The sequence below is a fragment of the Bradyrhizobium sp. LA2.1 genome, assembly GCF_040547725.1.
GTDB classification, from domain to species: Bacteria; Pseudomonadota; Alphaproteobacteria; order Rhizobiales; family Xanthobacteraceae; genus Bradyrhizobium; species Bradyrhizobium barranii.
Genome location: NZ_JBEPQI010000006.1, coordinates 398,457 through 445,700 on the forward strand (window position 1 = coordinate 398,457; position 47,244 = coordinate 445,700).

Annotated in this window: 44 protein-coding genes (1 of these 44 cut by a window edge); 31 read left to right on the plus strand and 13 right to left on the minus strand. The window is 65.7% G+C overall.

Annotated features, from left to right (window positions below; translation table 11 throughout):
• The 8 genes from ABIB95_RS14530 to ABIB95_RS14565 all read left to right on the plus strand — a co-directional run.
• Positions 1-535, plus strand: the 3' portion of a protein-coding gene (locus ABIB95_RS14530) for a dihydrodipicolinate synthase family protein (RefSeq protein WP_354240182.1). It extends 350 nt beyond the left edge of the window; the window shows 535 of its 885 coding nt (coding positions 351-885); its start codon lies beyond the left edge, outside the window; it ends in the stop codon at positions 533-535.
• A gap of 202 nt (positions 536-737) precedes the next feature.
• Positions 738-3,071: a TonB-dependent siderophore receptor gene (locus tag ABIB95_RS14535; protein ID WP_354240184.1), complete on the plus strand. Its 2,334-nt coding sequence runs from the start codon at positions 738-740 to the stop codon at positions 3,069-3,071.
• Between the two features lie 2 nt (positions 3,072-3,073).
• A complete protein-coding gene (locus tag ABIB95_RS14540) occupies positions 3,074-4,102 on the plus strand; it encodes an extracellular solute-binding protein (RefSeq protein ID WP_354240186.1) in 1,029 nt (342 codons plus the stop codon).
• The gene (locus ABIB95_RS14545; protein ID WP_354240188.1) at positions 4,095-5,288 is read left to right on the plus strand and encodes a PepSY-associated TM helix domain-containing protein; all 1,194 of its coding nucleotides are present in this window, start codon (positions 4,095-4,097) and stop codon (positions 5,286-5,288) included. The genes ABIB95_RS14540 and ABIB95_RS14545 overlap by 8 nt, the downstream gene beginning before the upstream one ends.
• A gap of 73 nt (positions 5,289-5,361) precedes the next feature.
• The gene (locus ABIB95_RS14550) at positions 5,362-6,594 is read left to right on the plus strand and encodes a rhodanese-like domain-containing protein (protein ID WP_354240190.1); all 1,233 of its coding nucleotides are present in this window, start codon (positions 5,362-5,364) and stop codon (positions 6,592-6,594) included.
• 262 nt (positions 6,595-6,856) lie between these two features.
• Positions 6,857-8,101 carry a phosphoglycerate dehydrogenase gene (gene serA / locus ABIB95_RS14555; protein WP_354240192.1) on the plus strand — a complete coding sequence of 415 codons (1,245 nt, stop codon included), beginning with the start codon at positions 6,857-6,859 and terminating at the stop codon, positions 8,099-8,101.
• Positions 8,102-8,210: 109 nt separating this feature from the next.
• Positions 8,211-9,230, plus strand: a complete 1,020-nt coding sequence (locus tag ABIB95_RS14560) for a patatin-like phospholipase family protein (RefSeq protein ID WP_354240194.1) — start codon at positions 8,211-8,213, stop codon at positions 9,228-9,230.
• A gap of 3 nt (positions 9,231-9,233) precedes the next feature.
• Positions 9,234-10,688, plus strand: coding sequence for a GntP family permease (locus ABIB95_RS14565; RefSeq protein ID WP_354240196.1), 1,455 nt, complete (start codon positions 9,234-9,236; stop codon positions 10,686-10,688).
• A 25-nt stretch (positions 10,689-10,713) separates the two neighbouring features.
• Here ABIB95_RS14565 and ABIB95_RS14570 read toward each other — a convergent pair whose 3' ends face one another.
• The 4 genes from ABIB95_RS14570 to ABIB95_RS14585 all read right to left on the minus strand — a co-directional run bounded on the left by ABIB95_RS14570 (position 10,714) and on the right by ABIB95_RS14585 (position 15,193).
• The gene (locus ABIB95_RS14570) at positions 10,714-11,823 is read right to left on the minus strand and encodes a hypothetical protein (RefSeq protein WP_354240198.1); all 1,110 of its coding nucleotides are present in this window, start codon (positions 11,821-11,823) and stop codon (positions 10,714-10,716) included.
• Positions 11,823-12,479 (minus strand): 5-bromo-4-chloroindolyl phosphate hydrolysis family protein, encoded by a 657-nt coding sequence (locus ABIB95_RS14575; RefSeq protein ID WP_354240200.1) that lies wholly within the window; start codon positions 12,477-12,479, stop codon positions 11,823-11,825. The genes ABIB95_RS14570 and ABIB95_RS14575 overlap by 1 nt, the downstream gene beginning before the upstream one ends.
• Complete coding sequence (locus ABIB95_RS14580; RefSeq protein WP_502917826.1) at positions 12,480-14,069, minus strand: substrate-binding domain-containing protein; 1,590 nt, start codon at positions 14,067-14,069, stop codon at positions 12,480-12,482.
• Positions 14,070-14,134: 65 nt separating this feature from the next.
• The gene (locus tag ABIB95_RS14585; RefSeq protein ID WP_354240202.1) at positions 14,135-15,193 is read right to left on the minus strand and encodes a toxic anion resistance protein; all 1,059 of its coding nucleotides are present in this window, start codon (positions 15,191-15,193) and stop codon (positions 14,135-14,137) included.
• 298 nt (positions 15,194-15,491) lie between these two features.
• Here ABIB95_RS14585 and ABIB95_RS14590 point away from each other — a divergent pair, with 298 nt between their 5' ends.
• A complete protein-coding gene (locus ABIB95_RS14590) occupies positions 15,492-17,162 on the plus strand; it encodes a tannase/feruloyl esterase family alpha/beta hydrolase (protein ID WP_354240204.1) in 1,671 nt (556 codons plus the stop codon).
• 155 nt (positions 17,163-17,317) lie between these two features.
• On the opposite strand, the gene ABIB95_RS14595 is transcribed toward ABIB95_RS14590, so the two are convergent.
• Together ABIB95_RS14595 and ABIB95_RS14600 are read right to left on the minus strand one after the other, a co-directional pair.
• Positions 17,318-18,931, minus strand: a complete 1,614-nt coding sequence (locus ABIB95_RS14595; protein WP_354240206.1) for an MDR family MFS transporter — start codon at positions 18,929-18,931, stop codon at positions 17,318-17,320.
• A complete protein-coding gene (locus ABIB95_RS14600; RefSeq protein WP_354240208.1) occupies positions 18,879-20,138 on the minus strand; it encodes an HlyD family secretion protein in 1,260 nt (419 codons plus the stop codon). Before ABIB95_RS14600 ends, ABIB95_RS14595 begins: the two co-directional genes overlap by 53 nt.
• 91 nt (positions 20,139-20,229) lie before the next feature.
• On the opposite strand from ABIB95_RS14600, the gene ABIB95_RS14605 reads away from it, so the two are divergent.
• From ABIB95_RS14605 to ABIB95_RS14635, 7 genes are all read left to right on the plus strand, one after another.
• A complete protein-coding gene (locus ABIB95_RS14605; protein ID WP_354240210.1) occupies positions 20,230-20,898 on the plus strand; it encodes a TetR/AcrR family transcriptional regulator in 669 nt (222 codons plus the stop codon).
• Positions 20,899-20,929: 31 nt separating this feature from the next.
• The gene (locus tag ABIB95_RS14610) at positions 20,930-21,379 is read left to right on the plus strand and encodes a MarR family winged helix-turn-helix transcriptional regulator (protein WP_063979774.1); all 450 of its coding nucleotides are present in this window, start codon (positions 20,930-20,932) and stop codon (positions 21,377-21,379) included.
• 11 nt (positions 21,380-21,390) lie between these two features.
• A complete protein-coding gene (locus tag ABIB95_RS14615) occupies positions 21,391-22,161 on the plus strand; it encodes an enoyl-CoA hydratase (RefSeq protein ID WP_063979773.1) in 771 nt (256 codons plus the stop codon).
• 121 nt (positions 22,162-22,282) lie between these two features.
• Positions 22,283-24,364 carry a methyl-accepting chemotaxis protein gene (locus tag ABIB95_RS14620; RefSeq protein WP_354240212.1) on the plus strand — a complete coding sequence of 694 codons (2,082 nt, stop codon included), beginning with the start codon at positions 22,283-22,285 and terminating at the stop codon, positions 24,362-24,364.
• 117 nt (positions 24,365-24,481) lie between these two features.
• Positions 24,482-25,420, plus strand: coding sequence for a dihydrodipicolinate synthase family protein (locus tag ABIB95_RS14625; protein WP_354240214.1), 939 nt, complete (start codon positions 24,482-24,484; stop codon positions 25,418-25,420).
• A gap of 292 nt (positions 25,421-25,712) precedes the next feature.
• Positions 25,713-27,113: a selenium-binding protein SBP56-related protein gene (locus tag ABIB95_RS14630; RefSeq protein ID WP_354240216.1), complete on the plus strand. Its 1,401-nt coding sequence runs from the start codon at positions 25,713-25,715 to the stop codon at positions 27,111-27,113.
• Positions 27,114-27,196: 83 nt separating this feature from the next.
• Complete coding sequence (locus tag ABIB95_RS14635; RefSeq protein ID WP_354240273.1) at positions 27,197-27,790, plus strand: hypothetical protein; 594 nt, start codon at positions 27,197-27,199, stop codon at positions 27,788-27,790.
• 3 nt (positions 27,791-27,793) lie between these two features.
• Here ABIB95_RS14635 and ABIB95_RS14640 read toward each other — a convergent pair whose 3' ends face one another.
• The 3 genes from ABIB95_RS14640 to ABIB95_RS14650 are packed head-to-tail and all read right to left on the minus strand — an operon-like array spanning position 27,794 to position 30,372.
• Complete coding sequence (locus ABIB95_RS14640) at positions 27,794-28,492, minus strand: DUF1045 domain-containing protein (protein WP_354240218.1); 699 nt, start codon at positions 28,490-28,492, stop codon at positions 27,794-27,796.
• An 18-nt stretch (positions 28,493-28,510) separates the two neighbouring features.
• The gene (locus ABIB95_RS14645; protein ID WP_354240220.1) at positions 28,511-29,704 is read right to left on the minus strand and encodes an alpha-D-ribose 1-methylphosphonate 5-triphosphate diphosphatase; all 1,194 of its coding nucleotides are present in this window, start codon (positions 29,702-29,704) and stop codon (positions 28,511-28,513) included.
• Positions 29,701-30,372: an LbetaH domain-containing protein gene (locus ABIB95_RS14650; RefSeq protein ID WP_354240222.1), complete on the minus strand. Its 672-nt coding sequence runs from the start codon at positions 30,370-30,372 to the stop codon at positions 29,701-29,703. Before ABIB95_RS14650 ends, ABIB95_RS14645 begins: the two co-directional genes overlap by 4 nt.
• 174 nt (positions 30,373-30,546) lie before the next feature.
• Between ABIB95_RS14650 and phnC the strand changes: the two genes are divergently transcribed.
• The 4 genes from phnC to phnE (ABIB95_RS14670) all read left to right on the plus strand — a co-directional run bounded on the left by phnC (position 30,547) and on the right by phnE (ABIB95_RS14670) (position 34,157).
• Entirely contained in the window at positions 30,547-31,356 is an 810-nt protein-coding gene (gene phnC, locus ABIB95_RS14655) for a phosphonate ABC transporter ATP-binding protein (RefSeq protein WP_354240224.1), read from the plus strand.
• A 59-nt stretch (positions 31,357-31,415) separates the two neighbouring features.
• On the plus strand, positions 31,416-32,351 hold the full coding sequence (gene phnD, locus ABIB95_RS14660) for a phosphonate ABC transporter substrate-binding protein (protein ID WP_063979768.1): 936 nt from the start codon (positions 31,416-31,418) through the stop codon (positions 32,349-32,351).
• A 76-nt stretch (positions 32,352-32,427) separates the two neighbouring features.
• The gene (phnE, locus tag ABIB95_RS14665; RefSeq protein ID WP_354240226.1) at positions 32,428-33,312 is read left to right on the plus strand and encodes a phosphonate ABC transporter, permease protein PhnE; all 885 of its coding nucleotides are present in this window, start codon (positions 32,428-32,430) and stop codon (positions 33,310-33,312) included.
• Entirely contained in the window at positions 33,309-34,157 is an 849-nt protein-coding gene (phnE, locus tag ABIB95_RS14670; RefSeq protein ID WP_166104540.1) for a phosphonate ABC transporter, permease protein PhnE, read from the plus strand. Before phnE (ABIB95_RS14665) ends, phnE (ABIB95_RS14670) begins: the two co-directional genes overlap by 4 nt.
• Before the next feature lie 126 nt (positions 34,158-34,283).
• Here the strand turns inward: phnE (ABIB95_RS14670) and phnF are convergent, their stop codons facing one another.
• Entirely contained in the window at positions 34,284-35,015 is a 732-nt protein-coding gene (gene phnF, locus ABIB95_RS14675; RefSeq protein WP_071909231.1) for a phosphonate metabolism transcriptional regulator PhnF, read from the minus strand.
• A 119-nt stretch (positions 35,016-35,134) separates the two neighbouring features.
• Between phnF and phnG the strand changes: the two genes are divergently transcribed.
• The 9 genes from phnG to ABIB95_RS14720 are packed head-to-tail and all read left to right on the plus strand — an operon-like array spanning position 35,135 to position 42,129.
• Positions 35,135-35,599, plus strand: coding sequence for a phosphonate C-P lyase system protein PhnG (gene phnG, locus ABIB95_RS14680; protein WP_354240228.1), 465 nt, complete (start codon positions 35,135-35,137; stop codon positions 35,597-35,599).
• 4 nt (positions 35,600-35,603) lie between these two features.
• Entirely contained in the window at positions 35,604-36,212 is a 609-nt protein-coding gene (gene phnH, locus ABIB95_RS14685) for a phosphonate C-P lyase system protein PhnH (RefSeq protein WP_354240230.1), read from the plus strand.
• 4 nt (positions 36,213-36,216) lie between these two features.
• Complete coding sequence (locus tag ABIB95_RS14690; protein ID WP_354240232.1) at positions 36,217-37,320, plus strand: carbon-phosphorus lyase complex subunit; 1,104 nt, start codon at positions 36,217-36,219, stop codon at positions 37,318-37,320.
• Complete coding sequence (locus ABIB95_RS14695; RefSeq protein WP_071909234.1) at positions 37,317-38,207, plus strand: alpha-D-ribose 1-methylphosphonate 5-phosphate C-P-lyase PhnJ; 891 nt, start codon at positions 37,317-37,319, stop codon at positions 38,205-38,207. The genes ABIB95_RS14690 and ABIB95_RS14695 overlap by 4 nt, the downstream gene beginning before the upstream one ends.
• Positions 38,208-38,214: 7 nt before the next feature.
• Positions 38,215-39,012, plus strand: a complete 798-nt coding sequence (gene phnK / locus ABIB95_RS14700; RefSeq protein ID WP_354240275.1) for a phosphonate C-P lyase system protein PhnK — start codon at positions 38,215-38,217, stop codon at positions 39,010-39,012.
• A 22-nt stretch (positions 39,013-39,034) separates the two neighbouring features.
• The gene (phnL, locus tag ABIB95_RS14705; RefSeq protein ID WP_354240235.1) at positions 39,035-39,733 is read left to right on the plus strand and encodes a phosphonate C-P lyase system protein PhnL; all 699 of its coding nucleotides are present in this window, start codon (positions 39,035-39,037) and stop codon (positions 39,731-39,733) included.
• Between the two features lie 11 nt (positions 39,734-39,744).
• Positions 39,745-40,902, plus strand: coding sequence for an alpha-D-ribose 1-methylphosphonate 5-triphosphate diphosphatase (locus ABIB95_RS14710; RefSeq protein WP_354240237.1), 1,158 nt, complete (start codon positions 39,745-39,747; stop codon positions 40,900-40,902).
• A complete protein-coding gene (gene phnN / locus ABIB95_RS14715) occupies positions 40,899-41,495 on the plus strand; it encodes a phosphonate metabolism protein/1,5-bisphosphokinase (PRPP-forming) PhnN (protein WP_354240239.1) in 597 nt (198 codons plus the stop codon). Before ABIB95_RS14710 ends, phnN begins: the two co-directional genes overlap by 4 nt.
• A gap of 22 nt (positions 41,496-41,517) precedes the next feature.
• On the plus strand, positions 41,518-42,129 hold the full coding sequence (locus ABIB95_RS14720) for a pyridoxamine 5'-phosphate oxidase family protein (protein WP_071909237.1): 612 nt from the start codon (positions 41,518-41,520) through the stop codon (positions 42,127-42,129).
• 265 nt (positions 42,130-42,394) lie between these two features.
• Here ABIB95_RS14720 and ABIB95_RS14725 read toward each other — a convergent pair whose 3' ends face one another.
• Entirely contained in the window at positions 42,395-43,126 is a 732-nt protein-coding gene (locus ABIB95_RS14725; protein ID WP_354240241.1) for an SDR family NAD(P)-dependent oxidoreductase, read from the minus strand.
• Between the two features lie 392 nt (positions 43,127-43,518).
• Here ABIB95_RS14725 and ABIB95_RS14730 point away from each other — a divergent pair, with 392 nt between their 5' ends.
• Complete coding sequence (locus ABIB95_RS14730; RefSeq protein ID WP_354240243.1) at positions 43,519-43,740, plus strand: hypothetical protein; 222 nt, start codon at positions 43,519-43,521, stop codon at positions 43,738-43,740.
• A gap of 22 nt (positions 43,741-43,762) precedes the next feature.
• A complete protein-coding gene (locus tag ABIB95_RS14735) occupies positions 43,763-44,716 on the plus strand; it encodes a sulfonate ABC transporter substrate-binding protein (protein ID WP_354240245.1) in 954 nt (317 codons plus the stop codon).
• Between the two features lie 135 nt (positions 44,717-44,851).
• Here ABIB95_RS14735 and ABIB95_RS14740 read toward each other — a convergent pair whose 3' ends face one another.
• Positions 44,852-45,634, minus strand: coding sequence for an alpha/beta fold hydrolase (locus tag ABIB95_RS14740; protein ID WP_354240247.1), 783 nt, complete (start codon positions 45,632-45,634; stop codon positions 44,852-44,854).
• A 4-nt stretch (positions 45,635-45,638) separates the two neighbouring features.
• On the minus strand, positions 45,639-46,934 hold the full coding sequence (locus tag ABIB95_RS14745) for an O-acetylhomoserine aminocarboxypropyltransferase (RefSeq protein ID WP_354240249.1): 1,296 nt from the start codon (positions 46,932-46,934) through the stop codon (positions 45,639-45,641).
• Between the last annotated feature and the right edge of the window lie 310 nt (positions 46,935-47,244).

The window sequence follows — 47,244 nt, forward strand, 5'->3', positions numbered from 1 at the left end:
AGGGATCGAAGACGCGTTTGCCGCGATCATCGACGGCGTCGCCGACGATCGCCTGCGCGCCTCGCTCTATCACATCCCGCAGGTCTCCGGCGTTGCGATCCCGACCGGTGTCGCGGCGAACCTGCGCAAGCGTTACGGCAAGGTGGTTGCGGGCCTGAAGGACTCCAGCGGCGACTTCAAGCAGTTCCAGGCGTTCCGTGCAGCTAGCCCCGATCTCGCCATCACCGTCGGCAACGAAACCGACATCACCCGCGCGATCGCCGCCGGCGGCGCCGGCACCATCTGCGGCATGGCCAACGTCGTGCCCGAGCTGGTCAAGGGCATGGTTGACGGCAAGGACGTCGAGGCGCGCATGCAAGCCGCGACCGATGTCGTGCTGAACACGCCGTCGTTCCTCGCGACGCTGAAGGCAATCCTCGCCGCACAGACGGGCGACGCAGGCTGGCTCCGCGTGCGCCCGCCGTTCCGTGCCTCGTCCGATGGCGCGGCGCTCAAGCGAAAGATTGACGAGCTGATTGCTCCTGCCATCGCGTGAGATGTGAAACCTTCGTGACACGTTGCCGCGGATTCGCGTGCAGCGTGTTGCGATCTCTGCGACGTCTATCGGTGATTGCTGTCCGGTGCGCTGATGCGCTTAGAACGATTCAACACTAGAGCGATTCAAGCTCGCCTACGGTTCTCTTCGATCCCGCCGACTGTTACAGGCGCACACTTCAATGTTCTTGACTTGAAGTGGAATGAAAGTGCGTGCCCCCGTGGATGGCCAACGCGTCAGCGGCCATCGTCATCGTGCCGGCAAGAGCCGTGCAGGTCTTCTCCTCGGCGCAGCGGTGCTGCTCGTCGAATCCCCATCGAACACGACGACCGCGCAGGCGCAGTCAGCGCTGCCGCCGGTGACAGTGGAAGCGCCGGTGCAGCGACCGAGGCCGGCCCGCGCGTCACAACAGTCCCAACGCCGCGCGCAAACCGTTGCGCGCCAGCGCAATGCCAATCCCGCACCCGCAGCACCGACAATATCGGAACGTGCAGCAGCCGCGGCCGCCGCGCAGCAGGCTGCCAAGCTCGGTTACCGCGCGATGCCGAGTTCGACCACGCTGCGCAGCGGCGCCTCGCCCCTCGATACCTCGCAGGCGGTCAACATCGTGCCTGAGCAGGTGTTGAAGGACCAGCTCCCGCGGAACATCGACGATGCGCTCATCAACGTCTCCGGCATCACTCAGACCAACACGCTCGCCGGCAGCCAGGACGCGGTGATCCGCCGCGGCTTCGGCGATAATCGTGACGGTTCGATCATGCGCAACGGCATGCCGCTGGTGCAGGGCCGCAGCTTCAATCCCGCGGTCGAAAGCGTCGAGGTGCTGAAGGGGCCGGCCTCGCTGCTCTACGGCATCATGGACCCCGGCGGCATCGTCAACACGATCAGCAAGCGCCCGGAGCTCTATCAGCACGGTTCGGTCACGCTGCTCGGCTCGGCATTCAGTGCCTCGAAAACCGGCGCCGACGGCCTGCTCGATGTTACCGGTCCGATCGGCGATCAGGGCCTTGCCTATCGTTTCATCGGCTACGGCGTCAGCGAGGATTACTGGCGCAATTTCGGCCGTCACCGCGAGATGCTGGTCGCACCGTCGCTGGCCTGGTACGGCCAGGACACCACGGTCCAGCTCAACTACGAGCATCGCGAGTTCATCTATCCGTTCGATCGCGGCACGGCGTTCAATCCGGTGACGAAAGCGCCGCTGGCGGTTCCCGCCGACCGCCGGCTCGACGAACCGTTCAACAACACATGGGGCACGTCGGACCTGTTGCAGGCCTCGGTCGAGCACCGCTTCAACCAGGACTGGAAGCTCTACGCTGGCTACAGCTACAACACCGAGACCTTCAGCGCCAACCAGCTCCGCATCACCGGCATCAACTTCACGACCGGTGCGGAGACGCGCAGCAATGACGGCACGCGCGGCTCGCTCAGCAATGTCAGCTACGGAACATCCTACGTCTCGGGCAGCTTCTGGCTCGGCAACATGCGCAACGAGGTGGTGTTCGGCGGCGACGGCCAGTATCGCACCATCTACCGCGATAGCCTGATCCGGCAAGCGACGCCCGCCATCAACATCTACAATCCGGTCTATGGGTTGGTCGGGCCGGGCACGACCCTGGTGCCCGGTGACAGCGCCCAGACCGACAAGCTCGGACAGTGGTCGCTGTTCGTCCAGGATACGCTGCATTTGACCGAGCGGTTCGCGCTGGTCGGCGGCGCGCGCTACATGGACTACGATCAGATCGCCGGGCGCGGGAAGGCACTGTTCTACACCAATACCAACGTGTCCCAGGACAAGGTGCTTCCCCTCGGCGGCGCCATCTTCAAGCTGACCGACGAGATCTCGCTATATGCGAGCTACACCGAATCGCTGAAGCCCAACTCGACCATCGCGCCGATCGGCATCGTGATCGATTCCAATGTCGCGCCCGAAGAAGGCGTGTCATACGAGACCGGCGTGAAGTTCGATCTGAACAAGCGTATCTCCGGTACACTGGCGCTCTACGATCTCGACAAGAAGAACGTGCAGACGACGAAGACGAACAGCGCTGGCGTGGTGGAACTCCATACCGTCGGCCGCGCCCGCTCGCGCGGCGTCGAGCTGGACGTGACCGGCAGGCTCACCGACAGCTGGGCCCTGATCGGCAGCTATGGCTATACCGACGCGCGGGTGACGGCATCCGAAGATCGGTCGCTCTACGGCATGAAGCTGCAGAACGTCGCGCTGAACACGGCCTCGCTCTATCTGGTCTACGACTTCGGCACGGCTCTGCCGGGACAGCTCCGCCTCGGCGGCGGCGCGCGCTATGTCGGCGACCGTCCCGGTGATGCGATCAACAGCTTCTTCTTGCCGTCCTATGTGGTCGCCGATATTTTCGCGACCTATGAGACGAAATACCAGAACACGCCGGTGATCTATCAGCTCAACGTCAAGAACCTGTTCGACACCGTCTATTATCCCTCCGCCGTCAACAATCTGAACGTCGCGATCGGCGATGCGCGCCGCGTGTCGCTGTCGGCAACGGTGAAGTTCTAGCGATGGCGGTGCGGCACAAAGCCATCGCGGTCCTGATCGCGGCGGCGTCTGCCTGCCTTGCTGCCACAGGTGCGAGCCGCGCCGAGGAGATCACGCTCTATTCGACCAGGGAGGTTGCCCTGGTCGAGCCTGTCGTTGCGGCCTTCACAGAAGCCAGCGGCGTCAGGGTGAATATCGTCTTCGTCGAGGACAGTCTCGTCAAGCGACTCGCGTCGGAAGGTGACGCGTCGCCTGCCGACCTATTGATGACGATCGGGCTGGACAAGACGACCCAGCTCTCCACCCGCGGTCTGACGCAAGCCTTCACGTCGTCGCGTCTCGACCAGGTCGTCCCTCCAAATCTTCGTGGTAACGGCGCGCAATGGCTTGCGCTTTCCGTCCGCCCGCGCGTTGCCTTTGTGCGCGAGGACAGCGATCTTGCTTCGATCGACTATGAAGACCTCTCCGATCCCAGATGGCGCGGCAAGCTCTGCATGCGCTCGCCGCTGCATCAGAATAATGTCGCGCTGGTTGCGGCCTATCTCGTCCATCACGGCGAGGCCGCGACGGAGGCCTGGCTCGCCGGCCTGAAGTCCAATCTCGCGCACAAGCCTGATGGCAAGGACAACGACGTGATCCGCGAGATCGCGCAAGGCACGTGCAAGATCGGCATCGGCAACACCGTGGCATTGGCGCAATTGCGCGACGGACGGGAAGGGGCCGACTGGCGTGCCTGGGCGATGGAGGTCAAGGCGGTGCCATCGACATTCAAGGGCGGCGGCACGCATGTGAACCTCACCGGCGCGGCCATCGCGAAACAGGCGCCGCATCCGGCGTCGGCGCGACAATTCCTCGAATTCCTCGTCACGCCGGCAGCGCAGCGGATCTTTGCCGCTGCCGAGTTGGAATACCCCGTGCTTGCAGCAGCGGAGCGTGCACCGATCGTTGCCGAAATGGGCACGTTCATCGCCGATGCAATTTCGATCGACCAGATCGCCGCACGTCAGCAGGCCGCGATCTCGCTTATCAAGAAGGTTGGCTTCGATGAGTAGGGTGGGGCATCACATCAAGGCCGCTCTGCACCAGATTCACTCGATCGCGGGCCTCGTGCTCGCGCTGCTGCTGGCCCTGATCGCGCTGACCGGCGCGATCATGAGCTTTGAGGACGAGATCGGCGACTATCTGAATAGCGGTATCATGCAGGTCGCGCCGCGCCAGGCGCCGGCGTTGATGCCGGACGAACTGGTGGCCCGGCTCAAGGCGGGGCAGGACCTCGGCAAGGTCTCGGCCGTCACGCTGTCGAGCGATCCGGCGGCGGCGGTGCGTGTCCGCTTCGCGCGCGACGAGCAGGGCGCGCGGCCGACATCGCTCTATGTCGATCCCTACGACGCGCACGTGCTGGGTACGCCGCGTGGTGAGGAGTTCTTCGCGACTGTGCGCAGGCTGCATCGATGGCTGTTGATCCCCGGCGATGCCAAGGGGTGGGGACGCCAGATCACCGGCGTCGCCGCGCTCGGCATGATCGTCATGCTCATCTCGGGCCTCGTGCTGCGCTGGCCGCGCCGCGCCGGCAGCGTGAGGATGTGGCTGAAACCCAATCTCAGACTCAGCGGGCGCGGACTGCACCGTTCGCTGCACGCGGTGATCGGCACGTGGGTGCTGCCGGTCTATCTGGTGATGACGCTGACCGGGCTGTGGTACTCGTTCGACTGGTACAAGGACGGCGTCGTCTGGCTGCTGTCGCGTCCAGAGGTCACTGCTGCGAAGATGCAGCCCAAGATGTCCGCAAAGGCGCCGCGCGCGGCCGACCGGGCCGAGCCGGCTCAGCCGGTCGGATTCGATCGTGCATGGACGACACTCCAGCATGAGGAGGGGAAACATTTCTCCAGAGCGTTGCTGACGCTGCCCGCCGGACCCGGCACGGTCATCCGGATCCGGTCGTGGCCGAAGGATTCGACGCTCGGTACCACGCGCGACGAATTCCGCGTGGATGCGGTCACGGGGCAGGTGATCTCAGCGGAGCGCTATGCCGACAAGACGTTTGGCGAGAAGATCATCGCGAACGTGCTCGACATCCATCGCGGCGCGTTCCTGGGCTGGCCGGGCAAGCTCGCCTTCATGATTGCAGCAGCGTTGATGCCGCTGTTCTCGGTCACCGGCATTTTGCTCTATCTGTCGCGCCGCAGGCTGCGGCGTCCCGCGCAGCCACCGCTCGGGCGGCTGGTTCCGGGCGAGTGAACGGTCGCGAAGGCTAGCCAAGCGCGCGGCAATCGTTCAAAAGCCCTTGGCCGTACTTGCCAGGGTTCACGCCATGAAACTCACGACCGTCACCCCCGCCGATATCCGCCGCGCGCTGCTGCTGCGCGAGGAGATCGCGCTGCTCGATCTCAGATATGAGGCCGGCTTCGCCACCGGCCATCCGCTGTTTGCCGCCAACATGGCCGTGGACCGGATCGCGATCGAGGCGGAGCTGCGGTTGCCGCGCAAGGACGTCGCGATCGTGCTCTATGATGATGGCGAGGGATTTGTTGCAACCGGCGCCGAGCGGCTTGCCGCGCTCGGCTACACCAATGTCAGCGCGCTCGACGGCGGGCTGAAGGCCTGGCGCGCGGCGGGCTATCAGGTGTTCGAGGACGTCAATTCCTATTCGAAAGCGTTCGGCGAGCTGGTCGAGGCGCGCCGCCACACGCCGTCGTTCAGCGCCGACGAGGTCGCCAAGCTCATCGCCGACAAGGCCAACATCGCGATCCTCGATGTTCGCCGCTTCGACGAATATGCGACCATGAACATTCCGGGCTCGGTCAGCGTGCCCGGTGCTGAGCTGGTGCTGCGGGCAGGGCAGGCCGCGCCCGATCCTGAGACCACCATCATCGTCAATTGCGCCGGCCGCACGCGCTCGATCATCGGCACGCAGTCGCTGATCAATGCCGGCGTGCCCAACAAGGTGCGGGCGCTGCGCAACGGTACCATCGGCTGGACGCTGGCGCGGCACACGCTCGATCATGGTGCCGACCGGCGTGGCGCGATCGGGCCGTTCGAGGGTGGCCCGGCCAATGCGCGCGATGTCGCCTATCGCGCCGGCGTTCGCCACATCGGCGCGAACGAGGCGAAAGCGCTCGCAGCGCAGACCGACCGCACGCTCTATCGTTTCGACGTGCGCGACGCAGAGGAATTTGCGGCCGGCCATCTCCCCGGCTTCCGCCATTATCCCGGTGGCCAGCTCGTCCAGGAAACCGACATGGCCGCGCCCGTGCGCGGCGCGCGTATCCTCCTGACCGACGACCAGGGCGTGCGTGCCGACATGACGGCATCCTGGCTCGCGCAGATGGGCTGGGAGGTCTACGTCCTGGAAGGCGGCTACGAGGGTGAGCTCGAGGTCAGCCCGCCGCGCGTGCTGCCCAAGCCCGACCCGGCACATCGTTACCGCCGGCCCTACGAAGGCACTGGCGTCGCCGAGCGCGCGATGCAGGCCTATCTCGACTGGGAATACGGTCTCGTCGAGCAACTCCGGCTCGACGGCACGCACGGGTTTTATGTGATTTAGATCCGTCACCCTGAGGCGGCCGCGCAGCGGCCCTCGAAGGGCGACGGCCCGGCTGTATATGGGGGCCGTTCATCCTTCGAGGCTCCCCACGCGACGCGCTGCGCCGCGTGGCTCGCACCTCAGGATGACGGAGCTAGTGGTGGTGGGATGCCAAGCACGCCTCCCCCGCCCCGCCATCTTCTCCCCATATCCAAACCCTATTGTGCTGCATCTCCCCCCGCGGTCTATGAGCTGCGGCAAAGCTGTGACCTACGGAGATTCCATGCCAGCCCCAGGCCAAAGCCCCGAGCGGAACGCGAAGGCGCTGTTGCTCGAAGGCGTCAATGACAGCGCTGTCGACCTGTTCCGGAGCGCGGGCTTCACCAATGTCGAGCGGTTGACCAAGGCGCTGGACGGCGAAGACCTGCGGCGCGCGCTGAAGGGCGTATCGCTGCTCGGCATCCGCTCGCGCACCCAGATCACCGACGAGGTGCTTGCGGCCGCGGACGGGCTTCTCGCGGTCGGCTGCTTCAGCGTCGGCACCAACCAGGTCGATCTCCTGGCGGCGCGGAAGCGCGGCATTCCCGTGTTCAACGCGCCGTTCTCCAACACGCGCAGCGTCGCCGAGCTCGTGATCGGCGAGATCGTGATGCTGCTGCGGCGCATCTTCCCGCGCTCGGTGTCGGCCCATGAGGGCGGCTGGGACAAGTCGGCGACCGGCAGCCGCGAGGTGCGCGGCCGCACGCTCGGCATCATCGGCTACGGCAATATCGGCTCGCAGCTCTCGACGCTGGCCGAAGCGATCGGCATGCGCGTGATCTATTTCGACCGCACCGACAAGCTCCGCCACGGCAACACCGAGCCGGTCGAGAAGCTGGAAGAGCTGCTGGCGCAGAGCGATGTCGTCAGCCTTCACGTGCCCGAGACGCCGGAGACCGCAGGCATGATCGGCGAGACGGAGCTGCGGGCGATGAAATCAGGCTCGTTCCTGATCAACAACAGCCGCGGCACCGTGGTCGATCTCGATGCGCTCGCGGGCGCCCTGCGCGACGGCCATCTCGCCGGCGCAGCCATTGACGTGTTTCCGGTCGAGCCGTCCTCGAACGCGGATCGCTTCAAGAGCCCAGTACAGGGCCTCGAGAACGTCATCCTCACCCCGCATATCGGCGGCTCGACCGAGGAAGCGCAGGAGCGCATCGGCGGCGAAGTCGCGCGAAAACTGGTCGACTATTTCATCACGGGATCGACCATGGGCGCGGTGAATTTCCCGGAGGTGCAACTGCACTTACGTCCCGCCGGTGCGCGCTTCAGCCATGTCCACCGCAACGTGCCGGGCATGCTGCGGCGGCTGAACGAGGTCTTCCTCCAGCGCGACATCAACATCGTCGCGCAATATCTGGAGACCGCCGGCGACCTCGGCTACGTCGTGCTCGACGCCGACCTCGGGGGCGAGGATTCAGGCGCGCTGCTTGCGCAGATCCGCGCGCTCGAGGGCACGGTCGGCGCACGGCTGGTATTCGAGCACTGAACCGCCCTACGTTCCGGTTGCATCTTGCGGTCACAGCTCCCACACTGCTGTCATCCTCGGCGTGCTACAATCACGTCGAATTTGAGCTTCAGTTGCGTGAGTGTCCGCCATGGAACGAGACGCCGTACTGATTGATCTCGCGCTTCAGGGCGGCGGTTCGCACGGCGCCTTCACTTGGGGTGTGCTCGACCGCCTCCTGGAAGAGAGATGGCTAGAGATCGCAGCGATCTCCGGAACCTCCGCAGGCGCGATGAACGCGGCCGTGCTGGCGGACGGCTGGACGGCCGGCGGCGCCGAGGGCGCGCGCGACGCGCTCGAAAAATACTGGCGCCGCGTCTCGAAGGCTGCCGCCTTTAGTCCGCTCCAGCGCTCGCCGCTCGATCGATTGATGGGGCGCTGGACGCTCGATACGTCGCCGGCCTACATCCTCACCGATTTGATGTCGCGGGTGCTTTCGCCCTATGATCTCAATCCGACCGGCTACAATCCTTTGCGGTCGGTGCTGTCCGAGAGCATCGATTTCGAGCGGCTGGCGAGTTCGCCGATCAAGCTGTTCATCACCGCGACGCGGGTGCGCACCGGCCGTGGACGGATCTTCCGCAATGCCGAGATCACGGCGGACGTGCTGTTGGCATCGGCCTGCCTGCCGACCATGTTCCGCGCGATCGAGATCGACGGCGAGCCCTATTGGGACGGCGGCTTCGCCGGCAACCCCACGATCACGCCGCTCATTCGCGAAAGCGATGCGCACGACACGATCCTGGTGCAGATCAATCCGACCGAAACGCTCGAAGAGCCGCGGACGGCTGCGGAGATTCTCAATCGATTGAACGAGATTTCGTTCAATTCGCCCCTGATGAAGGAATTGCGCATGATCGCGCTGCTGCGCCAGGCGGCCGACCCCGGCAGCGGCGAGGGCGCGCGCTGGGCAAAGATGCGGACCCACCGCGTCAAGAGCGACATGCTGGCGAAGTTCGGCGCGTCATCCAAGCTCAACGCCGAATGGGAGTTCGTCTCGATGCTGCGCGCCGAGGGGCGCCTGGCCGCGGACGCGTTTCTCGCTGCGCACGGTGCCGACATCGGCCGGCAATCGACCGCCGATCTCGACGTCCTGCTGTCGGAGTGCTGAGGCATGGGTCTTCTCGGCCTCCTCGTCGGGCTCGCCCTGCTCGTCCTGTTCGCTTTTCGCGGCTGGAGCGTGCTTCTGCTGGCGCCGTTCGCAGCGCTCGTTGCCGCGTTGTTCGGCGGCGAGCCGCTGCTTGCGAACCTGACCCAGGTGTTCATGGTGCATGCGGCGGGATTTCTGGCGCAGTTCTTCCCGATCTTCCTGCTTGGCGCGGTCTTCGGCAAGCTGATGGACGATAGCGGCGCGGTCACGTCGGTCGCCGCCTTCATGGCGGAGCGCCTCGGCGAGCGTCGCGTGATCCTGGCGGTGGTGCTCGCCGGTGCCGCGGTGACCTATGGCGGCGTCAGCCTGTTCGTTGCGTTTTTCGTCATCGTTCCCATGGCCCGCTCGCTGTTTCGCGCGGCTTCGATCCCGCGTCGCCTGATCCCGGCTGCGATCGTGCTGGGGACGTCGACCTTCACCATGTCGGCCTTGCCGGGCACGCCGTCGATCCAGAATGCGATCCCGATGCCGTTCTTCGGCACGACGCCGTTCGCGGCACCGGGTCTCGGCATCATCGCCTCCCTCATCATGCTCGTGACAGGGTTGTGGTGGCTGCACCGCGCTGAAGCCGCAGCGCGCCGTGCTGGAGAAGGCTATGGCGACGATATCGAGGGCGCGACCGAGCGCGCCGCCGCCGACGAGCTCGTGCGCGAGCGCGCCACGACCGCGCGCGAGTTCGATCCGGCGGAACTCCAGCACGGTCAGCGCAGCGAGCGGCCTTCGCCCGTGTGGAGTGCGATCGCGCCGTTGATCGTGGTCGTCATCGTGAATCTGGTGATGTCGCTCGTGGTGCTGCCGCGGCTCGATGTCAGCTATCTCGCCGAGCAGCGTTTTGGTGAAACGACGCTCGCTGCCGTCGCGGGCGTGTGGTCGGTCGCGGTCGCGCTGACTGCGGCCATCGTCACGACCATCGCGCTGAACCGGGCCCGCCTGCCGGCGCTTCGCCGCACCATGGACGCCGGAGCCAATGCATCCGTCCTGCCCGCATTCAGCGTCGCCAGCCTCGTCGGATTCGGCGCTGTCGTCGCCTCGCTGCCGGCGTTCACGATCGTGCGCGACTGGGTGCTTGCGATCGAAGGCGGACCGCTGGTCTCGCTAGCGGTCGCGACCAACATCCTGGCCGCTCTGACCGGCTCGGCGTCAGGCGGCCTGACCATTGCGCTGGACGCACTCGGCCAGACCTATGTCGAGCTCGCCGCTCGGACGGGCATCGCCCCTGCGTTGATGCATCGCGTCGCGGTGATCGGCTCGGGGACGCTGGACATCCTGCCGCACAATGGCGCGGTGGTCAGCCTGCTCGCGATCTGCGGCCTGACGCATCGCGACAGCTATTTCGACATCGTGATGGTCGGCATCGCGACGTCGCTGCTGGCGCTGGTCGCCGTGATCGCATTGGGTAGTGCGCTGGGATCGTTCTGACCAACGCGCAACCGCGGGCGGTTGCCTAGGCCGCCAGCCGGTCGAGTAGGGCCAGCATGACCGGCGCGTCCGGCATCGGCAGCACCGCGTCGATCCGCTCCAGCAGGCGCGACTGCAGCAACGCGTTGCGCGCCTTGCCGATGGTGCCGAGCGGCCCGCGAAAGCCGTGGTCCTCCCAGGCCATCTCGAGCAGGCTCTCGCTCATCAGCGCCTCGACGAGATCGTCGGCTTGGCGCTCGACGCTGATTAGCGGGTGAGCCGAGAACACCGTGGGCTGCGGATAGAGGATGACGGGTTTTGCGGGCGCGTTGGCCTCAAGCCGCTTCCAGCGTTCGGCGTCCTGGAGCACCCATTCGACGAGCTGGTTCTCGTAGCCGACGATCAGGGGCTGCGCGCCCGCGCCGCCGGCGACATAGTCGTCGAACAGCTTGCCCGAGGATGGCGGCTTGAAACCCATGCGGCGGAACACGGTGGCGACATCGCCGTCGATCTTGCTCAGCGTCTCTGGCATCACCACGTCGCCCGACAACAGGCTCGCCGCAAGGCCGGCGAACATGAAGCCGGAGTTGGATTTGTTCGGATCGGTGGAGACCACCCGGGCGCGACCGAACAGGTCTGCGATGCCGATCGACGACCACGTCTCGCCGGCAATGATCGCTTTGAGCAGTTTTGACAGGTCGACCGTGTAGCGCGGCCCGCCGGCCGATTGGGCGATGCCGCCCTTCACCAGACCGTCGGCGATGCGATCCCAGGAATAGAGCACGATCGGCGAGTTGAAGATCACCTGGTCGCGCGAGATCTTGACGCCCGAGGACCGCGCCACTTCGACCAGCACGGACGACGACGGCCAGAGGAATTGCGGCTTCTGGTCGAGCAGCGCGCGCTCGCGGACCATTTCGACCGAGCCCGCGCGGCGCCCGTCGAGGATCAGCCCGAAACGGCGCTCCAGCACGTTCTTCACGCGGGCGTTGGCGAGAAATCCCTCCTTCTCGCCGCCGGCAAAGCCGAACAGCCGCTTGGCTTCGCCGAAGCGGCCGGCGATTTCGGGATGCTCGCGCAGATAAACATAGCCGCCGGTCGCCGCCGCGCTCGCAGCGACGAGGCCGATGCCGAAGGCTCGGCGCGAGATAGCCATCAGGAGGTTCCTCTCTTGGTCTTGACCGGGGCCGCCGGCGGCGTCGGGCCGATGTCCTCGTCGAGCGAGCTTTTCAGCAGCTTCAGCTCGATATCAAGCTTGTCGAGGTCGGCATCCTGAAGATTGGCGGCGTAGCGCGTGAAGGCGCCGTCGAGCCGGTCGATCATGTCGCCCGTGGCCGCAAGGCGCGCGGTGTCGGGCACGGCGCTCTTCTCCAGCGCGCGGTATGCTTCGGCGATCTCGGCCGCGCGGGGCAGATAGTAGGTCAGGAACCGGCGCACCCGGTCGAGCCGCAGCGGATCACGCTCGATGGCTGCGAAGATGTCGCGCGCAATTTGCACCAGGTGGCGGATGCGATCGGCGACCGCGCGGGTGCGGATCGCCGATGCCGTATATTCCATCCGCTCGGCCAGCGGCTCTGCTTCGGCCAGCAGTTCGTTTGCGAACTCGATCTTGCCGCGTGCGACGCCGCTGGCCTCCAGTGCGGCAAACCGGTTTCGCGGCGCCAGCGCCACGACGATACCGCCCCCGGCGGCCGCGCTGATCGCGAGCGCGATCCAGAACGGCATGGCGAGCCCGATCGCGAGCGACGGCAGCAGCGCCGCGGCTGCCACTCCCCCGGCGATCCAGCCAAGCCCGGGCGGCATTGCGGCCATTCAGTTGTATCCTCGTACGGCGCGGAACGCATCGGTGAGGCTCTTGCTGCCGTCGAACACGCGGCCTCCGGTCAGCTTTGCCAGATTGTCGAGCTGGGCCCGATCGACCTCGGAACCGAATGTCACGCCGAACACCGGCACACGATGACCATCGGCGCGCCATGCGCTCTCGAACGTCGACATCGCCCCCTGGCTCTTGCCATCCGTCATGATGACGATGGCCGGGAGATGCTGGCCGTCCTGGAGCAGCGGCTTCATCAAGGCGAGCGCCTGCGCGCCGCAGGTATAGAAGTCGGTGCCGCCGTTGGCGCGCAATTCGAGCGCGCGTGCGAGCAGGCCGGCCTGCTCGTTGTCTTCACCGCTGGCGCGCGCCGTCCACAAGACGTGATCGCTGAACGGCATGATCAGGATCTGATCCGATTTGGTCCATTGCACCAGCATCTCGCGCGTGCGCGCCGGCGTGAGCAGGAAGCGCATGGCGTCGAGCAGCTGAGTCTCGCCCGGGCCCTGCATGCTGCCGGAGACGTCGAGGCAGAGCGCGGTCAGTGACGGCCGCCGCAACGCTTCCTGATAGATCAGCAGCGCCTTCTGGATCACCGCCGGCTCCGGCGGACGGATCACCGTCACCGGTCGCGATGGATCGAGATTCGTCTTCGGGTCGGCCGCAAGAGGCGTGGCACGGCCGATCTCGACGCGCCGGCCGGTCTTGGCGATCTTGCCCTGCGCGTCGCCGTTGAGCAGGAAGGCCTGCAGATCGGTGAAGAAGCCTTCGACGTCCTTGCCGCGGCCGCGATCGACGAAACCGAGCGGTGAGTCGGCGATCGCCACGCCATCGGCGGGATAGATCGCGTAGAGCGGCTCGTGGTTGTCGGCGATCAGCTTGTCGTTGGTTTCCTTGATGACGGCTTCGTAGTTCCAGATCGCCTGGTAATGCGCGCCGCTGCGCTCGCCGTCGCGATAGAGGTCGGCGAGCCAGCCGCTCGAGCCCGCGCTGCGCTCGACGCCTTTCAGCAATCCGCGCGCCGTCGCCAGCACCTCGGGCTTGTCGAGATCGCCGGCCTCGATCAGATCGGGCTTGCCGATGCCGGCCGCCAGCATCGCAAGATAGGCGGCTGCGCCAGAATTCGACTGCGTCGCCGACGTCATCAGGAATTTCAGCTTGCCGCCTTCGACGGCCGCGAGGATGTCCTTCGCCGTCACCTTGGCGCCGATCCAGCCCAGCGCCTGCGCCTTGGAGCGGCGCACGCCGAGAATGACCGGCATCTGCACGATCGACTTGACCATCTTCACGCGCCGCGTCGTGTCGAACATGTCGATCCAGATCGAGGCGGCCGGCCAGACGGCGTCGGCGCCGGGATCGCCGGCCTTCAGCGCGAGCGCGATGTCGAGCGAACCCTGATAGCGCATGGTGCAGGTCGCGTTACGCGACTTGCAGAACTCCTGCACCAGCGGCTCGAGGATGTCGTTCTCCGACCCCGAGAGAATGGTGAATTGCGGCCCCGGGCCGCCGCAGCCCGACAGCAGCGCGGCCATCAGCGGCACGGCCGCAAGCAGCACCAGCGGGCGCCGCAGGAAACGGAAAGTTCTCATGCGTGAGCCTTCATGCCGCAGTTCTTATGCAGACGCTTCATCGAGAAACCGTTGCGTGAGGCGCATCAAGGCGCGGCCTTGGAGATCGCGGACTTCAGTTCGTCCGTCAGCTGCGCCATCCGGTGCTCGATCTCGGCGCGCTTGTTGCGGCCCTCTTGCTGCACCGAGAGCACGCCCGCAATAGTGTCGATCAAATCCCGGTTGGTCGTCTCCAGGGTCTGGATGTCGACGATGCCGCGCTGCGACTGCTTCTCGATCTCGATCGCCTGCGTCTTCATCATCTCGGACGCCTGGCGCATCATCTCGTTGGTCGCGTCCGTGATGGTCTTTTGCAGCTCCAGCGCCGATTTTTGCCGGTTCAGGCCGAGCAGCAGAATCATTTTCTGCTTCCACACCGGGATCGTCAGCTCGGTCGTGGCCTGCAAATTCTCGATCAGCGTCTCGTCGCCGGACTGAACGATGCGGATCTGCGGCAGCTGCTGGATGCCGATCTGCCGCGCCTGCTGGAGATAGAAGACGCGCTTCTCCAGCCGGTCGAGCGCCTGGACCGCGTCCTGATAGGTTTGCGCGGCGAGCATGGCGTCGCTGCCGGCAGCTTGCGCTTTCGCGCTCCGCTCCATCTCGATGAGCTTGCCGCCGCGGAACTCTTCGGTGAAGGCCTTGCCGGCAGCGATATGTGCATCGAGCTGGCCGAGCGCGCCCCTTGTCTGTTCGTAGAGGTCGTCGAGCAGGGCGATGTCGCGGCGCAGGACTTCCTTGTTGCGGTCGAGATCGACGCAGACCCGGTCAATCTGCGAGGCGACGTCGTTGAACTGTTCGGTGAAGCGGCGCAGCCGTGTCTCGGCCGACGAGAACAGGCGCGTGAGAAAGCCCTTGTCCTTGAGATGGGCCGGATCGAGCCCGCGTGCCTTGCCAAGGATGTCGGTCAGGAGCTTTCCGGTGGCGCCGAGCTCACGGTTCTGGGTCTGGGCGAGAATGCGGTCGGCGAATTCGACCACCGAGCGCTGCGCGCGCTCGCCGAATGTCACGAGGCGCGACCGGTCCGACATGTCGATCTCGGACTTGATGCGTGCGACCACAGAGGCATCCGTCGGTAACGCCGGGACATTGATCGTTTCGCTCACCACTTGCTCCTTGTTCTGCACGGTCATGCATAGCATGCCGACGAGACAGGCAGCTAACCCCAGGTCGTATGACAGATTGATGACAGCCTGTGGATTGGCCGGCCGCGAGGCTTTCCGAGTTCGGGGCAGGGGCAAAATTTCCCATAGAATTCAGATCTCTATGGGCCCGTGGGGCGGCCGGGCTGGTGGGCAGGGGCGATGTTTCCGTTGATGGCGATCGCGGCGCGTGTCGCGGCGATTGACGGCCAGCAATCCGACGCATTGAATCGACCGTCTGAACGATAACAAGGCAGCAGGGATGGAAACGGTGGCGCGCAGGATTGCGAAGCTGAGTGTGTGGCTTGCCGGCGCCGTGGCCGCGATGAGCGCGAGCAGCGCGTTCGCCGCGACGCTGGCGGAGGATGCGGACACGGTCTGCAAAGGGCTCGTCGGCGGCGCCGACGCCGTGAAGATCGATGCCGCGACATTGCTGGCGCCAACACAACTGGCTGTTGCCGAACGCGGGCCGACCCCGTCGGGGCGCGTCACGCCGGCCAATCCCGCCTTCTGCAAGGTGATCGGCCATATCGATCCCATTGATCCCAAGGCGCCGCCGATCAAGTTTCAGGTCAACCTTCCCGTCGAATGGAACGGTCGCTCCGTGCAATATGGCGGTGGCGGCTTTAACGGCGTGCTGATCACCGGCCTTGGGCTGCCGCCGGCCTATCCGTTCGACAAGCCGTCGCCACTGGCACGCGGTTTTGTCACCTACGGCACCGATTCCGGCCATGAGTCCAAGCCGGGCGAGCCGCCGCAGGTCTTCGCGCTCAACGACGAAGCCTTCGAGAATTTCGCTCACCGCGCCTACAAGAAGGTGCGCGACGCTTCTGTCGCGCTGATGGAGCGCGCCTACGGCAAGAAGCCGGAAAAAATATACTTCATGGGCTCGTCCGAGGGGGGGCGCGAAGGCCTCACCATGGCCCAGCGCTACCCCGACGATTTCGACGGCATCTTCGCCCGCGTGCCCGTGATCAACTGGGTCGGCCTGCAGCATGCCGGTACGCGCTCGGGCCTTGTGACCATGGGCGAGGGCTGGATCAATCCGACGCAGGTCAAGCTCTTTGCCGATGCGGTGCGCACTGCCTGCGACAAGGCCGACGGCTCCGATAAGACGCTGGTGCACGATCCCGTGGCCTGCAAGGCCGTGTTCAAGGTCGAGACGTTGCGCTGCGAGGCCGGCAAGGCCGGCGATCAGTGCCTGACCGAGGCGCAGATCAAGGCAGTCAGCACGCTGCATGGGACCTACAAATTCCCGTTCGTGCTCGCCAATGACCTCGATGACTATCCGGGCTGGGGCGTCTCGGGCGAGGACACGCCGGCGATCGGTCCGACCGGCGGCTGGTCCGCGTGGTGGCTCGGCAGCGCGCCGCCGGCGCAGCCGCCCGCGCCCAACAACGGCATCGCCTGGATCTACGGCGCCGGCGGCATCCAATATGTGTTCGCCCGCGATCCCAAGCTCGACGTCACCACCTATAATGTGGAGGACCACAAGGCGCGGCTGCTCGAAGTCTCGGCGCTCATGGATTCCACCGATCCGGATCTCAGCCGTTTTCGCGGACGCGGCGGCCGGCTGATCATGCTCGAGCACATGGCCGACTATGCGCAGAGCCCCTATGCCGGCATCCGCTATTTCGAGAGCGTCGAGCGCAAGCTCGGCAAGGCCGAGACGGCGGAATTCGCGCGGCTCTACACCGCGCCCGGCGTCGACCATGTCGGCTCCGGCGCGCCGGCCAATGTCGACATGCTGAGCGCATTGGTCGACTGGGTCGAGAAGGGCAAAGCGCCCGGCGATCTGGAGGTCTCTGAGCAAAAGGTCGAGGCGCCGTCGTTTGCCGTGTTGCGCGCGATGCCGCTGTGCCGCTGGCCGTCCTGGCCGCGTTACAAGAGCGGCCCGGTCACGGAGACGTCCAGTTTCACCTGCGCGCCGTGAGGCGGCTCTTCACCTCTCCCCGCTTGCGGGGAGAGGTCGGATCGCTCTTGCGATCCGGGTGAGGGGGTACAGGTCCCTCGACGATCTCACGTGTGGAGAGAGGCCCCTCACCCCGACCCTCTCCCCGTAAGAACGGGGAGAGGGGGAAGAAGAGCCTAATGCGCCGGCCCACCGGCCGCCTTCACGCGCTGGGTCAGCACCACCGCGATCGCGGCGATCACCAGCACGATACCGATCACCGCAAACGCGTCGGAATAGCCCATCACCAGCGCCTGGCGCTTGACCGTCTTGCCGAGCGCGATGATGGCCTGCTCGCGCGCGGCGTGGGGGTCGGGCACGCCGTGGTTCATGAAGTAGTCCGTCATCTGCGCGATGCGGGTGCGGACTTCCTCGCGGCCGAGCGTGACCGACTGGCCGATGATGTTGGAGTGGAACTGCTCGCGCTTGGTGATGATGGTGGCGAGCGTCGCCGTGCCGATCGCGCCGCCGAGATTGCGGAACATGTTGCTGATGCCGGAGGCCGCGGCCGCGTCCTGCGGCGCGATGCCGCCCGTCAGCACCGAGGTCAGCGGCGTCAGCACCATGGCCTGTCCCACGGCACGCACGATGTTCGGAATCCAGAGCTGGTCGCCGGCATAGTCCGGCGACATCGCCGTGTTCATGAAGCAGCTATAGGCGAAGATCAGAAGGCCGGTAATGGCGATATAGCGCGTGTCGAAGCGCTGCATCAGCTTCGGGATCAGCGGGATCAGCACGAGCTGCGGCAGGCCGGTCCAGGCCAGCACGTTGCCGATCTGCTCGGCATTGTAGCCTTGCGCCTGGCCGAGATAGGCGGGCAGGATATAGACCGAGCCGAACAGCGCGAAGCCGACCATCGTCATCGCAATGGTACCGAAGCCGAAATTACGCTGTGTCAGCAGGCGCAGCCGGATCAGCGGCTTCTCGATCGTGAGCTCGATCGTGACGAACAGCGTCAGGCTGACGGCCGCGATCACGGCGAGCTTGACGATGAAAGGCGAGGAGAACCAGTCGTCCTTGTTGCCCTCTTCAAGCACCGCTTGCAGTGCCGACAGCCCGATCGCCATGGTGAAGATGCCGGCCCAGTCGCCTTCCCTTAAGAGACCGAGCTGCATCTTCTGCTTCTCCAGCGTCAGATAGAGCGCCGTCACCATCACCGCGGTCGGGATCACGTTGACGAAGAAGATGGTACGCCAGCCGTAGTTCTCCGTGAGATAGCCGCCGATGGTCGGTCCGATCGCGGGGGCGAAGGTGACGGACAGCGCGAAGATCGCAAGGCCCACCGGCTGCTGCGGCTTCGGCAGCTTGGTCAGCACCAGCGTGAACGCCATCGGGATCAGCACGCCGCCGGCAAAACCCTGCAGGCCGCGCATCGCGATCATCGACGGCAAATCATGGGTGAAGGCGCAGGCGACCGAGAACGCCGCGAACAGCGTCGCGCTCGCCAGCATGTAGCGGCGGAACGAGAACACGCGGCTCAAATAGTCGGTCAGCGGGATCACGATGATCTCGCCGATCAGATACGACGTCGAGATCCAGGAGCCGTTGTCGGCGCCGGTACCGATGCCACCCTCGATGTTGGCCAGCGAGGCGTTGGTGATCTGGATGTTCAGGATCGCCATGAACGAACCGATCATGGCGGCGAGCACGGCGATCCAGATCGCGGCACTCGCGCGGTTCGGGTCGGCTATCGCCGGATCAGGCGTCGCGACCGGTGTTGCTGGCGTCGAAAGTGAGAGGCTGTTTGACATGGCACGACCCTCCGGAAACGAGCTTCGCCTTTACGTTTGTCTTGGGCGTCACGGCCGCATTCGCGGTCGGCGCGGTCGAACGTGTTGCAATGGTCGGGATCACCGACATGCCCGGCCGCAGCGCGATCGCGGGACCGTGCGCGGCATCGAGCGCGATCTTGACGGGGATGCGCTGCACCACCTTGGTGAAATTGCCGGTGGCGTTGTCGGGCGGCAGCAGCGCGAACTCCTGGCCGCTCGCCGGCGCGATGGAATCGACGTGGCCGTGCACGACCTGGCCCGGGAAGGTGTCGACCTCGATATCGACGGCCTGGCCGGCCTGCACGTGGGTGAGCTGCGTCTCCTTGAAGTTGGCGACCACATAGGCGCCCTCGGCCGGCACGATGGCCATCAGCTGCGTGCCCGCCTGTACGAACTGGCCGACGCGCAAGGAGCGGTTGCCGACCACGCCGTCGATCGGGGAGACGATCGTGGTGTAGCCCAGATTGAGCTCGGCCTGACGCTGGAGTGCGGCCGCGCGTGCGGCGGCGGCCCTGGCTTGCAATATCTCAGCGTTGAGGAGATCGACCTGCTTCAAGGCGGAGGTGAGATTGGCGATATCGCGCTGGATCGCCGCGTCTGCGCCGGCGTCGCGCGCTTGCGCCTGCTGCGCGTTCTGCACGCTGCCGAAACCCGTTGCCGCGAGATCGGTGTAGCGCTTGTTCTCCTGCTTCGCGAAAACCTTCGCGGCATTGTCGACATCGATGGTCGCTCTTGCCGCCGCGATCACGGCTTGCTGGACCTCGAGCTGCGCTTGCTTGCTTGTCACCGTCGCATTCGCGGCGGCGACATCGGCCTTGGCCTGGTCGAGCGCGACGCGGAAGTCGCGATCGTCGATCCTGGCGAGCACCTGGCCGGCCCTCACATGCTCGTTATCGCCGACCAGGACGCGGTCGAGATAGCCGCTGACCTTCGGCGCGATCGTGGTGTTGTCGGCCTTCACATAGGCGTCATCGGTGGAGACGAGGTACTGCCCGACGGTCCAGTAGTCGTAGCCGTACCAGCTCGCGCCGGCCAGCGCGACGATCGCCGCTCCCATCAGCAACAGCTTGCGGAGATTGAGTTTTTGCCGGCGGACGCCGGTTGCCGTGGTGGGCAGGACGCCCTCCGGCACGGTTGCTGGAATAGCGATTTGGGTCGCAGCAGATGGGGTCGTGTGGACGGACATGGCCGGCTCCCCTGAATTAGGAAACTTGACGATTTCCAAAATGAGACTAGCTTTGGAATTGTCAATGGAATGACAGGCGTCATCTAAAAGCATGGCTCAGGCAAAACCTTCAGGTGAATGCCGCCCCCGCGGGCGGCCGCAACTGCGTAGCGACGAGGAGACGAGGCGGATCGTCTTCGACGCCGCACGCCACGCGTTTGCCGTCGACGGCTATGCCGCGACCAGCACCGAAGAGCTGGCACGCCGCGCCGGCATCTCGACCAAGACGCTCTATCGCCTGTTTCCGGGCAAGGCCGCGCTGTTCGAAGCGATGTGCGCGGACAGGCTCGAGCGGCTGCTCTCCGCCGTCGATCTGCAAGGAAGCGACAAGGTCGATATCGAGACGGGCCTGCGTGCCGCGCTGCTGGCCTGCGCCGATCTCGCGCTCGATCCTGAGGTCGTGGCGTTGCAGCGCATGGTGCTGCAGGAATCCGCCGCGTTCCCCGAGCTCGCCGCCAACTTCTACAACAACGGCATTTCCCGCACCGTCAGGACGCTCGCGGGCTGGCTGCGCGTCCAGGTCAAGCGCAAGCGCATCGCCATCGATGATGCGGAGGAAGTTGCCGGCATGCTGATCGGCATGGTCGCATCGACGCCGCAGCGCGCGGCGATCTATGGCGGCATGCCGCTGCCGTCACGCAAGCAGATCGAGCGCCGCGTGCAGACCTGCGCGGCCCTGTTCCTCGATGGCTGCCGCGCCCCCGTAGCCGTCTCCCTTTGACAATCCGGTTCGGTTCGGCTATCTATTTCGCATGCGAAATAAAGAAGCCGCAGCGAGGCATCATCGGCTGATTTACCTCCTGAACGTCGCGCAACGCCGCTTGCAGCGCTGGATGGCGGCGCAGCCGCAGAACGAGGTCACGCCGGCGCAGGCGGGGCTGTTGTTCATCCTCGGCAAGCAGGACGGCGTGCTGATGGGCGAGGCGGGCGCGGCGCTCGACATGGGGCCGGCCGGAATTTCCGGACTCGTCGATCGCAGTGCTGCGGCAAGGCTGGTCGAGCGGCGGGCCGATCGCGAGGATGGCCGGGCCTGGCGCGTATGGCTGACGCCGAAGGGGCGCACCGTGCTGACGCAGGCGAAGACGGACGCGGCGCAGATCAACGCCGCGCTGACGGACGGCTTTACCAGCGCGGAGATCGACATCGTCGCGCGCTGGCTGACCAGCATTCAGGACAAGTTTCCAAGACCTTCCGACGACTAAAGGAGAGACCCATGACCGAGCACGTCCGGATCGAGAACAACAACGGAATTCTCACCCTCACGCTGGCGCGCCCCGACAAGAAGAACGCGCTGACGGATGCGATGTACGGCAAGCTCGCCGACACCATCGAATCCGCCGAGTTCGATCCGTCCGCCCGCGTGATCCTGATCCGCGGCGAGGGTGACATGTTCACCGCCGGCAACGATGTCGGCGAATTCGCCGCCGTGGCAGCCGGCAAGTCCGAAGGCAGCCGCAACGTCGTGCGCTTCATCCAGTCGCTGGCGCGCTGCACCCGGCCGCTGGTCGCGGCGGTGCAGGGCCGCGCCGTCGGCGTCGGCACCACGATGCTGCTGCATTGCGACCTCGTCGTGCTCGCCGACAATGCGCAATTGTCGACGCCCTTCGTCAGCCTCGCGCTGGTGCCGGAGGCCGCCTCGAGCCTGCTGATGCCGGCGCGCATCGGCTACGCCCGCGCCTACGAGATGTTCGCGCTGGGCGAGACCGTACCGGCGAGGTCGGCGTTGGAATGGGGCCTTGCCAACCGTGTGGTGCCGCTCGACAAGCTCGATGCCGAGGCGCTCGCGCTGGCGCAGCGGCTCGCTCGCCAGCCGGCCGGCGCGCTTACTGCGACCAAGAAGTTGATGCGCAACGGCGAGGCGCTGGTCGCACAGATGCAGGCCGAAGGCGAGCAATTCGCGCAGCGTTTGCGCACGGCGGAAGCACGCGAGGCCTTCACCGCCTTCGCCGAGCGCCGGCCGCCGGATTTCACCAAGGTTGCCTGATTTCGCTAGTCTTAAAGCGCTTACAGACCGGGCACTTCCGGCAATTTGACTAAAACCTTAACCGATCCTTGGCATGTCGCGATGCAGGGTGGCCGGCAGTACAATGCAGGCCCCCTGACTCATGGCAATGTTTAAGAAATCGGTAAGCTCGCTTCTCCTGACCTTGATGGCCCTGCTGGCCGCCGGTGCGCTGGCCTCTACGGCGATCCAGATGTTCGGAGCGTTCGGTCGCTACAGCGACAGTCTCGAGACGGCGCGGCTCGCCGCTGCCGACAAGGCGATCTTCCATGGCGTGCTCGCGTTGCGCAACAATCGTGGCGATGCCCAGAGCGCCATCCTTGGCGAGGACGATCCCAAGGCAAAACTCGCTGAAGCCGAGAAGGCCGAGCAGGGCGGCTATGAAGGGATCAGCGCCGCGCTCGCGACCGTCGATTTCGCACGCCGCGACGAACTCGCCGGCACGCTGAAGCAGCGCTGGAACGAAGCCGCGCCGCAATTCCAGCTGTTCTACGACGAGGCCAGGCTTCCGCGCGCCGAGCGCAAGATGGAGCGAACCAATTCCTGGTACGATGCCGTCACCAAGGTCATCGACACTGCGAACCTCGCCTCCACCGCGGTGTCGAACCGCGCCTGGATGAACGATCCCTACATCGCCCGCATGATCCAGGTCCGCCGCTTCGCCTGGCAGGTGCGCGACCGCTATGGGGTCCATTGTTCGTCGCTTCGCTCGAACATCAACAGCAGCAAGCCGCTCGACGACGTTCAGAAGCGGTCGGTGGCGCAATGGGACGGCACGATCGCCTCCGGCTGGGCGGGCATGGCCGAGTTGCTGGCCGCGCCCGACGTGACGGCGGAGCTGGTGACGGCAGCGTCGGACGCGAAGACCAAGACCGATGGCGTCCTGAAGCAGATCGGCGATCTCACCAAGAATCTCGACGGCAGCGGCAAGCCCGCGATGCCCGCTTCGGAGTGGAATACGCTCTGCCAGTCGCCGTTCCCGCTCATTGTCGGGGTCGCGACCAAAGCGCTGGATCAGTCGATCGCGCGTTCCGAGGCCGTGCAGACCAAGGCGCTCACCAACCTCATCGTGCAGTCGCTCGCGTTTCTGCTCGCGCTCGCCGTGACCCTCGCCGGCGTCTACGTGGTGCGCAATCGCCTGATGCGCCCGGTCCGCGCCATCCTCGACGCCATCGCGCGAATCGGCGCCCTTGATTATGCGACGCCCGTGCCGCGATCCCGATATCCCGACGAGTTCGGCACCATGGCTGCCGCGCTCGAGAGCCTGCGCGAGAGCGCGGCGACCGCCGAGCGGCTGGGCCAGGAACGCGAATCGCAGCAGGCGCTGCAACTCGCCCGCTCCGGTACCGTGGACGATGCGTGCCGCAGCTTCGACGACACCGTGCAGGCGGTGATCCACAGCGTCGCTGCGTCGGCAAGGGAGCTCGATGCCACGGCGACCGATGTGCGCACGCTGGTATCAGAGTCGACCAGCCAGACCGCGGCAGTCTCCTCCGCGGCCGAGCAGGCCACCAACAATCTCGAGACCATCGCGGCCGCGACCGAGGAACTCTCCGCATCCGTCGGCGAGATCTCCGCACAGGTGCAGTTGAGCGCCCGCGAGGCGCGCGAGGCCGTCTCGCAGGCCGAGCGGACCAACGCGACGGTCGAGATCCTCGATCAGACCGCGAGCCGGATCGGCGAGGTTGTGAAGATGATCAACGCCATCGCCGGTCAGACCAATCTCCTGGCGCTGAACGCGACCATCGAAGCGGCGCGTGCGGGCGAGGCCGGCCGCGGCTTTGCCGTGGTCGCCGGTGAGGTCAAGAGCCTCGCCGCGCAGACCGCAACCGCAACCGAAGAAATCTCGCGCCAGGTCGAGGAGATCCAGGGCGCGACAGGCCAGGCCGTGACCGCCATCCGCTCGATCGGGGGCGCCATCAGCGGCATCGACGAGAAGATGACGGCGATCGCAGCCGCCGTCGAGGAGCAGCGCGCGGCCACCACCGAGATCTCGCGCAACTTCCAGCAGGCAGCCCAGGGCACCCGCGAGGTCACCGACACCATCGGCAGCGTCGCCAGGCTCAACCAGGAAACCGGCAACGCCGGCACGGTGCTGTCCGAATCCGTGAAGAAGATGTCGGGCGATGCCGATCGTCTTCGCGTCGCGGTCGAAGGCTTTTTGGGGGCCGTGAAGACCGCATAACTTCGATCGTCATCCGTCTAGGCGTCGCGCGAACGGCATTGCCGCCGCTTCACGTGGCGGGTACATCTGTGGCGCTGCGGGAGTGCAGCAACAGACGTATCAAGGATGGAGAGTTCGATGCCGGTCACCCCACACAACGCCCAGCGCCCCTATCGCGGCGTGTTCCCGGTCGCGCCCACCATCTTCGACGAGCGCGGCGAGCTCGACCTCGAGGGCCAGCGCCGCTGCATCGATTTCATGATCGATGCGGGCTCGAATGGTCTCTGCATCCTCGCCAATTTCTCCGAGCAGTTCGTGCTCACCGATGCCGAGCGCGAAACCGTGATGCATGCGGTGCTGGAGCATGTCGCGGGCCGGGTTCCCGTGATCGTCACCACCACGCATTTCAGCTCGGCCGTCTGCGCCGCGCGCAGCCAGCAGGCGGAGGCGGCGGGGGCCGCGATGGTGATGGTGATGCCGCCCTATCACGGCGCGACCTTCCGCGTGCCCGAGAAGGGCATCGTCGAGTTCTTCAAGGTGCTCTCGGGCGCGATCAACATTCCCGTCATGATTCAGGACGCGCCTGTCGCGGGCACGCCGCTGTCGGTCGAGCTGCTCGCGCGGCTGGCGCGCGACTTCGCCAACATCCGCTATTTCAAGATCGAGGTGCCGGGCGCGGCGGCAAAGCTGCGCAGCCTGATCGAGGCGGGCGGCAAGGATATCGAAGGCCCGTGGGATGGCGAAGAGGCCATCACGCTGCTCGCCGATCTCGACGCAGGCGCGACCGGCGCGATGACGGGCGGCGGCTATCCCGACGGCATCCGCCAGATCATCGATCCCTATTTCGCCGGCAAGCGCGAGGAGGCAAAGGCCGCCTACGAGCGCTGGCTGCCGCTGATCAACTACGAGAACCGCCAATGCGGCCTGATCGCCTGCAAGGCCATGATGCAGGCCGGCGGCGTGATCAAATCGGACGCCGTGCGGCATCCGCTCCAGCCGCTGCACCCGGCGACGCGGGCTGGGCTGCTGGAGCTCGCCAAGGAGCGGGATGCGCTGGCGTTGCGGTGGGGGAAGTAGCGCCGTACCCGCTCGGTTGTCGCCAGGTCTCTCGGCAGTCCCCGCCTTCGCGGGGGCGACGCCGAGTGTGAGGTGCGCGCTGGCCTGATCCCGCCGGCCTCCGTCTGGCTGAGGGCGTCGAATTGGCGCGGTTCGGGCGGTTTTCCGCACGCCGGCGATGACATATTGTACGCTCCTTGCACGCTCGCCAACCAGGTCCGCGGAGCTTCTCAAGACGTCACTGAGCAGCTCTTCATTATGCCGCTATTCCGAGCCAGGTTGGAGCGAGCCGACGAAACAGGGAGGCAGTGCCATGACGATGAGGCCGGATCCCACCTTTCACGCATCGCCCAAGCTGGCGATGGAAGCACCTGCAGAGAACTTTGCCTACACGCTGCTGCTCAGTCCGGATTTCTCAAAGCCGGATGCTCTCGCGGTCATCGACGTCAAGCCGGGATCGCCGACCTACAGCCAAATCGTCCACAGGGTGACGATGCCCAACAAGGGCGATGAGTTTCATCACTTCGGCTGGAACGCCTGCTCCTCCGCCTTGTCGCCGCTCGCCGGACATGCCTTCATCGAGCGGCGCTATCTCATCATCCCCGGGATACGCTCGTCGCGGATCTACATCATCGATACCAAGCCCGATCCGACCAAAGCCAAAATCCATAAGATCATCGAGCCCGAGGAAATCTTCAAGAAGACCGGCTACTCGCGGCCGCATACCATCCATTGCGGGCCGGACGGCGTCTATGTGAGCACGCTGGGCGGCGGCGGCAAGGACGGCACCAACGGGCCTCCAGGCGTCTTCATCATGGATTGCGAGACGTTCGAGGTCCTTGGGCGGTGGGAGATCGACCGCGGTCCGCAGACGCTGCACTATGATTTCTGGTGGAACCTGCCGCGCGACTACATGGTGACGAGCGAATGGGCGTTGCCGCCGCAGTTCGAGAACGGGATCGTCGCGGAAGATCTGCTGGCGAACAAATATGGCCATCGTCTCCACTTCTGGGATCTCCGCGCCCGTCGCAACGTGCAGACCATCGACCTCGGCGCCAATCATCAGATGGCGCTGGAGGTGCGGCCCGCGCACGATCCGGTTCGCGAATACGGCTTCGTTGGCGTTGTGGTCGACACCACCAACCTCGAAGCATCGATCTGGACCTGGTGGCGCGAAGGCGGAAAATTCCACGCGGAGAAGACGGCGACGATTCCGCCCGAACCCGCGCCAAAGGAAAAGCTCCCGCCGCTGCTGCAGGGATTTGGCGCCGTGCCGCCGCTGGTGACCGACATCGACCTGTCGATGGATGACCGGTTTCTCTATGTCTCGTGCTGGGGCACCGGTGAAATGCGCCAGTACGACGTGAGTGATCCGCGAAAGCCGAAGCTTGCGGGCTCGGTTCACATCGGCGGCATCGCGCGCCGCACCCCCCATCCGAACGGCAAGGCATTTGCGGCCGGTCCGCAGATGGTCGAGATCAGCCGCGACGGCAAGCGCGTGTACTGGACCAATTCGCTGTATTCCACCTGGGATGACCAGTTCTATCCCGATGGGGTTCCGGGTGTGGAAGTCATGGCCAATGTCGGTCGCGACGGCGGCCTCGAGCTCGCCAAGGACTATTTCGTGAGCTTCCCCGACGGATATCGTGCGCACCAGATCAGGCTGGAGGGCGGCGATTGTTCGACGGACTCCTTTTGCTACCCGTCGGCCTAGGCTGGCAGCACGGGAGTTGGCCGCTCGGCTGGCTGTGGCTCGCTCTTGTTGCGAGCGGTCTTTATCACGGGGTCAATCCGGGAATGGGATGGCCGCTCGCCGTGTCGGCCGGGCTCATGGACAAGAGCCCGCGCGCGCTGTTCCGCGCGTTGTGGGCTCTGGCGGCCGGACATCTCCTGGCAACACTTCTCGTGCTGCTGCCATTCGCGTTCCTGCTCGTGCTGGCCGAGTGGCAGCGTTCGATCCAGCTCGGCGCGAGTCTTCTCGTCATCGGCTTCGGCGTCTATCGGCTGATCGAGCGGCGCCATCCGCGCACGCTGGCACGAATTCCGCCAACGCAATTGGCGCTCTGGTCATTCGCCGTTGCCATTGCCCACGGCGCGGCTTTGATGCTCGTGCCGATCTATCTCGGGCTCTGCCAAGCCTTCGAGCTCGATGCCGGCCATGAGGCGGCGGGCGCGCTGATGAAGACAAGTCTCGGGATGGCGGTGCTGGTGTCCCTGGTGCACGTTGTCGCCATGGTCAGTGCCGGCGGATGTCTGGCGTGGCTGGTCTACCGTTATCTGGGATTGAGGTTCGTCGCGCGAAGCTGGTTCAATCTGGATGCAATCTGGGCGACCAGCCTCATTCTGGTTGGCGCCGTGGCGCTCGCCTTCAATCTCGCGAGCTGGCGCTGAGGTCTACTTCGCCAACGCCCACTCGCCGACAAAGCGGAAGCGCGCCCTGGCATCATCCTGCTTGAACAGCGCGATCCGGTCGATCGCCAGCGTCTCGAGACCAAGCGCCGCAAACCTCGCGCGCAGCATCTGCAGGATCGGCCCGCGCCGTTCCGCATCCAGCCGTCCCGTCAGCGTCATGTGGAAGCGGAATTCCTCCATCACGTACGGGTAACCCCAGCGGTCGAGATAGTCGCGCTGCCGCTCGGTGAGTTTGTCGGGCTTGCGCCGCGTGCGGTCTTCCGCCGTCATGGGCGCTCGGAAGTCGTCGAATTCACGGACGCAATCGGCGGCAAGTTGCTGGAGCGCGCCCACTGGCTCGGTCGGAATCACCGCAATGAAGCCGCTGATGGAGTCGACGACCGGACGGATTGACGGCATCGGCCGCGCCTTGCCGGCAAAGGCCGCGCAGGCTGCGACGAGCTCGGCTTCAGTCCTGTCGGGCGCCAGCGCCATCGGCGCCTTCAGCGTGCCGTGGAAACCGTATTTGCGGGGATCGGCCGTGACGTCGCGCCAGTCCGGCGCAACACGCGATGCGTCGGCAGGGAACGGCATCTCGTCGCCGGTGTAGACATCGTAGCCGAGCAGCTCGGCGCCGAAGCGGGTGAGGGCGCTGTCGGCGCCGGCGGCAAAATAGATCGCGTGGCGGGGAAAATCTGTCATCGTCCGAGCATAACCGGTTCAGGCCGCAACGACAGCCTCGCGCGGCGTCGCCGCAGCAGCGAGCAGTCGCGTCGCATCGGTGAGATGCACGAGCTTTCCGCCTGATACCACCGCGATCAGCCGCGGCCGCAGCGGCACGCTGTCGTCGACCAGCAGCATGTCGGCGCGGCGTCCTTCCGCGAGCACGCCGCGATCGGCAAGGCCGGTCGCGCGGGCCGGTCCCGCGGACACCAGGTTCCACGCCTCGGTCAGCGGCAGCACGCCGTCGGCGACGAGGCGGAACGCGGCAAGCAGCTGCGCGGGATAATAATAGTCCGACGCCAGCACCGAGCAGAGCCCCTTCGCGATCATGTCGGATGCTCGGGTCCAGCCGGTATGGCTGCCACCGCGCACGACATTCGGCGCACCGTAGACGATGGCATCGCCGGCGGACGCGGCCGCTCGCGCGGTCTCCTCGTTGATCGGAAACTCCGCGATGTCAGCGCCCAGCTCGCGAAACTCCTGCCGCATCGCCGGCGTCGCATCGTCATGCGAGAGCATCCGCACCTCGGCTGCGCGAGCAGTTGCGGCAAGCCGCGACACGGAAGCCGGCACTTCACTGGCCCGCGAAAGCACACGCTCGACCAGCCGGTCGAATTCCTCGCCCGAGAGGCCGGTGCGCTCGACCATGCGGTTGCGCTTGCGCGGCTTGGCCATGTCGGCAACGGTGCCGTCCATGTGGTCGTTGAAGGCGAACAGGTCGACGCGGCCCTCGGCGAGCCACTGGCCGATCTCGGCCTCTGCATCGAGATTGTAGGTCTCGTGCCGCAGGTGGAAACGGGTATCGGCGGCGAATTGCGGGCGCTGCCGCTCGATCGCCTCCATCAGGGCGCGCGCATTGCCGGCGCTGCGCAGGCCCGGCTCCCACGAACAGGTCGTGGCGTGAAACACCGTGGTGATGCCGTTGCTGATCGCCTGGCGGTCACTGTCGGCGAGCGCGACGTCGATCGGGAAGTCGACGCCGGCGCGCGGCATCATCTGCCGCTCGAAGGCATCGCCATGCAGATCGACGATGCCGGGCAGCACCAGCAGGTTGCGCGCATCGATCGCCAGCCGCGCACGGCCGCGAGAGGCATCGACCTGCGCAATGTCCGCGCCGGACACCAGAATGGAAGTTTCGACGAGCTCGGAGCCGATCAGGGCCCGGCCGCCCTCAAGGAAGATGTCTGTCAAGCGACCGCGCTTCGTTTGCTGGCAGGGGAACGGGTGAGGGAGCTTGCCCGTGCTTCATATGCCGAGAGGAAATCTTCAATCCCGAGCTTGCGGAAATCGGGCAGTGCTTCACGCAATTTGTCGTGATCCCAGTCCCACCAGGCGAGTCGGGCCAGCCGTCCGGCGACGTCTTCCGAGAACCGCCGCCGCACGATGCGCGCCGGATTGCCGGCGACGATGGTGTAGGCCGGCACGTCCTTGGTGACGATGGCGCCCGCCGCGATCACCGCGCCGGTGCCGATGTTGCGGCCCAGCAGCACGATCGCGCCATGGCCGATCCAGACGTCGTGGCCGATATGAACGTGATGCTGGCGCCGCCAGTCGAAGAACTCGGTGTCGTCGCTCTCGCCTTCGAAGTAGGCGCTGGAACGATAGGTGAAATGCGCCTGCGTGGCGCGATGCATCGGATGATTGCCGGGATTGATGCGCGTCATCGCCGCGATCGAGCAGAATTTTCCGATGGTGGTGTAGGTGATCTGGGCGTCGTTCACGACATAGGAGTAATCGCCCATCGTGACTTCAGTGAGGATCGTGCGCGCACCGACTTCGGTATAGGTGCCGAGCCTGGTCTCATGCAGCTTCGCCGAAGGGTCGATGGTCGGTTGAACCGAGAGCGTCTTGCCGGCCATGCTACATCCGATAGGTCGAGGGCGGGCGTACCTCTTCGAGCGGCCTGATGACAATGTCATGACGATGCGATGACAGGGGAAGAGGTGTGTAGGATCGCCGCACCGCAGCGCCGGTGTCACACAAGTGTCAAGCGCCAGCGTTAGCGGTGGCAGCCAGCTACTCTGGAGCCCTCTATGCTGGTGGTTGAAGGTCTGACGTGCCGCTTCGGCGCAAAAGCCGCGGTGGACGACGCTTCGTTTCAAATCTCCCCCGGCGGCTTCGTCGGTGTCATCGGGCGCTCCGGCGCCGGCAAGTCGACCATGCTGCGCATGATCAATCGCCTGGCGACGCCGACGCAGGGCCGCATCCTGTTCGACGGCCTCGACGTCACCGCGCTGCGCGGCAAGGAGCTGCGGCAGTGGCGGGCGCGCTCGGCGATGATTTTCCAGCAGTTCAACCTGGTCGGCCGGCTCGACGTGCTGACCAACGTGCTGATGGGGCGTCTTGCCACGATGCCGGCCTGGCGCTCGCTGACGCAGACCTGGCCCGAGCAGGACAAGGCGCTGGCGATGTCGGCGCTCGAACAGTTCGATATCGCCTCGCTCGCCGCCCAGCGTGCCGACCAGCTCTCCGGCGGCCAGCAGCAGCGTGTTGCGATCGCCCGAGCGCTGGTGCAGCAGCCCGACATCATCCTCGCCGACGAGCCGATCGCCTCGCTCGACCCGCGCAATACCAAGATCGTGATGGATGCGCTGTTGCGCATCAACAAGCATTTCGGCATCACCGTACTCTGCAATCTGCATTCGCTCGATCTCGCGCGCAGCTATTGCGACCGCCTGATCGGCATGGCGCAGGGGCGCGTGGTGTTCGACGGCGCGCCGGCCGAGTTGACCGACCACGTCGCGCGCGAGCTCTACGATCTCGAAGCCACCGACGTCATGGGCGGAATGCCTGTGCCGGCGCCTGAGGGTGTGCCGGCGCTCGGAACGGCCGCGGCCGCCTGAGCTGCGCCTGTAGTTGCCAATTTTTGCGTCAACCGACCCCAACCGATGAAGAGGGTATCATGATCACTCGCAGACTGGTTCTTGCCGGCGCCGCCGCGCTCGCGTTCACGACCTCGGCCTCCGCCGACGATTGGAAAGCCAAATATCCCGAACTGACCTTCGCGGTCATTCCGGCGGAAAACGCCTCGGGCGTGACCGAGCGCTGGGCGCCGTTCATGAACTATCTCTCCAAGGAATTGGGCGTGAAGGTCACGCTGCGCATCGCCAACGACTACGCCGCCGTCATCGAGGGCCAGCGCGCCGGCAACATCCATATCGCCAGCTACGGCTCGGCGTCGTTCGCCCGCGCCCGCCTGACCGGCGTCAAGACCGATGCCTTCGCCAACGACATCAACGCCGACGGTTCGACCGGCTACTACTCGGTGTTCTTCGTCAAGGCGAGCAGCCCCTACAAGAGCGTCGATCAGCTCAAGGGCAAGAACCTCGGCCTCGTCGATCCGAACTCGACCTCCGGCAACAACGTGCCGCGCTTCGAGCTCGACAAGATGGGCATCACGGATGCCGACACCTATTTCAGCAAGGTCGTCTTCACCGGCAGCCACGAGAACGCGATCCTGGCGCTGGCGCAGGGCACGGTCGACGTTGCGGCCAACCAGTGGACCAGCGATGACGATTCCACGCTGGCGCAGATGCTGACCAAGGGCATGCTGAAGAATGCCGACGGCTCGCCGATGAAGAAGGACGATTTCCGCATCATCCACAAGTCGGCACCGATCATCAACGGCCCCTACGCCTATAACTCCGACCTGCCGGAAGATGCCAAGGCGGCGATCGCCAAGGCGTTCTTCGACGCGCCGGCCAAGGACAAGGCGGCCTTCGATCGCCTCCAGGACGGCCAGAAGAAGGGTTTTCATCCCGCCACCACCAAGGACTGGGATGGCACGATCGAGCTGATCAAGTTCGTCGATGCACTGCGTAAGAAGAAGGCGTCCTGAGTTTCGGGACGATAGCACTGGAGCCGGGTCGATGGACCCGGCTCTTTCTCTTTGATCGACTACCTTCCCTGGCCAGATGACCGTCGCGGTTTCGATCCTCCCCGAGCAGCAGCTCGCCGTGCTCAACGCGGCCTATCGCCAGGCGGTCGCGCGCAAGCGGCTCCGACTCCTGTTGGGGGGCGCGATCTTTGCCGCAGCGCTGTTTCTTGCCGCGATCGGCGCGGAAGTGAACCTGCGCACCTTCTTTGCCCATTTCGGCAATTTCATCAGCTATTTCGACCGCATCCTCACGCTCGACAGCGGCCAGCGGGTCTGGACCGATGCCGGCGAGTGGCTGTGGGGCTGGCGCAAATGGCTGAAGATGCTGGGCGAGACGCTGCTGATCTCCTATGTCGGCACGCTGATCGGCGCGACCTTCGCCTTCGCCTTGAATTTCTTCGCGGCCGAGAACACCTCGCCGTCGCCCTGGCTGCGCTTCGTGGTGCGCCGCCTGCTCGAATTCGCCCGCACGGTGCCGGGCATCGTCTTCGCGCTGATCTTCGTGATCGCGTTCGGCCTCGGGCCGATGGCCGGCGTGCTCGCGATCGCGATCCACTCCACCGGCGCGCTCGGCAAGCTGTTCTCCGAGATCGTCGAGAATGCCGACATGAAGCCGGTCGAAGGCATCCGCTCGACCGGCGCGAGCTGGCTCTCCTGCATGCGCTTCGCCGTCGTGCCGCAGGTGACCGCGGGCTATGCCAGCTATGCGCTGCTGCGCTTCGAGATCAACGTCCGCGAGGCCTCGGTCATGGGCTTCGTCGGTGCCGGCGGCATCGGCCAGGAGCTCGTCGTCGCCATCCGCAAGTTCTATTACTCCGACGTCAGTGCCATCCTGCTCACCATCATCATCACGGTCTTCATCATCGACATCACCACGGGCTGGCTGCGCGGCCGTCTGTTCGGCAAGGAGGCACGGACGTGACGAGGCCGCAGGAGGTCGACACGCGAGAGCTTCGCGCGCGCTACCCCGATGTGTTCGACCGCCCCGCCTCGGCGCGGCTCGCGATGCCGGCGATGATCGTCGCGGCGTTTGCGATCCTGGTCTACGGCCTCGTCGATCTCGACTTCTCGCCGTCGCGATTCTTTGCAGGGCTGAGCCAGCTCGGCTGGATCAGCCTGATGATGATCCCGCCCGATCCCGGCACCTCGCTGCCGGTCTATCTGAAGGCGCTGGGCGAGACGCTGTCGATCGCGCTGCTCGGCACGACGCTGGCGGCGGTGTTCGCGCTTCCGGTCAGCCTGCTGGCCGCGCGCAACGTCATACCTTCGCAGATCCTGCGTTTTCCGGTCCGCCGTTTCCTGGATTCGATCCGCGGCGTCGACACCCTGATCTGGGCGCTGGTGTGGATTAACGTCGTCGGGCTTGGTCCGTTCGCCGGCGTGCTCGCCATCGCCGTGTCGGATTTCGGCGCGTTCGGAAAACTGTTCTCGGAGGCGATCGAGGGCGCCGACCAGAAGCAGGTCGAAGGCGTCCGCGCCTCCGGCGGCAGTGCTTTGCACGAAATCCGCTTCGGCCTGCTGCCGCAGGTGCTGCCCGTGATCGCCGGCCAGGTGCTCTATTTCATCGAATCCAACACGCGCTCGGCAACGATCATCGGCATCGTCGGCGCCGGCGGCATCGGCCTCCAGCTCGCCGAGCAGATCCGCGTGCTGGAATGGCAGCGGGTGTCGTTCCTGATCCTGATGATCCTGGTCGCCGTCGCCGCGATCGATTTCATCTCGAGCAAGCTGCGCTTTGCGATCATTGGGCGGCGAGCTGTCGCCTGATCGCCGGCGCCGTAGGGTGGGCAAAGCGAAGCGTGCCCACCACTTCTGCTTAGATATCGGGGAGAGATGGTGGGCACGGCGCAAGTGCGCCTTTGCCCACCCTACGAGCCCTGCGTGGTCGCCCGCTCACCCGTTCTCCACCAGAAACTCCACCCGCTCCGCTGCAAAGCGCGAGTGCTTGGTCACCAGCGGCTTGCCGGCGAGATCGTGGTCGGTCGCGTCAACCACCAAGATCGGCCGCCCCAGCGGCAGATCGAGCCGCGCAGCATCGGTTGCGTCCACGATGCCGGCGGTGATCCGGGTCGCGCCGCGGCTGTAGTCGCGGACGCCGTAATGCTCGAGCAGTTTCGTCATCGAGCGCGTCGCGGCGAACACCTCGCCCGCGCCCGGGAACAATTCCGCTGACAGCCAGGTGGTGGAGACGCAGATCGGCGTGCGGTCGGCGAGGCGGATCGCCTCGATCCGCACCAGCGGCGCGCCGGCCTTCAATCCCAGTTCGCGCGCCAGTTCGCGGGTCGCGACGTCGCCGGACGCCTCGATCAGCCGGCCATGCGGTTCGCGGCCATCGGCGCCGACGATCTCGGAGAAGCGAGTGCGCGAGCGCAAGGGATAAGCGAGGCGCTGCGCCTCGACATAGGTTCCGCTGCCGCGTTCGGCGCGCACGATGCCGCGCTCGGCAAGCGCGGCCAGCGCGCGCCGCACGGTGTGGCGGTTCACGCGATAGGTTTCGGCGATCTCCATCTCGCCCGGCAGCTTGTCGCCGGCCGCAAAGCGACCGTCGGCGATGCCGCGCTCGATGCCGTCGGCAACGAGGCGCCACAGCGCGACGCCCGAAGAGGCTGTGTCCTGCATGCTCATGTCGCCGAGAAGCCTACTTCAGAAATCACACGTTTGTCACGAAACAGTCATGGCGCTTCCGTATCAAGTTGTCTATTATCATAGACAACTTGGATTCGGCAAGTTCTGTCAAAAGCTCGGTGGATTTGGTGACCCAGCACAACAACCAGCAAGTCCAGCGCAAGGCCGCCATGGCCGTGCTGGCGCACGCGGAGGCGGGCGAGATCGCCGCTCGCCTCCGCGCTCTCGCCCTGCCGGCTCATCAGGAGCTGCGCGCGCCGGAAAACGGTCTCGTCATGCTGCGCGGCCGGGTCGGCGGCGACGGTGCGCCGTTCAATCTCGGTGAAGCTACGGTGTCCCGCGCGGCGGTCCGGCTCGCGAGCGGCGAGGTCGGCTTCGGCTACACGCTGGGGCGCGATGGCGAAAAGGCGCGGTTGATCGCGGTGTGCGACGCACTGGCGCAGTCCAGTGATTTCGGCGAGGCGGTGGAGCGTGACGTTATCGCGCCGTTGCGCGAGCAGCTTATGATCCAGCGCAAGCAGGCGGCCGCCGAGACCGCCGCGACGAAGGTTGATTTCTACACCATGGTGCGCGGTGAGGGGTGAGGCCATGACCACGATTGCGGAACTACCGCCGGGTTTCGTCGACAAGGTGTTGTCGGCGCAATCGACCTTTCGTTCCGTCATGGACGCGATGGCGCGGCCGGGCTCGGTCCAGCGCATCGTGCCGATGGCGGGAGCGCCCGAGCCAACGATGCGCGGCACTGCCGCGATCGCGCTGACGCTGTTCGATCACGACACGCCGCTCTGGCTCGATGCCCGGATGGCGGAGAGGTCGGACGTGGTGAAATGGATCAAGTTCCACACCGGCGCGCCGGTGGTGCAGGACTCTTCGATCGCGAGTTTCGCGCTGATCAGCGACGGCGCGGCGCTGCCGTCGCTCGATCGCTTCGCACTGGGCACGAATGAGTATCCCGATCGTTCGACCACGGTGATCCTTCAGGTCGAGAGCCTGGATTCGGGGCGCAGTTTCGAACTGCGTGGCCCCGGCATCGACGGTGTCGCGACGCTTCAGGCCTCGATCAGGCCTTTCGACCTGTTCGAACGGCTGCGGTTCAACGAGGCGCTGTTTCCGCGCGGCATCGATTTGGTGCTGGTCGCCGATGATGCCGTGGTTGCGATCCCGCGCACCACGCGTGTCGTGAACAAGGGAAGCTAGTCGCATGTATGTCGCAGTCAAAGGCGGCGAGCGCGCCATCGAGAACGCCCATCGCCTGCTCGCAAATGCGCGGCGTGGCGACCAGAGCGTTTCCGAGGTCACGCTGGATCAGATCTCGGAGCAGCTTGGCCTCGCCGTGGACCGCGTCATGAGCGAAGGGTCGCTCTACGACCGAGAGCTCGCGGCGCTCGCCATCAAGCAGGCGCGCGGGGATCTGATCGAGGCGATCTTCCTGGTCCGCGCCTTCCGCGCCACCCTGCCGCGCTTCGGCGCCAGCGAGCCGGTCGAGACCGGCGCGATGCGGGTGCAGAGGCGGGTGTCGGCGACCTTCAAGGACATTCCCGGCGGCCAGATCCTCGGGCCGACCTTCGACTACACGCATCGTTTGCTCGATCCCTCGCTTGGCCAGGGCTTTGTGCCTGAAGTGCCGGCGACGGCCGAAGCTTCGACGGCGCCCACGCCGCGTGTGACCGATATCCTGGGCCGCGACGGGCTGATCGAATCCTCGCCGCGGGCCGAAGACGGCGCCAGCGTCGGCGATCTCACGCGCGAACCGCTGAACTTCCCGGCCGATCGCGACCTGCGCCTGCAAAACCTCGCGCGCGGTGACGAAGGCTTTCTGCTGGCCATGGGGTATTCCACCCAGCGCGGTTACGGCCGCAACCATCCCTTCGTCGGCGAGATCCGCTTCGGCGAGGTCGAGGTCGAATTTTTCGCGGAAGACGTCGGCTTCGCCGTGCCGCTCGGCTCCATCGAGCTCACCGAGTGCCAGATGGTGAATCAATTCAAGGGTTCGGCGACGGAAGCGCCGTGTTTCACCCGCGGCTATGGTCTCGCCTTCGGCCAGAGCGAGCGCAAGACCATGTCGATGGCGCTGGTCGACCGGGCGCTGCGTGCCCGCGAGCTCGGTGAAGAGGCCGTGGCCCCCGCGCAAGATGAAGAATTCGTGATGTCGCATTCGGACAACGTCCAGGCGACCGGCTTCGTCGAGCATCTGAAGCTGCCGCATTATGTCGACTTCCAGTCCGAGCTCGGCCTCCTGCGCAAGCTGCGCAGGGAATTTGCCGAGGCCAACGCGCCCGATGCCATGAAGGAGGCCGCGGAATGAACGCGCCCGCCTACAATTTCGCCTATCTCGACGAGCAGACCAAGCGGATGATCCGCCGCGCGATCCTCAAGGCGATCGCTATTCCGGGTTATCAGGTGCCGTTCGCCAGCCGTGAAATGCCGATGCCCTACGGTTGGGGCACCGGTGGCGTGCAGGTGACCGCGGCGATCCTGGGGCCGCAGGACGTGCTGAAGGTGATCGACCAGGGCTCGGACGACACGACGAATGCGATCTCGATCCGCAAATTCTTCGCCAAGACCGCGGGCGTCGCCACGACCACGGCGACCGAAGATGCGACCGTGATCCAGACCCGTCACCGCATCCCGGAGACGTCGCTGCACGCGAACCAGGTGCTGGTCTATCAGGTGCCGATCCCGGAACCGCTGCGATTCCTCGAGCCGCGCGAGACCGAGACGCGGCGCATGCATGCGCTCGCCGAATACGGCCTGATGCACGTAAAACTCTACGAGGACATCGCCCGCTTCGGCCACATCGCCACCGCCTACGCCTATCCGGTGAAGGTCAACGCGCGCTACGTGATGGACCCGTCGCCGACGCCGAAATTCGACAATCCCAAGATGGACAATTGCCCGGCGCTGCAATTGTTCGGCGCCGGTCGCGAGAAGCGCATCTATGCGATCCCGCCCTATACGCAGGTGGTGTCGCTCGATTTCGAGGATCACCCGTTCGAGCCGTACCGCTTCAACGCGCCCTGCGCGCTGTGCGCGGCCGAGAATTCTTATCTCGACGAGATCGTCACCGACGACAAGGGCGGGCGCATGTTCGTGTGCTCGGACACCGACTATTGCGAGGGCCGCCAGGCCGCCGGCCATCACGGCAGCCTCAGCGCCGCGCCATACAAGGACAAGGCGGGCTCACATGGCTGATCAAGACATGGCTGATCTCGATAAGCTCGAAAACGATCAGCCGCTGCTGGTCGCGGAGTCGCTCAGCAAGTCCTATGGCCGCATCGCCGCGTGCCGCGACGTCTCCTTCTCGCTCTACCCCGGCGAGGTGCTGGCGATCGTCGGCGAGTCCGGCTCGGGCAAGTCGACGCTGCTGCAAATGCTGTCGGGCCAGCTCGCGCCGAGCGCCGGCCAGGTGTCGTACCGGATGCGCGACGGCATCACCCGCGATCTCACGAGCCTCGGCGAAGCCGAGCGGCGCTTCCTGTTCCGCACCGACTGGGGCTATGTGCACCAGGATCCCGCGCAGGGCCTGCGCATGGCGGTCTCGGCCGGCGCCAATGTCGGCGAACGGCTGATGGCGGTGGGCTGGAATCACTACGGCCGCATCCGCGATACCGCGTCGGACTGGCTCACCCGCGTCGAGATCGACATCGCGCGCATCGACGATGCGCCGCGCACCTATTCCGGCGGCATGCGCCAGCGTCTCCAGATCGCGCGCAACCTCGTCACCGAGCCGCGGCTGGTGTTCATGGACGAGCCGACCGGTGGCCTCGATGTCTCCGTGCAGGCGCGCCTGCTCGACCTCGTGCGCAGCCTCGTCGCCGAGCTGCACCTTGCCGTCATCATCGTCACCCACGATCTCGCGGTGGCGCGACTGCTGTCGCATCGCGTGATGGTGATGAAGGGCGGCCGTGTCATCGAGACCGGTCTCACCGACCAGGTGCTCGATGACCCCCGCGAGCCCTATACCCAGCTCCTCGTCTCCTCGATTTTGCCGCCATAAGCCTTCCAAGATGAGTTTTCCGATGACCGCCATGATCGACATCGCCGCCGCGAAAAAGACCTTTACGATGCACCTGCAGGGCGGCATCGAGCTGCCTGTCGTCAGCGGCGTGACCTTCCACGTCGACCCGGGCGAATGCGTCGTGCTCTCTGGCCCGTCCGGTGCCGGCAAGTCGTCGATCCTGAAGATGATTTTTGGCAACTACCGCTGCGACTCCGGCCGCATCGGCATTCGCCATCGCGGCGCGGTGGTCGATCTCGCCACCGCCGAGCCGCGGCAGGTTCTCAACATCCGCCGCTCCACGATCGGCTATGTCAGCCAGTTTTTGCGGGCGGTGCCGCGTGTTGCGACCATCGACGTCGTCGCGGAGCCACTGATCGTGAACGGCACGGCCCGAGCCGACGCACAGGCCCGCGCCGGCGAGTTGCTGCACCGCCTCAACATTCCTGAAAGACTCTGGCAGCTGCCGCCCGCGACTTTCTCCGGCGGCGAGCAGCAGCGCGTCAACATCGCGCGCGGCTTCATCTCGGACCTGCCGATCCTGCTGCTGGACGAGCCGACCGCTTCGCTCGATGCCGCCAACCGCGCCGTCGTGGTCGATCTGGTCGCCGAGAAGAAGCGCCAGGGCGTCGCCATGGTCGCCATTGTCCACGACGACGAAATCCGCCATTTGATTGCCGACCGAATTGTTGACGTCACCAGCTTTGCCGCCGCGGCCTGAAGGAAATGGAAATGAACGCCAAGCCGAAGGACACATTGATCGCCAACGCCAGGATCGTGCTGGTTGACCGGGTGATCGAGCAGGGCTGGCTTGCTCTTGCCGACGGACGCATCGCCGAGATCGGCGAGGGCAGGGCGCCCGCAGGCGCCGAGGATGCCGGCGGCGACCTCATCATGCCCGGCCTGATCGAGCTCCACACCGATCATCTCGAAGCGCATTACGTGCCGCGCCCAAAAGTGTTCTGGAATCCGGTCGCCGCCGTCATCTCCTATGACGGCCAGCTTGCGACCTCAGGCATCACCACCGTGTTCGACTCGCTCCGGGTCTGGCGCGAGGACGGCGCCGAGGAAGTCGATGGCCGCGCCGGCGTGCTCGCCGCCGCGATCACGACCGCGCGCGATGCCGACCTGCTGCGCGCCGACCACTTCCTGCATCTGCGCTGCGAAATCCCGATGCCGAGCGTGGTGGAGGAAGCAAAGGAGCTGATCGACCGTCCCGACGTCAAGCTGATGTCGCTGATGGACCACACACCCGGCCAGCGCCAGTTCCGCGACGAGGTCAAGCTGCGCGACTATTATCGCGGCAAGGGCGGCGGCAAGACCGATGCCGAGCTCGACGAGCTGTTCGCGAAGCGCTTCGAGTATCAGAAGCTCTATGCAGCGGCCAACATGCGCGAGATCGTGTCGCTGGCGCACAAATACAACATTCCGCTGGCGAGCCACGACGACACCACCGAGGAGAACGTCGTGGACGCCGTGCGTGATCGCGTGTCGGTGGCGGAATTCCCGACCACGCTGGAGGCCGCGCGCGGCCTGCATCAGGCCGGCATCGACATCCTGATGGGTGCGCCGAACGTCGTGCGCGGCGGCTCGCACTCTGGCAACATCGCCGCGGTCGATCTCGCCCGCGAGGGCCTGCTCGACATCCTGTCGTCGGACTACATCCCGTCCAGCCTCCTGATGGCCGCGCTGCAATTGCCGGAGCATGTGCCCGCGATCAGCCTTCCGGCGGCGGTTCGCACCGTGACGAAGGCGCCGGCCGAAGCGGTTGGCCTGTCGGATCGTGGCGAGGTCGCGATCGGCAAGCGGGCCGACCTGATCCGCGTGCATGTCGCGGGCGACGTCCCCGTGGTCCGCAGCGTCTGGCGCGAAGGAAACCGCGTCGCATGAGCGAGACCGCGACCATGGCACACGATGAGGCCAGCGGGATCGGACCCGGGCGGCTCGTGCTCGTGGTCGGCCCCAGCGGTGCCGGCAAGGACACGCTGTTGCGGCTCGCGCAGGCGGCCTGCGTCGACGAGCACGACATCGTCTTTCCGCGCCGTGTCGTGACGCGCGAATCCTCCGAAGCCGAAGACAATATGGCGATGAGCCAGGAGGAATTCCGCCGCGCGCGCGAGCACGGCGATTTCGCCGTGCACTGGGAAGCGCATGGTCATTCCTACGCTCTTCCGCTCGAAATCAACGATGACATCCTCGCTGGCCGGGCCGTCGTCGCCAATGTCTCGCGCACGGTGATCGGCGCGCTCCGCCAGGCCTATACCAACGTCGTCGTGGTCGCGATCACGGCGCCGCCTGACGTGCTGGCGCAGCGGCTTGCTGCCCGGGCCCGGCACAGCGACGGCAATATCGCGGATCGCCTCGCGCGCAGCGTCGACGACGCATCGGCCAATGCCGATGTCACCATCCTCAACGCGGGCAGCGCGGACTATCACAGCCGCCAGCTCGTGCGTGTGATCAGGAACGAAGGCTGGCACGAATAGCCGGCGCAACAAGGAGAACGGAATGTCGGTGATTGAAACGGTCGAACAGCTGGAGGCCATCTACGGTGCCGTTGGTGATGCCTCGACCGTGAAAGTCGCCGACCACGTCACCCCGCTCTACCGCATCTTCATCGAGAAGGCGCCGTTTGCCGCGCTCGCCACCATCGGGCCGGAAGGCATCGACTGCTCGCCGCGCGGCGATCTCCCCGGCTTCGTCCGCATCCATGATCCGAAGACGCTGATGCTCCCGGATCGCCGCGGCAACAACCGGGTCGACTCCTTGCGCAACATCGTGCGCGATCCCAGGGTGTCGCTGATGTTTCTGATCCCCGGTTCCGGCAACGCGGTGCGGGCCAACGGCCGCGCTTGTCTCTCCGTCGATCCCGAGCTGCTCGCCTCGTTCAAGGTCGAGGGCAAGGCGCCGCGCAGCGTCATGGTGATGAATGTGGACGAAATCTATTTCCAGTGCGCCCGCGCCATCGTCCGCTCCGACCTCTGGAATCCCGACAAGCGGATCGATCCGAAAACGCTGCCGACGCCGGGCCAGATCCTCGCCGAGATGAGCGAGAACAAGGTCGGCGGCGCGGAGTATGACCGGATCTGGCCCGAGCGGGCTGCGGCGACGATGTGGTGATGTTTTCTCACCTCTCCCCTTGTGGGACGGGTGGCTCGCCGCGAAGCGGCGAGACGGGTGAGGGGTATCTCTCCGCGAGTCCGGAATCGTAGGGTGGGCAAAGGCGCACTTGCGCCGTGCCCACCACCCATCCAGCACCGCGATAGAAATGGTGCCCACCCTACGGCTCACGAAGAGCGGCGTGCGCGGAGAGATACCCCTCATCCGGCGCTTCGCGCCACCTTCTCCCACAAGGGGAGAAGGAAAGGCGGCACCATCTTCGCTCCTAGTTAAACGCCATGCCTCCACTCAGCGCGATGGTCTGCCCGGTCATGTAGGCATTGTCGACCAGCAGCATCACGGCTTTCGCCACCTCATCGGCCGTGCCGAAGCGGCCGAGCGGGATGCGGCTGACGAGCCCGGGCTGGCCAGTCATCATGTCGGTCTCGATCAGTGACGGCGCTACCGCGTTGACGGTGATGCCTTCCTTCACCAGCCGCGCCGCATAGCCGCGCGTGAGGCCCTCCATGCCGGCCTTGGACGCGTTGTAGTGCGGGCCGATCGAGCCGGCACCGCGCGCGGCGCCGGAGGAAATGTTCACGATGCGGCCCCATTTCCGCGCGCGCATCTCCGGCAGCACCGCCTGTGTGCAAAGGAAGACCGATTTCAGGTTGACCAGGATGGTGCGGTCGAAATCGTCCTCGGTGAGATCATCGACGCCGCGCGTGATCGCGATGCCGGCATTGTTGACGAGGATGTCGATCGGTCCGAGCCCGGCCGTGACGCGCTCGACCATTGTAGCCACGGCGTCGCGCTGCGAGACGTCGGCGGCAACGACAATGGCACGGCCGCCTTGCTTGCCGATCTCGCCTGCCAGCTTTTCGGCCTGCCCGATCTGCTCCCGGCAGTTGATCGCCACCGCCGCGCCTGATGCGGCCAGGGCGCGACAGACGGCTGCGCCAATCCCGCGCGAGCCGCCGGTGACGAGCGCGGTGCGCCCCTTCAGATCATCCGCCATGTCCGGATCTCCCAAATTGTCTGTTTTGACGTTGCGCGAGCGTACCATGCCCGCCGCCCGCGCCTGTTGAACTCATCGCGAGATGAATCCGTCTGTCGGTGCTTGCGGCGGGAGAAGCGCGCCAGCGCGCTCGTGCCAAATATGGATAGCCATTTCATTGACCGAACGCGCCAATCGCTCGATATTCGCAGCATCGAAACTGCTCCTCGAGCTTGATGCCGCGATATGAGAACCGATCACCAGCGTAACCTTGACGACATGCACGCGTGCATGACGCGGCGCTGTTTCTCGGCGGCAACAGGCGCCTGTTGTTGTTGCTGATCGCGTCCTAGCAACCTCCCACAGCACAAATCCCACGACAGGAACGCCGAGATTCCGGCGAACGAGCAGTCATGTCCCAAATCCAGTCCAACGCCTACATCATTGAAATCCACGACCGCGCCGCCGGCATCATCACAAGAGATGAGCGCGGCTTCCGCTTCTTCTCCTCGGAGCGCCTGTTCGACAGTCTCGAAGGTCGCCAGTTCCGTTCGGCGCGCGAGGCCGAACGAGCCGCGCGTGCTGTGTTTTCGGAGCGGAGCCGCCGTGCCAATTCCCCACTCTTCGCCAACTGAACCTGACGCAAAGGACCGCAACATGATTGCACGACGACATATCCTGACCGCAGCGCTTCTCCTCGCAACCGCCCTGGCCGCACCCGCACGCGCCGAGGACAAGCCGGCGGAAATCCGCATCGGCACCCAGAAGGGCGGCTTCTTCCCGGCCGTGCGCCAGCGTCAAACGCTCGAAAACGCCTTCAGGCCGCTCGGCATCGAAGTCAGATGGATCGACTTCCAGTTCGGTCCGCCGCTGCTGGAGGCCATCAACGTCGGCAGCGTCGATTTCGGCTTCGTCGGCGACACGCCGCCGATCTTCGCGCAAGCCGGCGGCGCAAAAATAAAATATGTCGCGGCGGTGAAGTCCGAGGGCGACAACCAGGCGATCATCGTGCCGAAGGATTCGCCGATCAAGACGCTGGCTGATCTCAGAGGCAAGCGCGTCGCCTTCGGCAAGGGATCGAGCGCGCACAATCTCCTGGTCGCCTCGCTCGAAAAGGCCGGCCTGTCCTGGTCCGACATCACGCCCGCGCCGCTGGCGCCGGCCGATGCGACGGCGGCCTTCGTGAAGGGCTCGGTCGACGCCTGGTCGATCTGGGACCCCTATCTCGCGCTCGCCGAATTGAAGGAGAGCGCGCGCGTTCTCGTCTTCGACAAGGACGTGCACAAGCCGAACGCCTACTACATCGCCAACACCGACTTCGTCGAGAAATATCCGTCGCTGGTCGCGAAGCTCAATACGACCTTCGCCTCCGAAGGCAAGTGGGCGGAGCAGCATCACGAGGAGGTCGCAAAGGCGCAGGCCGAGGCGACCGGCGTCGACATCGAAGCTGTCAGGCGCTTCGTCAACCGCTCGGTCTACAGCGTGGTGCCGCTCGACGCCGAGGTGATCAGGACGCAGCAGGCCGTGGCCGACCGTTTTGCAAAGCTCGGCCTGATCCCGAAGCCGGTCAATGTCTCCGATATCGTCTGGAAGTGGACGCCGGGGTCCTGAGCGGGAATACTTGAGAGACGTCGTCATGCCCGGGCTTGTCCCGGGCATCCACGGTCTTCCTTTCGCGCCGCCAGGCGTGGATGGCCGGGACGAGCCCGGCCATGACGCCCGTGGAAGCTCCTGCGCCCGAAAAGCTTAGCCCCTCAACGCCGCCAGCAATTCATCCGGGCGCTCGGCCATGATCATGTGGCCTGCGCCCGGCACCACGACGGTCTTCGCATGCGGGATCGCCGCGGCTAGCGCCTTACCCGCCTTCGCCGGTGTCATCATGTCGCGTTCGCCGAGGATGAGCGTCGTCGGCACTTTCACGCTCGCAGCAGCGACAAGCGCGTTCGCGTAAGCATTGCAGGCCGACAAATCCCTGAAGAGCACGCCCGGCTCGCAAGACTTCAGCACCGCCTGCGCGCCGCCATGCATCCACAGGCCCGGAGCGAGGCTGCCGCCAAGCTCGGCGTTGAAGCCGAGACCCCAGATCGACACCATGTCGTTGGCGTCCTGCGAGTTGGCCTCGGCCGCTTTCAGGAGATCGGGGCCGACTGACATGGTCGCGGCGGTGCCGATCAGGCTCAGCGCGGACACCTTGTCGGGGTGACGCGCCGCCGTCTCCAGCGAGATCAGCGATCCCATGGAGTGGCCGATCAGGTGCGCCTTTGCCACGCCGGCCGCAGCGAGCAATGCCGCCGTCCAGTCCGCCATCTCGGCGATGGTTGACAGCGAAGGTCCAGCAGAGCGGCCGTGGCCGGGCAGGTCGGGCGCCAGCACGCCATAACCGTGATGGGCGAACCAGCGCGTATGCAGCGCCCAGGTCGAGTGATCGAAGCCGGCGCCGTGGATGAAGACGACCGTGGGCAGGGACTTGTCGAATTCGCGGCCACCGTTTGCGACAAACACCTCGGCGCCGTTGACGGAAAGCTTCATGGTGTCAGACCTTTTGCGAGATGCGCAGCGCTTGGGCGAGATCGTCGATGATGTCGCTTGCCGTCTCGATGCCGACCGACAGGCGCACCAGCTCTTCGCCGATGCCGGCGGTCTTGAGCTGTTCGGCATCCATCTGCTGATGCGTGGTCGAGGCGGGGTGGATCACCAGCGTCTTGGCGTCGCCGACATTGGCGAGATGGCTGATCATGCGCAGCGATTCGATGAATTTTCGGCCGGCGGGTCGCCCGCCCTTGATGCCGAAGGAGACGATCGAGCCGGCGCCGCGCGGCAGCAGCGTTTTTGCGAGCTGATAGTCGGTGTGGTCCTCCAGTGAGGGATGCAGCACCCAATCGACGGCCTTGTTCGACTTCAGCGCCTCCAGCACCAGATGTGTGTTCTGGATGTGGCGATCCATGCGCACGCCGAGCGTCTCCACGCCCTGCAAGAGCTGGAACGCGTTGGTCGGGGACAGGCAGGCGCCGAAATCGCGCAGGCCCTCGGTGCGCGCACGCATGATGAAGGCGCTCGTGCCGAACTGTTCGTCGAAGACGATGCCGTGATAACCGCCATAGGGCTCGGTCAGCACGCCGAATTTGCCGGAGCTGCGCCAGTCGAACCGGCCGCCGTCGACGATGGCGCCGCCGATCGCGATGCCGTGGCCGCCGATCCACTTGGTGGCCGAGTGCATGACGATGTCGGCACCAAGCTCGATCGGGCGGCTGAGATAGGGCGTGGCAAAGGTGTTGTCGATCAGCAGCGGAATCTTTGCCTCATGCGCGATTCCCGCGACCTTCGGGATATCAAGCACCTCGAGCCCGGGATTGCCGATGGTCTCGCCGATCACGAGCCTGGTGTTCGGCTTGATCGCCGCGCGGAACGCGTCGAGGTCGCGCGGCTTGACGAAGGTCGTGGTGATGCCGAAGCGCGGCAACGTGTGGGCCAGAAGATTGATGGTGCCGCCATAGAGCGAGCTCGACGCCACGATATGGTCGCCGGCATTCAAGAGCGTCGCGATGGCCAGATGCAGCGCGGCCATGCCACTCGCGGTGCAGATCGCGCCGACGCCGCCTTCGAGCGCCGCGAGCCGCTCTTCCAGCACACCGGTGGTCGGATTGGAGATGCGCGTATAGATGTGGCCGGCGCGCTCCAGATTGAACAGCGCGGCGGCGTGGTCGGAATCCTGGAACACGTAGGACGTGGTCTGGTAGATCGGCACCGCGCGGGCGCCGGTCGCGGGATCCGGATGCTGGCCCGCATGCAGGCTCAGGGTCTCGAAGGCAGGCGGTTTCGGCGCGGGCATGCGTGGCCTCGTTGGTCGATCGGCGGAGGCGGCCGTTGTGCCACAAAATGGTGCGGCACGTCAGCCCATTGACAGCGCCGGGCGGCGGCTCGGAGTGCGCAGTGTGATGCGAGCCGTGGCCGCAGCGTCAGTGCGCTCCCTCTCCCCGTTCTTACGGGGAGAGGGTTGGGGTGAGGGGCCTCTCTCCGCACGAGAGGTCGCCGCGGGACTTGTACCCCCTTGTAAGTCGAAGCGCCGCAGGTCTGCTATTGTAGACGTTGCGGTGACGGACGGGAGCCCGCAAACCCCCAGGTCGTTGCAGGCCGTGGGT

Coding starts and splice junctions, on each gene's coding strand:
- ABIB95_RS14535 (WP_354240184.1), top strand. CDS start 738: ATGAAAGTGCGTGCCCCCGTGGATGGCCAACGCGTCAGCGGCCATCGT.
- ABIB95_RS14540 (WP_354240186.1), top strand. CDS start 3,074: ATGGCGGTGCGGCACAAAGCCATCGCGGTCCTGATCGCGGCGGCGTCT.
- ABIB95_RS14545 (WP_354240188.1), top strand. CDS start 4,095: ATGAGTAGGGTGGGGCATCACATCAAGGCCGCTCTGCACCAGATTCAC.
- ABIB95_RS14550 (WP_354240190.1), top strand. CDS start 5,362: ATGAAACTCACGACCGTCACCCCCGCCGATATCCGCCGCGCGCTGCTG.
- serA (WP_354240192.1), top strand. CDS start 6,857: ATGCCAGCCCCAGGCCAAAGCCCCGAGCGGAACGCGAAGGCGCTGTTG.
- ABIB95_RS14560 (WP_354240194.1), top strand. CDS start 8,211: ATGGAACGAGACGCCGTACTGATTGATCTCGCGCTTCAGGGCGGCGGT.
- ABIB95_RS14565 (WP_354240196.1), top strand. CDS start 9,234: ATGGGTCTTCTCGGCCTCCTCGTCGGGCTCGCCCTGCTCGTCCTGTTC.
- ABIB95_RS14570 (WP_354240198.1), bottom strand. CDS start 11,823: ATGGCTATCTCGCGCCGAGCCTTCGGCATCGGCCTCGTCGCTGCGAGC.
- ABIB95_RS14575 (WP_354240200.1), bottom strand. CDS start 12,479: ATGGCCGCAATGCCGCCCGGGCTTGGCTGGATCGCCGGGGGAGTGGCA.
- ABIB95_RS14580 (WP_502917826.1), bottom strand. CDS start 14,069: ATGAGAACTTTCCGTTTCCTGCGGCGCCCGCTGGTGCTGCTTGCGGCC.
- ABIB95_RS14590 (WP_354240204.1), top strand. CDS start 15,492: ATGGAAACGGTGGCGCGCAGGATTGCGAAGCTGAGTGTGTGGCTTGCC.
- ABIB95_RS14595 (WP_354240206.1), bottom strand. CDS start 18,931: ATGTCAAACAGCCTCTCACTTTCGACGCCAGCAACACCGGTCGCGACG.
- ABIB95_RS14600 (WP_354240208.1), bottom strand. CDS start 20,138: ATGTCCGTCCACACGACCCCATCTGCTGCGACCCAAATCGCTATTCCA.
- ABIB95_RS14605 (WP_354240210.1), top strand. CDS start 20,230: ATGGCTCAGGCAAAACCTTCAGGTGAATGCCGCCCCCGCGGGCGGCCG.
- ABIB95_RS14610 (WP_063979774.1), top strand. CDS start 20,930: ATGCGAAATAAAGAAGCCGCAGCGAGGCATCATCGGCTGATTTACCTC.
- ABIB95_RS14615 (WP_063979773.1), top strand. CDS start 21,391: ATGACCGAGCACGTCCGGATCGAGAACAACAACGGAATTCTCACCCTC.
- ABIB95_RS14620 (WP_354240212.1), top strand. CDS start 22,283: ATGGCAATGTTTAAGAAATCGGTAAGCTCGCTTCTCCTGACCTTGATG.
- ABIB95_RS14625 (WP_354240214.1), top strand. CDS start 24,482: ATGCCGGTCACCCCACACAACGCCCAGCGCCCCTATCGCGGCGTGTTC.
- ABIB95_RS14630 (WP_354240216.1), top strand. CDS start 25,713: ATGACGATGAGGCCGGATCCCACCTTTCACGCATCGCCCAAGCTGGCG.
- ABIB95_RS14635 (WP_354240273.1), top strand. CDS start 27,197: ATGGGATGGCCGCTCGCCGTGTCGGCCGGGCTCATGGACAAGAGCCCG.
- ABIB95_RS14640 (WP_354240218.1), bottom strand. CDS start 28,492: ATGACAGATTTTCCCCGCCACGCGATCTATTTTGCCGCCGGCGCCGAC.
- ABIB95_RS14650 (WP_354240222.1), bottom strand. CDS start 30,372: ATGGCCGGCAAGACGCTCTCGGTTCAACCGACCATCGACCCTTCGGCG.
- phnC (WP_354240224.1), top strand. CDS start 30,547: ATGCTGGTGGTTGAAGGTCTGACGTGCCGCTTCGGCGCAAAAGCCGCG.
- phnD (WP_063979768.1), top strand. CDS start 31,416: ATGATCACTCGCAGACTGGTTCTTGCCGGCGCCGCCGCGCTCGCGTTC.
- phnE (WP_354240226.1), top strand. CDS start 32,428: ATGACCGTCGCGGTTTCGATCCTCCCCGAGCAGCAGCTCGCCGTGCTC.
- phnF (WP_071909231.1), bottom strand. CDS start 35,015: ATGAGCATGCAGGACACAGCCTCTTCGGGCGTCGCGCTGTGGCGCCTC.
- phnH (WP_354240230.1), top strand. CDS start 35,604: ATGACCACGATTGCGGAACTACCGCCGGGTTTCGTCGACAAGGTGTTG.
- ABIB95_RS14690 (WP_354240232.1), top strand. CDS start 36,217: ATGTATGTCGCAGTCAAAGGCGGCGAGCGCGCCATCGAGAACGCCCAT.
- ABIB95_RS14695 (WP_071909234.1), top strand. CDS start 37,317: ATGAACGCGCCCGCCTACAATTTCGCCTATCTCGACGAGCAGACCAAG.
- phnK (WP_354240275.1), top strand. CDS start 38,215: ATGGCTGATCTCGATAAGCTCGAAAACGATCAGCCGCTGCTGGTCGCG.
- phnL (WP_354240235.1), top strand. CDS start 39,035: ATGACCGCCATGATCGACATCGCCGCCGCGAAAAAGACCTTTACGATG.
- ABIB95_RS14710 (WP_354240237.1), top strand. CDS start 39,745: ATGAACGCCAAGCCGAAGGACACATTGATCGCCAACGCCAGGATCGTG.
- phnN (WP_354240239.1), top strand. CDS start 40,899: ATGAGCGAGACCGCGACCATGGCACACGATGAGGCCAGCGGGATCGGA.
- ABIB95_RS14720 (WP_071909237.1), top strand. CDS start 41,518: ATGTCGGTGATTGAAACGGTCGAACAGCTGGAGGCCATCTACGGTGCC.
- ABIB95_RS14725 (WP_354240241.1), bottom strand. CDS start 43,126: ATGGCGGATGATCTGAAGGGGCGCACCGCGCTCGTCACCGGCGGCTCG.
- ABIB95_RS14730 (WP_354240243.1), top strand. CDS start 43,519: ATGTCCCAAATCCAGTCCAACGCCTACATCATTGAAATCCACGACCGC.
- ABIB95_RS14735 (WP_354240245.1), top strand. CDS start 43,763: ATGATTGCACGACGACATATCCTGACCGCAGCGCTTCTCCTCGCAACC.
- ABIB95_RS14740 (WP_354240247.1), bottom strand. CDS start 45,634: ATGAAGCTTTCCGTCAACGGCGCCGAGGTGTTTGTCGCAAACGGTGGC.
- ABIB95_RS14745 (WP_354240249.1), bottom strand. CDS start 46,934: ATGCCCGCGCCGAAACCGCCTGCCTTCGAGACCCTGAGCCTGCATGCG.